This window comes from Candidatus Magnetobacterium casense, from assembly GCF_000714715.1.
GTDB classification, from domain to species: domain Bacteria; phylum Nitrospirota; class Thermodesulfovibrionia; order Thermodesulfovibrionales; family Magnetobacteriaceae; genus Magnetobacterium; species Magnetobacterium casense.
Window position 1 is genome coordinate 1 of record NZ_JMFO01000012.1, and the last position, 57,671, is coordinate 57,671.

Here is a 57,671-nt window from a genome sequence, read left to right on the forward strand (position 1 = left end):
AAAAAAAGTAGTGGCGGTTTTTTTAGCCCTCACAAATGTTTTAGAATATAGTTAGAACAAAAACCTAAAACACTGGAGGGCTATATGAATAATATAACAAACATAGGAGAAGAAACAAGGGATAGACTAATCTCAGAATAAAGGTTCCTTTTCATTTCAAGTGGGTAGCCCAATCTTAGTATAATCCAGCTTACCTGTTAGCATGTAGATAATAGTCTTTATGTTTTTGAATGTTTTATAACCTCTTGCCTTTGCTTTAGCTGCCTGTACCAGACTATTAAGTCCTTCTAATATTCCATTGTTTATTCTACTTTCATACCATCTCGTTACTCCTGACCAATGCCTTTTTATTGTTTTGGCTGCTTCATATATAGGCTTTAAGCGACTATGAGTTGCCCAAAAATACCACTTATGTAGTTTTAATTCAAATTCTTCTTGTGTCTGTTCTGTATAAATTGATTGAAAATTTTCACGTATATGAAATGCTCTTATAGTTTGTAAATTCAGATACGGCATTAATTCTATTTTCTTCAATTCTTCCTTCTGTGTTTCTGTTAATTCATCTCTATTTTTAAGAAATATATACTTTTTACCTCGAAGTATAATTTGTTCCTTTACTTCATTTCTCCTTACTTCATCTACTGCATTGTTTATTATCTTCATTATGTGAAACTTGTCAAAAGTTATTTCAGCATTTGGAAAAACCTCTCCTATTCCTTTTATAAATGCAGGTGACATGTCTATACTGGCATCTTTTATGTTTTCAGGTATGCCATTGTGATTTTCAAAATCTTCTTTGAATTGCTTAACTGTTTCGGCCCCTTTACCCTCAGTTACAAAAATAGTTTTTTTATCATCTAAATCCACAAATAATGTAACATAATCATGCCCTTTTTTTTGGATGTTTCGTCTACTCCTATTGCTTTTACATTGGAGTAATCTTCTAATTTTCTTGCTTCTTCTGTGTAATGATGCATGAGCCTCCATAGTTTGTTGTCATCTTCTTTTACAATTTGAGACACTTTGTTTACAGGCATTTCTCTACAAAGAATCATCATTAGAGAATCAAATAAATATGTAAAATCAGCACCACTACGAGCCCAAGGTATTTCTATCTGTAAAACTCCACATTCATTACAATCAGTCCTTGGTACTCTTGCTATTATATAACTCTCATATTCAAAAAAATTAAGATGTCGCCATTTCTTTTCAGTTGTGTCATAAGCTTTAGAATTGTTTCCACACTTACTACACTTGAATATACTACCTCTTGTAAAATCAATATGTATATCTATCACCTTTTCCACTTTCTTGAAATCTATAGATGTTACCTTCCACGGTAACTGTATATTTAGTGCTTGCTCAAATAAATTCTCCAACATTTCCATAACTCTATTCTCCTTACATGTTTTACCCTCATTGTACCATTACCCACTCACTTTGAGAAAGAGCCAAGGAAGTTATGTGACCTAGTCCGTTCTATAGTTATTGCACAGAAACATAAAAGACAAAGCCGTTTATTTTTTTATGGTACACGATAATTTTTGACACATGCAGATAATAAAGTGAGATGTTATGTTATAATTCTTAGGTTAAGTTATTATATATATTATTGAGGGGTACCGATGGACAGAGACGAAGAAAAGGGCTTTGAGTTTATAGACAAACGCAAACTCAGGCAAGATGAGGCACTGAGAGATGAACAACACATGCAGGAGGTAAGACATGAGGCTGTCTGTCATCAACACATGCACCCCTCCGAGGAGGACGCATATGCCACTGGTGGGCACACTGGCCACTGTGGAGGCGAGGCGCACGATGGCCAATGTGAGCACGATGTAATTGCGGAGGTCAGCTTTATAAACTTCGTGGCAAACATCAGCACGGATGTGATGGTTAGCTTGGGCCTGTTGCAGGACCACCAGGGACAGACCTATAAGGACATGGCAGTGGCAAAGTACCTCATCGACGTAATTGCCATGCTACAGGAAAAGACTAAGGGGAATTTGGACGACTCTGAGGCACAACATCTCTCCGACATGTTGTACCATCTGCAAATGGCGTACGTAAATATTGCCAATCAACCTTAAAATAAGCAAACAGGAGGTCTTTTTATGCATCCAAAGGTTTTGACATTGATATTGGCAGGAGGTGAGGGCAGAAGGCTCTTTCCGTTGACGGCGATTCGTTCCAAGCCCTCAGTGCCCTTTGGGGGTAGGTACAGGATTATTGACTTTGCCCTGAGTAACATCATTAATTCCGGGATGTACTCTATATACATGCTGGTGCAGTACAAGTCGCAGTCGTTGATCAAGCACGTGCAGGAGAACTGGAGTCATACGTCGGTGTCGCGTGACCAGTTCATAACCATAGTGCCGCCGCAGATGCGTAAGGGTACGGAGTGGTTCCAGGGCACGTCGGATGCCGTGCTGCAAAACGTCAACCTCATTCAGCAGTTTAATCCCACCCATGTGGTTATCTTTGGTGCCGACCACATCTACAGGATGGACGTCAGTCAGATGCTCGACTTCCATATTGCCAATGACGCAAAGGTCTCCGTGGCAGCACGCCCCGTGCCAATAGGCGAGGCTTCGGCGTTTGGGGTCATAAAGACCGCAGCAAATGGCCTGATTGAGCGCTTTGAAGAAAAACCCAAGAATCCATCCCATATGCCCGGCGATCCGACTCAGGCATATATCTCTATGGGGAACTATATATTTGACACTAACGTGCTTCTGGAGTCCCTGGCCGACGCTCAGAGAAAAAACGAGCATGACTTTGGCGGCTACATCCTGCCAAGTCTCGTTGGCAAGGTCAACCTGTTTGCGTACGATTTTTCGCTCAACAAGGTCCCGGGCACAAAGCCCTACGAAGAGGTTGCCTACTGGCGCGACGTAGGAACCATCAAGGCGTTTATGGCATCAAACATGGACATGCTTGGCGAGTATCCGGTCTTTGACATATCCAATCCCGGTTGGCCGATACATCCGGAGTTATCCCTGGTGCCACCGGCCAAGATAATCAGCGGTTCGATCAACAACAGCTTCATTGCCGACGGCGTTTACATCAAGGGTGCTACGATCACCAATTCCATTATCCGCAGCGGTGTAATCATCGAGGAAGGTGCCGAAGTCGAAAACTGTATCATCCTGGAAAGCGTCCATATCAAAAAGGGCAGTCGCTTGAAAAACGTCATCGTGGACAAGCACAACGTCATCAAGGAGTCCGAAACCCTGGGCTTTGACCCAAACAAGGACAGGTTCAGGATGCACATCGATGAATCCGGTATTGGCATCCTCCCCAAGACGTCGTTCAGCTAGACGCCTGACAGAGTGAAGGAGTCGTTTATGGAGATTATCAACGAGTATATCACCCTGAGCACCGGGGGCAATGGTGAGCTGATCGACCTCACGGGGCACTTAAAGGCCATCCTGGACAAGTCCGGTTTGGCAAAGGGCGTAATGACGGTCTTTGTGGTTGGCTCTACGGCGGCCATTACTACGTTTGAGTACGAATCGGGGTTGATCAAAGACATGACGGAGTTGTATGAAAAGCTGGCGCCATTTGGCAAGCAGTACGCGCACAATCAGACCTGGGGGGATGGCAACGGCTTTAGCCATGTCAGGGCAGCCCTGCAAGGACCGTCTCTGACAATACCATTTGACAACGCAACGCTGTTGCTTGGAACCTGGCAACAGGTGGTGTTGGCGGATTTTGACAACAGACGCAGAAATCGGAAGATTGCCGTCAATCTGATCGGGCAATAGCTTAAATACACAAAGGAGACAATACATGGCAGAAATAAAGATCAAAAAACCAACCGACAAGGAACTCAGTGATATGGGTGTGAGCAAGTGGCCTATATGGGAGAAAGAGGTCTCAACGTTTGACTGGTCCTACGACTCCACGGAGATGTGCTATCTGCTTGCCGGCAGGGTAGTGGTCAAAACCGACAGCGGTGAGGTGGAGTTTGCAAAGGGCGACTTCGTGACCTTCCCAGAGGGCCTCTCATGCACCTGGGACGTCAAAGAACCCGTCAGAAAGCACTACAAGTTCAAGTGAAAGCAACCTGAAAAAGAAAGGGGCGGTTTGTGGCATGGGTGCCAGCCCCCCTTCAGAATCCCCCAGCAAGGGGAGGGGGTAGCCCCTCACTCTACCGCATAATGCCTAAGAACTTATACAGCAAATCAAGATGTTATCACACCTCCAAGCCAAAGTCAACCGCCCCAATTGCCTCATCTAAAATCTAAGCGAAACAACACCTGTTGTCTCAGTTGTTAAAGAATCCTTAACAACTAGGCAGGTTTGGTCTAAACGGTAACTATTTACTCAAGTATGTAGAACGACAACATTCCCATGGTTGCCAGGAGGAAGCTGCTGCCGAGAAACTCCGTCAAGCGAAACAGTCGCATCTTTGCCAATCCAACCTCGATGAGTATCAACCCAACCCCTACGACTGCCAACTTGATAACCATCAGCACAAAGGTCATCAACACTGCCTTGACATCGGCTGTGTGCGCTATACCCCAAGGAAAGAACAACGACGTGGCAAGCATCACAAACAAAAAGAGCTTCATCATCTTGGCCCACTCCAGCAACGCCAGATGCCTGCCCGAGTACTCCAGGATCATCGCCTCGTGTACCATCGTGAGTTCCAGGTGTGTTGAGGGGTTGTCCACTGGAACTCGCCCCGTCTCTGCCAGGGCAACCATCACAAATGCCAAAAAGGCAAACACAATCGACGGCCTCAGCATAAACTGCGTATCAGCCACAGACTGTACCATCTGCGCAAGCGACGTTGACTTGCTTGCCAGCGAAACGGTGAAGATAGACATGAGCATGGCCGGCTCGCTCAACGATGCGATTGTCATCTCCCGGCTTGCCCCCATGCCACCAAAGGCCGTACCTATGTCCATTGCGGCAAGGGCCGTGAAGAATCGCGCTATCGTAAAAAACGCCACCAGTACAATGACATCAGCCGTGGCTGCCAGCGGGAGGTCTGCACACAGCATCGGGATTATTCCCCCCGGCAACACCGCCACGCCAAAAACGAGATACGGCGTAAAACGAAATATCCACGAGGCGTTTTCGGCAATGACGACGTCCTTGGCAAATAGCTTCAGTATCTCCCTGTAGGGCTGCAACAGTCCTGCTGAAGAGCGCCCTTGACTCCAGCACTTGAGCATCCGAACCCAACCCACAAATATCGGCGCCCCAACAAGCAAGATTACCAACTGCATGGCCTCTATGACCATCGGAAAAAAAAACCTCATAATATAAATTCTACAGTTAAGCAAGTGGAAAAAGCAAGACATCGAATCAGGGCAATCGCATTTATAGCGAGTTTCGATTGCGTGCAATCCCAGCCAAAAGCAGGGATATTTTCACGGTAAATCTGCTATATACTGATCGGATTCGAGTTTTTTAGGGCATCAAACTTGCTTGCATACAAGAAAGAAAGGGGCGGCTCCGCTTCTTTTTCGCTCCAGGACGCTCCTGGCCCCTTCAGAACCCCCTGCAAGGGGAGGGGCGAGGCGCCCCGGCCGGAAAGAAGCCCCCTTGACCCCATTATTTCACACTCAATTATCATGCCTGAAAAAAACCGTGTCATTTTAGTATACTATATATAATCATGTCTCTGAAAGATATTTTGATGACACTCGAAAATCTTAAAGATGGTATCAGACAAAGGTATAAGGCTGATATCAGGGGTGTTTTCGGTTCATATGTCCGCGGGCACCAAACTGTCGATAGCGATCTTGATGTGCTTGTCGAGTATGACAAGGGAGCAACTCTCATTGACCATGTAGGTTTATCGCTGTTTCTTGAAGAACACCTTGGAATGTCTGTGGATGTGGTTATCGAGAGTGCCATCAGAGCAGAAATAAGGGAAGAAGTTCTCATGGAAAAAGTATCTGTATGAGAAAGACTTCTCTGTACTTAAAGGATATGCTTGATGCAATGACAGCCATTGAGAGATTCGTCACCGGTATTGGATACGAAGAATTCAGAGATGATGACAAAACCTCCAGTGCAGTCATAAGAAAGTTCGAGATAATAGGCGAAGCGACAAAACATATTACCCAAGAAATCAGGATAAAATACCCACAAATACCGTGGAAAGAAATGGCTGGTTTTAGGGACAAACTTATTCATTTCTATTTTGGGGTTAATTTTGAGCTTGTATGGGATACGATTAAAAATGTCATACCTGACGTTAAGTTAGCTATTGAGGCTATTTTAAGAGAAAATGAAAGCAACTGAGTGATAGAGCGCTTCAGAAGACGTGTTTTGCCAGATGATGTCATACTTACCGTCCTTGTTAAAGTCTTCAACCTGCTTGATGTGCCAGTTGAGATCAGAGATCGTTATGGGCGACCCCATGCTTGATACGGAGATGCCGTCCATCAGTCAGATAGCGACCTGGCCGGTCCTTGAGTTTTGCCACAGGATGTCGCTCTTGCCATCCCCGTTGAAGTCGCCTACGCCCTCTATCCTCCAGTTTAAGTCTTCCACTTTCCCCGGTATACCTTGGCGGAAAAATGGCGCAGTACACCCGCTTTTAGTTACCAATCGAAGCAGCATGAGATCGGAAAAAACAGGGGCTTGGGAAAAAATTTTTACTAAAAGGGTGTTATATGTGAATGAGCGCAAGGGTCATGCCAAACCCCAAGCTCACAAAAATTATCGAGGTATGTAGACGATGCAGATCACACCTCCTAAAAAGCGAAGTCCCCAAACACGTCGGCAATGTCTATCTCCAGCCCCTCAATGACCTTGGATTTAACCACACCCTCACCCTCGGCTATGGAAAAAAGCTCGTATGCGTCTCCTTCAATGGTAAAGACCTCGATAGTCTCCAGCTCAGGAAAGACAATCCAGTATTCAGGGACTCTAAACCTTTCATATATCTTTTTCTTGGTTACGGTGTCTTTACCAACCGACCCCTTAGAGACGATCTCACAAACCATGTCCGGCACGCCACGTATATAGTCCTGGGCTATTGCCATATTTTCTTTCCTTACAAACAACAAGTCAGGCTGTATTTCTTGCTCGTTCTCTCTCAGGATAACGCTAAGTGGGGAAAGGTGCAACCTCCCTAACTTATTTTTTCTAACATAAGGACTTATTATGTCAGATAGATTCAGGACAATGTTCTGATGCTTCCTAAACGGACTAGGCCCCATAACTTCCACTCCATTGATTATCTCTGTCAAGTCAAAGTCTCTGTCTAATGTCTGCGTTTCCATACTGTTTATAGTCTATACACCATATACTCAAATTGTCAAGGGCTTCGGGGTGGAGGGGTGCATAAAAAAATGGTGGCGTTTTTTTTAGCCCTCATCCAGATTAGACTGACAATCTATCCAGACTAACTGAACGAGGGGGAATATAAAAATCTCACATCCATCTTTATTGCAGAACGTGAGGGACTATATACTATATTATAGTTTATACATAGTATGCTAAAGTTGTCGAGAGGACGAATTGCCTCATGTAAAACAATGCCTGACCGGGTGCATAAATCTTTCATGGGTAACAAGAGTCTTTATACCCTCATCGCAGAAACACCAACAGCGCCAGGATGACAACAAAGGAGTAGATCAGGTAGACCTGTATGCGTCCCAGTTGCAGCATACCGACCCTCCTTGCCAGATAGAAGGCCGCATCAATCACGGGCCTGTACAGCCACACCCAAAACAGGTCACTGATGCGCAGGTGGTAGTGAAACCTCTGCGGAAATACCTTGTTTGCGGCATGTGCGGTTAGCCTGAAGCGTTCCCTGATGCTGAAGAGGAAACCAAAAATGCGACGTATGGGCATCGAAAATGACGTTGCGTTGTACTGCATGGAGGCGGTTAGTTTTTCGAAACCGCAGTCCCAGATTGGCACCCGTTTGAGCTTGTTGTGCCGGACGTGCAGGAGCAGATACGTTACCATGACGATGAAAAATATGCCGATAAAGACAATTGGCCCTGAGTATGACGCCCGTTGTGGTTGCAGCGGGATGAGCCACAGCCATGCCGGTGCGATGTTAAGCCAGGGGTCGCCGACCCCATTGGGCGACGACGTTGCAATCGTGGCGGAGGTCAACGCTTGCGCTACAGGGTTTAGCCATGCGATGGTAAAGGTTGGCAATACGCCGAGGACGAGACATGCCGCAGCAGTCAGTGTCATAGCTATAAGCATGGGGCGGTTTGCGTCGTGTACGTGTTCTATGTGTTGTCCACGGTAATGCCCCAAAAACGTAACCCCAAAGGCCTTTACAAAGCACGCCCCGGCTAAGGCACTGGTAAGGGCCAGGAGTGCCGCCCCCATGGGGATCAGGAGTTTCAAGAGCGTGTTGGGCAGGGATGGCGACAGCAGAAATGCCTGAAACGTAAGCCACTCCGATACAAAGCCATTTAGCGGCGGCAGTGCCGATATAGACGCACAACCCACCAGAAACACGGCAGCCGTCCAGGGCATCCTGTGTATAAGCCCGCCCATTGCATCCATGTTGCGTTGTCCGGTGCTATGCACTACAGCCCCGGCGCCCATAAACAGCAGTCCCTTAAATACGGCGTGGTTTATCGTGTGATACAGGCTTGCGATCAGGGCTATGCCGGCCAGCATGGGCAGTTGGTACGACTTAAAGATCATGGCCAACCCTATGCCAATCAGGATTATGCCTACATTTTCGACCGACGAGTATGCAAGCAACCGTTTCAGGTCCACCTGCATCACCGCATACAGCACGCCCATCACGGCCGACACCAGCCCCAGCGACAAGACGATGGCACCCCACCACCACGGAAAATTGCCGATGAGATCAAAGGTCACACGCAATATCCCATAGATGGCCGTCTTGAGCATAACGCCGCTCATCAGCGCAGAGACGTTAGACGGTGCAACCGGATGTGCCTCCGGCAACCAGGCGTGCAGGGGGATCACCCCGGCCTTGGCCGCAAAACCCGTAAACGCCAGAAAAAATGCCACCGCTGCCATACCGGAAGATAATCGTGCATTACGCATTGCATCAAACGTATACACGGCAACACCGTCATATCCGGTGGCGTTGCTTGCCATGACGCCAAAAGACAGCAGAATACAGGCCGCCCCCGCCACTGCAACTATAATGTAAAGCAGAGCAGCCCGTCTGTTTTGTGGGTGTTCATCCTCAAACATCACCAGAAAGTACGAGGCAGCCGCCATCACTTCCCAGCAGATCAGGAAAAACACGGCGTCATCGGCCATCACCACAAGCGACATGCCCGCCAGGAAGAGGCAGTAAAACACCACAAGGGTCGTCACAGACCTCTGCCCCAGGTATCCCTTGACGTAACCGATGGAGTACAACGACACAAAGAAGGACAGCAATCCGATAACCGTAAGAAAAAAGCCTGCCAGCGGGTCAAGTCTCATGTGGAAGTTTAGCCCCGGTAGTCCCATCAGCAGGGTGATCTTGCCCGTTATCCCTCCGTTGACCGTCCACCACCCGGCTATCAGCAGCAGGAGTGAGGCACCTGCCGCCAGCACAAACGAGACGTTTATCAGAAGCCTCTGCCGGCGGCCCAAAGACACAGCCATCAACGCCGCCACAAGGAGCAGTTGTACCGCGGCACTGGCCGTATCAATTGGCGCAAAGGGCACTAGGGTTGCTTAGGAGCAGTACTTTCTGAGGTAGAAGTCATATATCTTCTTCAATCCTTCATCGAGTGAGATCGAGTGATGCCAGCCCAGTTTGTTTAGTTTGCTGACGTCCATGAGCCTCTTTGGCATACCATCCGGTATGGTGTAGTCATAGGAGATGATGCCTTTGTAGCCAACGGTTTCCTTGATCTTGACGGCCAGCTCCCTGATAGGCAGGTCTTTGCCTGTGCCAATGTTTAGGAAGGGTTTTTCGTTGTAGTTTTGCATTATCCAGAAGATGGCGTCGGCCAGGTCGTCAACATAGATGAACTCACGTTGTGCGGAGCCTGACCCCCACAGGGTTATCTCAGGGAGGTTGTTGACCTTTGCCTCGTGCATCTTTCTGATCAGAGCAGAGATGACGTGGGAGGAGTCGGGGTCGAAGTTGTCGTTTTCACCGTATGTGTTGGTTGGCATACAGGAGATGAAGGTCTTGTGGTATTGTTCATATATTTTTTCACAGAGTTTTATGCCGGCGATCTTGGCTATAGCGTAGCCTTCGTTTGTGGGTTCGAGCTTACCCTCCATGAGGTAGTCTTCGCTGATTGGTTGCGGGCAGAGGCGTGGATAGATACAGGCACTGCCTAAAAAGAGCAACTTCTTCACTCCGCTGAGGTGTGCCTGCCATATGACGTTGTTTTGTATCTGGAGATTTTCATAGGTAAAATCGGCTGAAAATGTCATGTTATGCTTGATCCCCCCGACCTTGGCGGCACACAGGATGACAAATTCCGGCCTCTCTGCCATGAAGAAGTCCCGTACCATTTGCTGGTTGAGCAGGTCTACCTCGCCCCTGGTCTTTAGTATGAGGTTCGTGTAGCCATCACATTGGTATCTGCGTACCACCGCCGAACCAACCAAACCGGTATGACCGGCAATATATATCTTTGAATTCTTGTTGATCATTACCCGTTTAAGTCTCCCTTGATAAAGTAGAGTCAACCGCCTGATGAGCTATCTGCAGATGCAGTTTTTTTGATCAGGGCAATTTCCCTGTCATAGTCTGCCTGTGTCATGATCTCCACCAGTTCTTTGAATTTGACCTTTGGTTGCCAGTTTATCTTTGCCTTTGCCTTGGAGGCGTCACCTATGAGGTTATCTACATCGACGGGTCTGAAGTATCGCGGGTCTATTTCGACGACGACCTCTCCGGTGTTTCTGTCGATAGCCTTTTCATTTATGCCAACGCCTTCCCATGCGAGTCTCATATCCAGGTATTCTGCCGTAAGCTCAACGAACTCACGCACCGAATGTGTCTCACCTGTGGCAATGCAATAGTCGTCTGGTTCGTCGTGTTGCAGCATCATCCACATGGCCTCTACGTAGTCCTTGGCGTAGCCCCAGTCCCTTTTGGCATCCATGTTACCGAGGTAGAGTCTGTCTTCCAGGCCCAGTTTTATCCTGGACATGGTCCGTGTTATCTTGCGTGTTACAAAGGTTTCTCCCCGTCTGGGCGATTCGTGGTTGAACAGGATGCCGTTACAGGCAAAGAGTCCATAGCCTTCCCTGTAGTTGACCGTTATCCAGAATGAGTAGGCCTTGGCACAGGCGTAAGGGGAGCTTGGATAAAACGGGGTCGTCTCTTTTTGTGGAACCTCAGCACCCTTGCCAAAAAGCTCGGAAGAAGATGCCTGATAAAATTTGGCATCGAAGGCAACGGTCTTTAATGCCTCAAGGACTCGTACTGTCCCCAGGCCGGTTATATCTCCAGTGTACTCGGGTATCTCAAAGCTGACCCGCACGTGACTCTGGGCTGCAAGGTTGTAGACCTCACAGGGACCTATCTTTCTGACCAGCTTGGTTATCAGGCCACCGTCGTTGAGGTCGGCATGGTGCAGATACAGCTTCCTGTCGTATATCTTAGGATTGTCTATCAAGTGGTCTATGCGACTTGTGTTTGTGGTACTTGAACGTCTTACGAAGCCATGCACCTCGTAGCCCTTATCCAGCAACAACTCTGCCAGGTAACTGCCATCCTGTCCTGTGATACCAGTGATCAGTACCCTTCTTAGCATACTCCTTCCGTTTTCCGATCCCAATAAAATCTCATCGTTGTCTTGTATCTGTCTAGCCAATCTACAAACTTTAGCACTGCCTCTATTTTAACGCTACGCGGAAGATATGTCAAGTACACGAATTGCCTGGGTGCATAAATTTTTGGTGGCGTCAGGTTGCATCCTTTAATGTTGTTATATGAGGTTTATATAATTTCGTATAGATTTTAGATGAGGCAATTCGACTTATTGACAAAAATTAGTGACATATGATACACTAATACAATTATATTTTAAGATATAATTTGCTCTCTAAATCTTAGAAAAAAACAGGAGGCCCAAGACATGGAAAGAAAAGGTGTGATTACATTTCAAGGTAACGGATTAACCCTCGTTGGCTCCGAGGTAAAAGTGGGGGATAAGGCACCGGATTTTACAGCCCTCGATAACGGCTTAGGCCCGGTAGGACTAAAAAACTACGCTGGAAAGGTCAAGGTCATAAGCGTAACACCATCGCTTGATACTCCCGTGTGCGACATGCAACTGAGGAAGTTCAACGAGGAGGCCGCAAAGCTCTCAAAAGACGTCGTCGTCATAAACATCAGCATGGACCTGCCATTTGCAAACGCCAGATTCTGCACACACGCCGGTATCCAAAACGCCATAACCCTTTCCGACCACAAGGACGCCTCTTTTGGTATGGCCTATGGCGTTGTCATCCAGGAGTTAAGACTGCTCAGTCGTGCAATCTTTGTAATTGACAAGACCGACACCATCAAATACGTCGAGGTAGTCCCCGAAATCACAAACCATCCGGACTACGACAAGGCCCTAGCCGCCGCTAAACAACTGGCGTAATAGTTCCGTGCAAGACCATGTATAATCACCCCCATGTTAAGAAGGGGTCAAGGGGACTTCTTCGTGGCCGGGACGGGTGCGACCCGCTGCGACAAGATTGCGCCTCGCCCCTCCCCTTGCAGGTGAGTCTAAGGGGGGGCAGAGCCGCCCCCTTCTTTCTCTTCTGCTCTTAACGTGCGGGATTACACTCGTGACATAGGGAAAGGGTATCAAATATCGCTGATATCGTTGGTTGTTATTGTACCCTTTCTCCTGACGAGATTGCCGTTTTACCTGTACTACCCCATGGTAACGCTTACCCCCGATAGCTGGACATACTCAAAGTTGGCCTTCAACATCCTTGAGGGTGTGTTGCCGCAGTTTGACCACCGCACGCCGGGATACCCGTTGTTTATTGCGCTGGTGTTTAAGCTCTTTACGGGTACGAATCTGTCGTTGGCCATGGCCCAGAGCCTGGTCTGTTTGGGGGCAATGCTGTTGTTTGTCTACGTGACCTTCAGGCATTTTGGTGCACGGACAGCCCTGTGGACAGCCCTGGCACTAATAGCCGCCTCCAATACTATCACCTTCGTATGGTCTGAGACAACGTACATGACGGAAAGCCTGTACATCAGCTTTTTAATAATGTCCCTGGCATGTCTGATACACGCACTGCACGGCAGAAATGCCCTCTGCTGGGGCATGACATCCCTCCTGATGGGCTATACCGTCTGGATACGACCAAGTGGATTGTTTTTGGTTATCCCCATGTCTTTGACTACTGCCTATATCATAAAGAACTCCTATCTCATGAGGTCGGCTCTGGCCTTTGTCACCCCCTTTGTCCTGATGATATTGTCCCTGGCCACGTACAACCTCTGCACCATTGGCTCATTTACGCTATCCCCATTTGGGGCCAACAACATCTTTGCCGTAACGATGCCATTTATGGAGACCCCCAAGGGCCTCCCGCCGCAGGTCGGCAAGGCCTTTACCGATAGCGTCGCACCACGGATACCTCCCAACGCCAGGGACACCATCAACAACTCCTGGAACGTCAGGGAACTGCACGACGCCTTTTTTGCCGTCTATCCACAGAACCTGGCTGTCACGCTCGAACTAAAAAACATCCTGCAACCATCCCCGGGTACCGCTACCCCACTGATGGGCCTCTATCCATACATGAACGACATTGCACGCACTTCAATAAGGGCACACCCGCTCTTGTATGCAAAGTTTGCAGGGACTATGTTTCTATACTACTTCCTGAATGTCGGAGAGGACGAGGCCGGTCTTACGGCCAAAGAGGACATCTACAATTCCGTGATCCGATACAATATCTATACGCTCATCTCACACTACAACACCATGAAAACGGCAACCACCTCACAAAACGCCGCCATCATCAGGCAGACCCTCAACGAGTACGCAGACCCCTTTCCACCCAAACACCCTTTCTACGCGATGCTCCTGGGCAAGCAGGGGGCCGGCGTCAAGCTCGAACTCCTCCTTGTCCGCCTCAAAGAAACGGGGTTTCAATCCCTCAGCACGTCGTATCTGAGATATCATAAGCTACTGTTTAAGAATATCGTCTGGGTGATACTGTACCTCCTTGCATTTTCCTACGGCATCTATGCCTTGTGCAAGGGCGGGTTCTCTGATGCACCGTCACTGATCGTCGTGGTGATTGGCAGTGTGCCTGTGCTTTCGGCACTGCTTGGCAGTCTGGTGTCGGTGGCCTACATACGTTACAGCTACGTGGTGGAGTTCTGCTACTACCTGACCGTGGCCCTATTGCCAACGCTGCTCATACGAAAAAAAAGAGTACAATAAAACTTACCCCCCTTATATTATAATTAGTCCTGCTGGTCTGATGTAATTGTTGTTTACTTAAGTTGTTGGTAATTATTATAATACAGCAGTTGTGCAATGAGTATTGCGTGCATTTGGATATAGCTTTGTAAGCATAAAATTTGGAGGTTGACAATGGAAAGGGTCTTATTGCTACTGGCAGAGGGTTTTGAGGAGCTGGAAGCGGTTACGATCGTTGATGTTCTCAGACGTGCTGAGATAGATATCGTCACGGCTGGTCTTGGCGATGGTGTGGTGACAAGCGCAAGGCGCATAAAGATAGTCCCCGATATGCAACTCAAGGATGTAGACATAGAACGGTTTGATATGGTGGTGCTTCCAGGTGGTCAACCCGGCACCGATAATTTGGCCAAGGACGAACGTGTTGTGCGCATAGTCAGGGCCATGAACGAACGGGGCAAGTATATCGCCGCCATATGTGCCGCCCCCTACGTGCTGTCGGAGGCCGGTGTGCTCTCCGGTAAAAGGGCGACAAGCTATCCAACGTTCCAGGAAAGGCTGAAGGCGGCAGAGGTGGTAAAGGACAAGCGGGTCGTCAGGGATGGCACCGTGATTACCAGTCAGGGCCCAGGGACCGCCATAGATTTTGCCCTCGAACTTGTTGAGATATTTAAGGGCAGCCAAAAGGCACAGACCATCCGACAGGCGATGCTCTGTGCGTAGGCCGGCAACGATAGCGACAACAAAGGGGAGGCTGTAGTGTTTGTAATGGGAAATTTATTATTAGCGGTTGCCCAGCTCCTTGATATGTTGCTGGGGGCCTACACGTGGGTTGTGATAATTTCGGCCCTGATCAGTTGGGTAAACCCCGACCCATACAATCCGGTTGTGAGGTTTCTGCGTTCGATAACAGAACCGCTCTATAGACCGATCAGGAGTAAGATAGGTCTCCTTGGCCCCATGGATGTCTCCCCCATAATTGTCCTGCTTGGTGTGCATTTCCTCAGGGTATTTCTTGTGGGGTCGCTGGCAGGGTTTGCACGTCGGATGATGTAAGTCTTTGCTGTATGGCCTGATATGTGACATGGAGCAGATGTCTGAACCTTGATTTAACGGATTAGAGGATTTACAGGATTTATCAGAGAAGGCTTTATCCCTTTTCCGTGGTAGTCCCTCCGTCCGTTTGGGGCTGGTATCGCCATCATGCTTCAGGCGTTTTTTTAAAGTGAATGGGTAGCACTCCGGTTGCAAATATCAGCAATCTAAGATTTTTCGGTAATTTCTTCCCCGGTATAGTATAATAATAGTTATGGATACACCGACAGGTCCAGGGAGCTACGACAAGCTCATGAAGGAGCTTCTTGAAAAGATCGAGCAACCCCTGATAGAAAAGGTCTTGGGTATTAAGGCCGATAAGATCAGCAAACTCAACGTCATAACGCAACTAACGGACGAGCGGGAGGCGGATTTTGTCATCAAGGTGGAAAACCGTGATGAACCGTTCTTTATCGCACACGCTGAGATTCAGAGTATCAATGATTCGAAGATGCTAAAGAGGATGCTGCGGTACTTTGTCCATCTCTATTCGGTGCACGAGGTCATAATAAAGCAGTACGTTGTCTTCATCGGCAAGGACAAGATGGCTATGAACAACGCCTTGGATATGCCCGGTGTCCACTACGAGTATGAACTTATAGATATAAGGCTATCCCCTGTGAGCGATTTCTATACTCCGGCGTGCCTCAGGAGATAGCGATCTCGATATTGTGTGACAGAGGGGCTCGCAACGAGCGATCATTTGCAAGGGAGATATTAAAGGAGTTGGTGGCGAGTGTTATCGGAGGCTTGGACCTGTCAATGTATATAAAGGAAACAGAGGTCTTTTCAAAGTTGAGGGACATGCAACAGATCATAATAGAGGAGGTGGATAAAATGCCGATAGTATACGACCTGGAGACGGATATAAGGTTCATGCAAGGAGTGCAGAAGGGTATAGAAAATGGCCGGGTAGAAGGCTTGTCAGAAGGTCAGGTAAGAGGTATGCAAAATTCGATTGAGATTTTGCTAAGTAACTGTCCATAATTAACTTGAACAATTAGGTGCTATAGTATAATTCCATTCACCATGAAATGAAGCCTTAGTTAAATTAACTTTGTCAAATTCTTCATCAGACACCTTAATTCCCTTTGAGTAAGCAGTTGTATCCAGTTCTGCCTTGATCTTTAAACCCTTATTTGTTGTGGTGCTACCTATTAGATTTACGATTATCTCATGGCTTGTCAAAGGCTTACCACGCCAGTTCATGCTTATATGGCAGAACATTCTATGTTCTATTTTATTCCATTTGCTGGTTCCCGGTGGAAAGTAACAAACCGATATGTTTAAACCTGTTTCGTTTGCAAAACGTTGGAGTGCAACCTTCCACAAACGGACACGATAGCCATTACTGCCCCCGCAATCAGCAGTAATGAGAAGTGTTTTAGCATTGGGATAATGTTCACACCCCATTTTACGCCACCAGCGGCGGATACTTTCCACTGCAAACTCCGAAGTATCGTTATCTGTACCAACACTTACCCAGCCTATATTTGCGCCTTGATCGTATACCCCATAGGGATTGACCTTACCAAGTTCCTTGTCGGCAAAGTCATGATCCCGTACCACATCGGGTTGTCCCATCGGTTGCCATTCACGTCCCGCATTTTTAAAATCACCTACAAGTTCCTTCTTTTTGGTGTCCACAGATATTACTGGTTCTTGACGCTGTTGGAAATCAACCACTTGCTCGTTTATGTATCTAAACTGAGCATCGCGGTCGGGATGGTCTGAACCCTCACGTATCTTCCGGTTCGCTTGTAAACTGTACCCCAAACCAGACAGCAGGTGGGCAACTTTTTGTCTACCAATCACATGTCCTTGGTTTTGAAGAGCAACAGCAAGATTACGAACACTCTTACAGGTCCACCGTAATGGAGACTCAGGGTCTCCTCGGGTAACCGGATCTACCAACCCCTCAATATCTACAAGCACGGATGGGTCTGTTTCAACAACCGGCTTGCGTCCACCTCCAGGTAAACGTATCTTCTTTTTCCCTTTTGAAGGTTTTTCCTTTGATTCAGCAATACGTCTAATTCCTTCATATATCGTTGTCCGCGAAAGACCAGTAGATCTGGAAACTGAAGTAACTCCTCCTCGTCCCAATGCCTCGGCTTCCACTGCAGCCCACATTCGTCTGCCTTGTTCGTCTAAAACATCTTTGAGTACTTCAAATTTTCTTTGTATCATAAGTTCGGTATCGCTTTGCACTTTTTGATCATAACATATTTAGACACCATTTGTACAAGTTATTTGTGGACAAATCCTAATAGGGTGAACATAGATAACGGATTCTGAAGCAATCACCCCTAAAAACCCGTGAACAAAAATTCACTTGACACCATTTTCCCCTTCGATTATAATAACCACATGACAATCACGAAGGGGTCAAAGATGATTGAACTCAAGGCAGGGTGCCCAAGCACCACCGTGGCATCGGCCTGTCTGGCAACGTTCTTGCCACACACACACACACACACAATGCAACGCTAGTTTTAGCTGTTTTCTTATCACCAACCCCGCGATTTCCATCATTACGTCTTCCACTATGGGGGGTGAAAATTGTCCGAGTGTCGCCTATGGATATACCCTTGATTTTAGCCATTTTACGCAATCAGCAAATAGAATAGCCCGGCCAGTTTCACTGGTCACAGAGTACAAAAGAGTCCGAATTGTTTTTGGAGGAAGTTATGTTCAGGAGAGATAGCAACCGCAAAGAGAAGAGGTATCCCCAGTTCCACAGTATGAATGTTTTAAGATGGTTGTTTTTGTGTGTCATAGTTTTTACTATGTTAGGTGGGCTGGCAATGGCTGATTCAGGCAAAATCACTAACCCTGACAATAATCACAGCTATCAAAGAATTGAGACAAGACAGACATGGGATCGCGCTAAGGCTACTTGTGAAACATTGGGTGCTCACTTAGCAACCGTAACTTCAGCCAGTGAAAATCAATTTCTTCTCGATAATCTCTGTTCTACCGGTAATATAGGAGACTATCGTTGTTGGCTTGGGGCAACGGATGCAGGTAGCGAAGGCACTTGGAAATGGGTAAATGGTGAGACGTGGAGTTTTATAGATTGGGGTTCTGGTGAACCTAATAACCAAGGAGAAATTGAGCATTGCCTGGTGTACAAAAATAACAAATGGAATGATACTGAGTGTACATCTGACTATTATCCACTTTGCGAGTGGGAGCCAACGCCATGTGTAATAGGAGACGAAGCAGGAAGGAATACACCTGAGACTTTTTATTACGATATGGGGAGTAACGCAGGGACATTTACTTTTCAATACGATACACGCACGGCAAAAGACGATATTGTTGTATCATACGAAGGTCAAACTTTATACAATACCGATTGTGTTGGAACTGAAGGTTGGAAATCTGTTGATCTTTCCTTCTCTGGAAGTTCTAGCGAAATCAAAGTTGTTGTTACTCCCAACTGTGTAGGAAATCAACCAGGTACTCTATGGTATTTTAAAATCACCTCGGCTACCTGTCCAATAAAACGTCCAACCCTGACAGTTACAAAGTCCGGTACAGGCTCCGGGACGGTGACGAGTTCGCCATCGGGGATCAACTGCGGCTCGACGTGCTCCGCTGGCTTTGCTAAAGACACCTCCGTAACCCTGACCGCAGCGGCGGACTCCGGCTCGACCTTCACCGGCTGGAGCGGCGACTGCTCCGGGACGAGCGCAACCTGCACGGTTACGATGTCGGCGGCAAGGAGCGTAACGGCGACGTTTACGGGAGGGGGGACACAAAAATACACGCTGACCGTTACCAAATCCGGTTCAGGCACAGGCGTTGTTACCACTTCAACCGGATCGCTCACATGGAACGGCAACACGGGTACAGCCACTTATGACCCAGGCACACCAGTTACCCTATCGGCAAATGCAAACTCAGGTTCGACCTTCACCGGCTGGACCGGATGCGATTCCATAAGTGGCAATCAGTGTACCGTCACGATGTCGGCGGCAAAGAACGTTACGGCTACGTTTACGGGAAACACGGCTACCTGTTCAGTTACGGTAGGGAGTTTGGTGGTTAAGAGCGCCACCTGTTCAGAATCAGCATTGGGAAAACATACGATGAGCAATTCTATAACGATTGCAAATTCATCTTCATCTAACACACCCGTATTGAAGGTTGACAGCGGCAGTGTTATCGTTGACGCTTCATCCAAGACACTTAAATCTTCGGGCAAAGAAATGCTTTATGCAAGTTTTGGTTCGGTTAGTCTAGGGCAGGGGTTTGATTTTGACGTAAGCGGCAATGAACTGACTAACAGAGGTGACGCTTTAGATGTGCCATCAGATAGCAAACTCACGGAAAAAATCTATCGTATACAAACATATCTTAATAAGATTACTATTAAGACTGATTCTGCGGAGGTAGAGGGAAAATTCTCATTGATAGACCACTTTTCGGATGCATTTGAAATACTTGGTAGTGGTGCAGGAAGTATTGGTTATAGTGCGAGTATTTCTCAATCTACCGGCATTAAGATTACTGGAATGGAATTTGAGGGAGGTAAGATAGGCTTAAAAGGTACTCCTATAGTCTTAAAGGACTTAGTCTTGTCTTTCAGCAGTGATACACTTACGGCTGGTGGTGGTTTTGAGATAAAGCGCATAAAAACAGGGATAAATGGTGGTGCATTCAGTCTGACAATTAAATCTGGCAGCATAGAAGCTTTAACACTTGAGGTAGACGGTAATGTTCCAATTGGCTCCGTGTTTTTTATTAATGAATTAGAAGGTGGAGCTGAGGGATTTAAGACGCCGCCTGTAAAAGTTCATCTTCGAGGATTATTTTCTGGTGGACCAGATATAGGTGGCTTTAAGTTTGTATGTCTTGATGTAGAAGGAAAGTTAAGTTTTGACAGCGTTTTATCGGGTTCAGCTAGTGGCGGTCTATTATGTTTTGATGAAGGCAACGATCAAGGTTTAATTAGCAAAAATGGGGCAATTGGCGCTATTGCTGAAGCATCTATTGATTGGAAAACCCCTTCTCTAACGGCTAATGGAAAGTTAAACTTCCCCTTTGATGTGTTGAAAGGTAATGCTAAATTTGCACTTGATAGTCAAAGCATAAATGGAAATGGTGTTTTTGATATTTGTGCTCCTGATGTTGTACCCTATATTGGGGGTAAATGTGCAGCACAAACAAAGGCTATTCTTAACATGAAAGGCGCTGGCGGAGAAATAGCTGTATGGGGTGATTGGCTGCATTTAGCATATGCCGTAGAATGGAAGATAGCACAAGCAAAGAGCTTGAAAGATACAGCAAACTATATCCATGTAGGTACGAACTTAGACACATTGGGAGTCAAGCAGCAATCTGCATTCAGGTACGTTGAAAGGGGTTTGCAGAGCAGAGCTATAACGACAATTTCTGTGCCTGGCGGACTTAGTGTGGTATTAATAAGACTGGACTGGCAGACAGGCTCAACGGATTTCAACGTTACAATGCCTGACGGAACTAAGATAACACCTGCTAATGCGGCAAACAGCCAGACATATGTTTATCAAAAGCTATCGAACGAGGCATGGTATGCTATCAAGAATCCACCAGGTGGTACGTATACCATAGAAATCGGTGATGATACCTCAGCAGCCAATGATGTTCGTTCAATAGGAACGTATCAGTTGAGTTATCACTCTTTGACCAATCCATCTACTATAAAGGTAACCTCTCCAGCTACCCTTACTACGGCATCAACAAGTGTAAACATCCAGTACGATGCGCACGATAGCGATGACACAGCCAAGATATCTCTGTTCTACAGCAAGGACAATACCAGCGCAAATGGTATCCTCATCGTAGATAACCTTGTTGAGCAAGACGGATCGGGTAGTTATACATGGGATGTAAGCAACGTGCCTAATGGAACGTACTATGTCTATGCCTTGATAGACGATGGCAAAAATGCCCCCGTGGTCAGTTATAGCGCCGGAGCGGTAAAGGTTTCTCACGGCACTACTACAGCAACACCGGCTAACCTCAAGGCCACGGTAACTGGCAATCAGGTTGATCTGAGTTGGACAGGCGTAAGCAAGGTTGCTGGTTATATAATCCACTACACAGACGATGTTAAGCAGCTCACATATAAGGACAGGATTGCCGTTGCCAGTAATGCTACTTCGTATTCGATGAAGAACTTAAAGAGCAATACAACGTATAGGATAACAATAACGTCATTTGATGACAATCTCATCGAAGGTGATGAGGCAACACCCGTAACAGCTTATATTGCCGCTGTAGCAACACCAACAATAGTTTTGTCAACAGACACCATAGACTTTGGAACTACCGTGGCAGGGACAACATACACAAAGAAGTTCACCATATCAAACACAGGCAGTGCAGCACTGACAATATCAGAGATGTTTACACTTGGCACTAACTCAAGTGTCTTGACGTTAAACCCATCCAGTCTACCGATGCAGATACAGAGTAACGCAAGCGCTGAGATAACTGTTACGATGGTAGCTCCGAGTACCCAGTTAAGTGCCTCCATCGTGATAAACAGCAACGATCCTATCAATCCTTCAATGCAAATCTCTGCTACAACGGTATCAACGCAGTCCACAACCTACGCCCTCACCGTCACGAAGACCGGCTCCGGCACGGTCACAGCCTCAACGGGCACCCTCACCTGGAGTGACAACACCGGCACGACAACCTACAGCAGCGGGACGTCCGTTACCCTCACGGCAACTCCAACGCAGGACTCAAAGTTCGGGGGCTGGACGGGATGCGACTCCACAAGCGGCAACCAGTGTACCGTCACGATGTCGTCAAACAGGGGCGTCTCCGTCAGCTTTACACAGGGCGTCTGCCTGCTGTGCAGAATCCCCAGGATGGATTTTAATGGTAACGGCAAGAGCGACATCCTGTGGCGCAACATGTCAAACGGCATAGTCTACACGTGGCTCATGAACGGCATCAACATAGCAAGCGGCGGTTCACTGGCAACGCTCGGCGACGAGTGGCAGATCGAAAGCATGGGCGACTTCAACGGCGACGACAACACGGACATCGTCTGGCGTAACACCTCAACCGGGATGGTCTACATCTGGCTCATGGGCGGGGCTACGGTAGCAAACAGCGGTTCACCGGCGACGCTCGGCCATGAATGGCAGATCGAAAGCATCGGCGACTTTAACGGCGACGGCAGAAGCGACATAATGTGGCGCAATACCTCAACCGGGATGGTCTACACGTGGTTCATGAATGGCGCAAACATAGCAGGCGGCGCCTCACCATCGTCGCTGTCGCAGCCATCGGCGGTTGACTCTGCCTGGCAGGTGGTAAGCTCAGGCGACTTTGACGGCGACGACACAAGCGACGTCCTGTGGATAAACACCTCAACCGGGATGACCTACATATGGTTTATGAACGGTAAGGCTGGAGGTTCCCCGGGGACGGTTGGCACTCAGTGGCAGATTGCGTGCGTGAGCGACTTTAACGGCGATGACACGACCGACATCCTGTGGCGCAACATATCAACCGGCATGGTCTACATCTGGCTGATGAACGGTGCAACGATAGCGGGTAGCGGTTCACCGGCGACGGTTGGCCTGGAGTGGCAGATAGTCAACGTGGGCGATTTCAACGGTGACGGCAAGAGCGATCTCCTGTGGCGCAACACCGAAAACGACATGGTCTACACATGGTTGATGAACGGCACAACCATAACCGGCGGCGATCTGACGGCCAAGGCCGGCACTCAGTGGCAGATCATAAGCGTTGGCGATTTTAATGGCGACGGCAAAAGAGACATAGTCTGGCGTAATACCGCAACCGGAGAGATATGCATCTGGCTCATGGATGGCACGCAGTTGTCGCTTGGCGGCTTACCGGCGGTGCTTGGTACGGAGTGGCAGATTCAATAGGCAACTGATTCGGTAGCACTATGGGGGTGGATATACTGCCATCCCCTCCCTTGCCGGGATGGGGGTAAGGTTGCGCAGGAAGGGGTCAAGGGGGCTGGCCCCCTTGCAGGGGGTTCTGAAGGGGGGCGGAGCCGCCCCTTTCTTTCTTTGTATCGCATGCAATCGAAACGCTCTATACAGTTCATCGTTGTTGAAAGCCAGTCCAGCGTTGTGGGATAAATATCTGTTCGTATGTCATCAGGGCAAAGGTATCCGTCATACCTGCAATGAAGTCGCACACCATCTGGTTGAGGTCTGAGCCGCTCTCCTGCGGGACCTGACCTACGACCAATTCAGGGTGGGCGATGTAATAATCATATAGGTTCTTGAGGATATACCTGGCCTTGTTGAACTCCGACCTCAGAAAATCACTCTCATAGACTCGCTCGTATAGAAACCCCCTCAGCAACTCAACGGCATGAAGTACCTCATCAGACATCTTCAGGCGTTGCAGGTCTACAGAAAGGGTGTTGCAGACAATGTCCCTGACCATCGTGTCTATCCTTTTGGAGTGTCTGTTGCCGAGGATGGCAACGACTTCGTGGGGGATATCAGCCTCTGTGATTGCTTCTGCCCTTAGGGCGTCATCGAGGTCGTGGTTTACGTAGGCTATGACGTCGGAGACGCGTACGATCTGGCCTTCGAGGGTTTCGGCGCCTTCGCCTGCGTCTGCCGGAAGGATGTTACCCTTGCCCTTTGAGTGCTTTATGATGCCGTTGCGCACCTCATAGGTGAGGTTGAGGCCGCTGCCATTTTTCTCAAGGAAGTCCACGACCCTCAGACTCTGAACGTAGTGGTCAAAGCCGTCCTTGTGCAGTTCCCTCAGCACGGCCTCTCCGGCGTGTCCAAAGGGGGTGTGTCCCAGGTCGTGTCCCAGGGCTACTGCTTCGGTGAGGTCTTCGTTCAGACGCAGGGCACGGGCAATGGTGCGTGATATCTGCGCTACCTCCAGGACGTGGGTCAGGCGGGTGCGGTAGTGGTCCCCGCTCGGGGCAAGGAATACCTGCGTCTTGTGCTTGAGGCGCCGAAACGACTTCGAGTGGATTATCCTGTCCCGGTCACGCTGGAAACACGTTCGGATATCGCCCTCGGCCTCCTGCACTCGTCTGCCCTTGCTGTTGACACTCAGGCAGGCACGGTTGTGCAGATATTGGCGCTCCCTAGCTTCTATCTCCTGCCGTATCGTCATTGAAGAAAAAAAATCCCCTTAGCTCATCAAGCGTTTTAGACGTCTTGAGCAACACCTTAAACTCTTCCAGCTTTTCAACAGACCTCAACTCTTTTACATGTACCATTATCTCCAATCCGGCAGTACCGTACTTGATCTCCAACATCCCTTCTATACCCTCGAGCAATCCCTCAAGCTTGCCTTCAGCCTTGCCTTCAGCCTTGCCTTCAGCCTTGCCTTCAGCCTTGCCTTCAGCCTTGCCTTCAGCCTTGCCTTCAGCCTTGCCTTTTATAATTCCTTTTATAATTCCTTTTATCATTCCCTGACGTTCACCTTCGAGCTGTCCTTTAATACGGGCATTCTCCTCTGCGTATTCTATGGCGCCTTTGCTAATCTGCATTTTGATCTGCCAATATTCATATACCTCGAATTCTTCTTTGTCCCACGTACTCTCGTTTGCTATCTCATAGGCATCTTTTATCTCTGCGAAATCTGCACACTTGGGTACCATATCCAGATAATTGGCATTTTTTATGAAAAACACCCACTTCTCTACTATATTCGCTACCTCATTCTCTTTCTTTTTGAACTTGGGCAGCTCTATAAAATTAAACTCAAGGTCGTCCAATTCGTTTTTATATGTCTCTGTATTTAAAATTAAATGCCTTGTTAAATAATTATCTCCTTCAAAAATCTGAAAGTCAACTATCCCTATGTAGATAACTTTATTTAACTGGGAATAATTCTCTCCCTTACCTAACTGATTAATATATGCCTTGCTTGTATAATAAAGTACCCTTTTAGCAAAGCCCTTCTCCCTTTGAACCTGTATCTCTATTATAAACGTTACACCCCTCTTGTCTACGGCCCTTATGTCTAACACCGTGTGCTTCAGCTCATCTATCTTAGGTGCCTGATAAGGGCTAAGTATAGTTATTTCAGCAATCTCCATATTCCCGTTAAGACCTAATACGGCATTTAAAAAAGATATGAGTATATCCTTCCTGGCTTCATTGCCAAATATCCTCTTAAAAGCGATATCGCTCTTTACATCTACAAATCTCATAGTCTTATTTTAACATATCATCAAGACTTTGTGTGCAGGCAACTAACGGCAATAAATAAACACGCTGTTTTTACACAACATTTACCGTGAAAATGCATCCTCTTAAAAAAGCATGGTAAAATGGGGTCAAGGGGACTGGTCCCCTTGCGGGGGGTTCTGAAGGGGGGCGGAGCCGCCCCTTTCTTTATTATTCTATGATCTTTGGCACACGGTAGAAGTCTCCGGCCCTGTCGGGGGCATTTGCCAGGGCGTCATCGAGGGCAATGGATTGCTGCAGGGTGTCGTCGCGGAAGATGTTCTGCAGGGGGATGACGTGAGATGTGGGGGTGACATCGACGGTGTCCAGTTCGTTGAGCTTGTTTACGTACAGGAGGATGTCGTTGAGTTGATTGCCAAAGAGCTCTTTCTCTTCTTCCGTCAGACTCAGGCGAGACAGGGCTGCTATATGTTGTACGTCTTTGTGCGATATCGTCATGAGATGCTCCTTACATTCATAAGATTATATGCGTTCGAGGTTGGCATACTTCAGGGCCAGACGCTTGATGCCAACGGTTGGGAAGCTGACGGTTACCTTTATGTCGTTTTCCTCGCCATAGCATTCACGGATGATCCCTATGCCCCACTTGGGATGCCTGACACGGCAGCCCGTGTTATAGGGGAACTCCGTCGCTGGGGGCTTATCGATTTGAAATTTTGTGGAGATGTTTGCAGGGATTGGTTTTTTCTCTACCCAGAAGCAGCAGTCCTTGGGGATGTCGTTGAGGAATCTCGAGGGTTCCTGGTCCTGGAACTTTGTGTAGAGGCGTCTGCGTTTGGCTCCGGTCATAAACAGGATGTCCTTTGCCCTGGTCATTCCCATGTAGAACAGGCGTCTTTCTTCGTTGAGTTCCTCGGTGGTTTCGGTTGCCTTGAAGTAGGGCAGGAGGCCATCCTCCAGACCGGTTATGAACACTATCGAAAACTCAAGCCCCTTGACGTTGTGCAGGGTGGTCAGTGAGACATGCCCTCTGGTTACCACGTCGTCATTGAAGGTCGTAAGAGAGACGGTGTCAAGGAATAGCTCCAGGGGGGCCGTGCCATGCAGATACATCAGTTCCGATATGTTGTTGAGGCAGACCTCATCGAGTTTCTCTATGTAGCCGGTATGGGTGCCAATCAGCTTGATTGCATCATTGAGGGTGTTCAGTGGCGCATTTGAGATGGCCTCGAGGGTGTCTAGCAGTTTGGTGAGTCGCTCACGAGCTGTGGCACTGAGACCCTTTGAGGCAGTTAGTTGACGCATTGCCCTGTATATGCTTATGCCTTGACGTTTTGACTCGTTTTCAAGCCTGGTTATCGTGCTTAACCCTATGGCCCGTGATGACAGGCTCATTACGCGACGCATGCTTACGTTATCGTCCTTGTTGACAATCAGCTTGAGATAGGCAATGAGGTCCTTTATTTCCTTTTTTTGATAAAAGCAGGCAGCCCCTATTATCTTAAACGGTATTCTTTCGTTTCTGAGTGCCTCCTCAAGGACACGACACTGGAGGTTTACACGGTAGAGGATGGCCATGTCTTCATATGAGCAACTGCCCTTGAGATACATGTCTTTGATGTTTTTGGCGACGTACTTGGCCTCCTCCTCCTCTGACATAAACCAGTAGTGACAGACCTTTTCGCCAATCCCCCTGTCGGTCCACAGGTCCTCTGAGGGGGGACAGTGGCTGTTGACAATGACGCTGTGTGAGACGCGGAGGATGTTTTCGGTACTCCGGTAGTTTTGTGTCAGGTTTATTATAGCGGTGGAAGGAAAGTCTGCTTCAAATTTGGTCAGGACGTTTTCATTTTCGCCACCCCTCATCTTATAGATGCTCTGGTCATAGTCACCGGCAACGAGTATGTTTGCCGCCGCACCACCCAGGAGCTTGAGAAACTGATATTGTGCAAAGTTAGTATCCTGGAACTCATCAACCAGGATGTAAGACAACTGTTGTTGATAGTGTTGCAGTACCTGGGGGTGTTCCTGGAAGAGTTTTATGGTGTATATGATCAGGTCGTCAAAGTCCATGGCGTTGGAGCGTCTCATCTCATCCTGGTAACGGACATAGACCTTGAGTAGTTTTTCGTCGAAGTCAAAGTTACTGGAACTGGAGGCCAGTTCATCGGGCAGCACCAGCGTAGACTTAAAGCACCCGATCTTTGTGACAATTCCGCGATAGAGGGCCTCGTAGAGCTTCATGTCGTTGAGGATGTGTCGGATGAGCTTACACTGGTCGTCGGCGTCGTAGATAACAAAGGTGTCTTTTAGTTCTGTAAGTTTTTGTTCCTTTCTCAGTATCCTGTTGCACAGTGAATAGAACGTACCGATCCAGGAGGCGCTGAGGTCTTGTGAAAGCAGATACGTGATTCGTTCTCTCATATCCATAGCGGCCTTGTTGTTAAAGGTCACTGCCATTATTGATCCGTATTTTTCCTTGTCTAATGAATAGAGATAAGCATACTTATAAGTCAATAGCTGTGTCTTACCACTGCCGGCCCCGCCCAATACCAGCACAGGGGTATTGATTTGCTCCAATGCTGCCCTTTGTTGCCGATTAAGCGTATTTAACAAGAGATGTTCAGGCAAAAGATTTTCAGGCATTACTTAACTCCTTGCATAATGGTTCATTCTACAGTGACGCTTTTTGCGAGATTTCTTGGCTGGTCTACGTCGCATCCCTTTATGACTGCCACGTGATAGGCCAGCAACTGCATAGGGACTGACATTATCACCGGATTAAGAAACACGTTTGAGGATGGTACCAGCAGGAACAGGTCCGCTAACTGTCTCACTGCCGGCTCATCGCTGTTTGAGACCACCACAGTCTTGCCGCCACGGGACTTAACCTCTTGTATGTTGGAGATGATCTTTTCGTATAACGCACCCTTTGATACCAGGATCACAACGGGGAGGTTTTCATCTATCAGGGCAATGGGGCCGTGTTTCATCTCTCCAGCCGGATAGCCCTCGGCATGGATGTAGGATATCTCCTTTAATTTCAGTGCCCCTTCCAGTGCTATAGGATAGAGGATACCCCTGCCCAGAAACAGGAATCCGCCTGCCTTGGATATCGTGCGTGCCATGTGTTCGATTTCGTGGTCGGACATCAGCACCTCTTCCAGGAGCGATGGCAGCGACAACAGGTCGTTTATCAGTTCAGCGGTATTGACCGCCGCCGGATTTCTGTTGCTTAGTCCCACAGCCAGCAGGTACAACGATACCAGTTGTGTGACAAAGGCCTTGGTCGATGCCACGCCGATCTCAGGGCCTGAGTGCGTGTAGAAGACGAAGTCCGCATCCCGTGCCGCTGTACTGCCAACGACGTTACAGATGGTCAGGGTTTTGGCCCCGGCTCGTTTGGCTTCTTTCATGGCGGCGAGCGTGTCTGCCGTCTCACCGGACTGCGTGATACTGATAAAGAGGGTCTTGGCGTCAACGAGCGGTTGCCGGTATCTGAACTCCGAGGCGATGTCAACCTCCACCGGGATGCGGCAGAGTTGTTCGATCATGTACTTGCCGCAGAGGGCTGCGTGCCAGGAGGTGCCACAGGCCGTTATGCAGACCTTACTGATGCCGGATGTGAAATCCCGGTCAAAGCCGAACTCATAGAGGTTTGCCTCTGCGCGCTGGACGTTGACACGACCCGTTATCGTATCGGTGATTGCACGTGGTTGTTCGTATATTTCTTTGAGCATGAAGTGTCGGTAGCCGCCCTTTTCTGCCATCGAAGGCGACCACGTTATTGTCGTAGGTTTTTTGTATATGGCCTCCGAGCCGCTGTTGTTGAAGATCACACCTTCACGTGTCAGTATGGCCAGTTCGGAGTCGTCCATAAAGATCACATCACGGGTGTAGCTCAAAAAGGCCGGCACGTCAGAGGCAGCAAAGAACTCATCCTGACCAAGGCCAATCACAAGCGGGCTGTCCTTTTTGGCACAGATTATCTTGTCAGGTTCTTGTTTGTTAAGCACGCAGATGGCATAGGAGCCTCGTATCTGCTTGATTGCCGTGGATACGGCCTCCACAAACGGGTACCCTTCGGCGTAGTATCGGGCTATCAGGTGGCAGATAACCTCCGTGTCTGTATCGGAACTGAAGCGGACGCCTTTTTTTAACATGTCTGTCTTGAGTTCCATGAAGTTCTCTATGATCCCGTTGTGGACCAACGCTATGCCATCAACCATGTGCGGGTGTGCATTGTTTTCAGAGGGGCTGCCGTGAGTAGCCCAGCGCGTGTGACCGATGCCGGTGTTACTCTTGCCCTGGACGTCTCCTATCTTGTTGACCAGCTCGCCTATCTTGCCCTTGCAGCGCACGATGTTCAACGCCGCAGAGTCATCCATAAAAGCTATCCCCGCTGAGTCATACCCTCTGTATTCGAGTTTCTTCAGGCCATCAAGGATTAATTCTATTGCGTTGTTCCTGCCTGTGTATCCAATTATTCCACACATATCTTCGTTCCTTTACCACTGTTATGGGTTTCTTCGGACATCTTTCATCCTAATGATTTGTTAATTTATTTTTTCAACATTGGGGTGTTGCATCGCCTTTTGTTGCACAAGGTTCTTTTTGGCTGCCCACTGATGTATGTTTTTCTGCCTGCCCCTGGCAACGGCAAGTGCATCATCCGGCACGTCGATGGTGATGGTTGAACCTGCGCCTACAAAGGCGTTTTCTCCTACCGTCACGGGCGCCACAAGCTCTGTACCACTGCCGATAAACACGTTGTCTTTGATTACCGTCCTGTGTTTCTTTTTGCCATCATAGTTGCAGGTTATAGTCCCCGCTCCAATGTTCACGTCCCTGCCTAGCTGCGAGTCTCCGATATAGCTCAGGTGCGACACCTTGGTGTTGGCTCCGACTGTGGAGTTTTTTATCTCAACAAAGTTACCGACCTTTGCCTTGATTCCAACCACCGAACCCGGCCGTAAGTGTGCAAACGGTCCGATTGTTGCCTGTGCCTCTATCTCTGAGTTTTCAATTACGCTCGAGTTCTTTATTATAACATTATCACCGACAATCGTGTCTATAATAATCACTCCGGGATATATTGTACACCCCTGACCGATCTCCGTATGCCCCTCCAGGATAACGTCAGGGTAGATGACCGTATCCATTCCAATGACCACATCGGGGGAAATCAGGATTGAGTCTATGTTCATCAGTGTCACCCCCTCGGCCATCCACCGTGCGGCAAGCCTCTGCTGCAGGAGCATCTGTGCCGCAAGCAGGTCTGCCCTGCTGTTGACACCAACAAACTCGGCCTCCTCTGCCATCAAGGCGGCCTCAACCCGTAAACCGGCTGAATTGCAGATGGCAACGATGTCGGTTAGGTAGAACTCGCCCTTTTTGGGGTTGCGTTCGATCTTGTCCAGGTATGACAGCGCCGTCCTTTCAAAGACGTATATGCCACTGTTTACCTCGGTGATTGTCTTTTCCTGGTCTGATGCGTCGTTTTCCTCTATTATGCCGGCTATGGTGCCATCGGGGTTTCTCTTTATCCGTCCGTATGAGCCGGGGATAGCGGCATTGAAGGTGATGAGGGTCAGGGCGTTATTGTGTGTAATGTGTTGCCCGATGAGGGCCTCCAGGGTTTCCGGCCTGATTAGTGGCACGTCTCCGGCAAGTACGAGCAGGTAGTCAAAATTCCCTCCGTTGACAATCAGAGCAGACTTAAGCGCATCTGCCGTGCCAAGTGGGGGATTTTGCCAGGCGATTGATGTTCCTGTGCCCTTGTACAGCGGCACGAGTGCCTCCGTGTGGGGGGATACCACGATGAGCGTTTTGTCTATGGCGTCTACGCCGTTTATGGCATCCGTTATGTAGTTTATTATGGGTTTACCCAGTATCTTATGGAGAACCTTGGGGGTGTTGGATTTCATTCGCTTCCCTAACCCCGCTGCCAGTACTACTGCATCAATTTTCATCCTGTGCCTCTCTTTGCTGTTATGATGTCTTGGTTGCTGTAATCAAAAAGGATGTTTACGACCTGAGTTCCACTTTACAATTGACCGTTATAATGCCCTTGCCCCTGAGAATTCTTATCGGTACGCTCTTACTGTTGCCGGCAGCAGACAGTGCCTTTGCTATGTCCTGCATCGATGACACCTTGATTTCATTGACCTCGAGTATGACATCGCCTCCGAGGTAGATCACCGTGTCGCTGATCTCAACCGCCTTAAAGCCGCCCTTGATACCTGCCCTGTGTGCCGGGCTTCCCTTGATCACCTGTGAGACGAGTATGCCGTTGTCTACGGGCAGTTCCAGCGCACGAGCCAGTTTCTCCCACAACGGTACTCCCACGATACCGATCCAGGGTTTTTTAACCTTGCCGTACTTGATGAGGTCTGGTACGAGCGCCTTGGCCGTATTGATCGGGACGGCAAAACCGATCCCCACGCTGCCCCCCGATGGTGTAAAGATGGCGCTGTTGATACCGATCATCCTGCCGCTGGTATCGATCAGCGGACCGCCGGAGTTGCCCGGGTTGATTGGCGTATCGGTCTGGATGACGTTTTCCATGACCCTGCCACGGCCCGTAGTCAGAGGGCGACTCAGGGCGCTTATTATCCCCGTCGTCAGCGTTGAGTGTAGCCCAAAGGGGTTGCCTATGGCATAGACCCGCTGACCGACCTGGAGTTCGTCGGAGTTGCCAAGTTCCACGGCCTTAAACGATGCGGGGCTATCGCTTATGATTTTTATTACGGCAATGTCGTTATCGGGGTCTGCGCCTATGAACTTGGCGCGGTACTTCTTGCCGTCTGTCATTGTGATGTTTATTTCGGAGGCATCCTCTATGACGTGGGCGTTGGTAAGGACGTAGCCGTCGGGGCTGATGATGGAGCCGGAACCAGAACCCTTTTGAGGATAGATGGAAAAAAAGTCTTTTATTAACGTTGTTGTGGTAATATTGACAACCGAAGGGCTGTTTTGCTTGTATACTGTGACGTTGGTTTCTTCTTCCGGTGTCAGCCGACCACTGGCCTGTGATTGTTCGCATACGGACAATGTGACAAGCGGTAAAAAGATAACCGCCAACAGTATGGTTCTTACGCTCATGGGTTCAAACTATGCATCCGTCATCATGTCATCGGGCAGTTCGAAGTTTGCGTAGACGTTCTGCACGTCGTCGAGGTCTTCGAGGGCGTCTATGATTTTCATGTTTTGTTGCAGTGTGGCGGGATCGACGTTTATATACGTGTTTGGGATCATGGTGATCTCACCGGAGGCGATTTTGATCCTGGCTTGTTCAAGGGCGGTTCTGACCTGCGCAAAGTCCTCTATGTGGGTGATGACGCCGTAGTGTTCTTCCTTTGGGTCATTTTTGACGTCGTCCACGCCGGCGTCAAGGACGATGCCCAGGAGTGAGTCTTCGCTGATTAGCTTTTTTTCGACCTCTATGTAGCCCCTCTTTTTGAACATCCACGCCACGCATCCGGACTCTCCGAGCGTGCCGCCGTTTTTCGTCAGGATGTGTCTGATCTCTCCGACGACCATGTTTTTATTGTCGGTGAGGACCTCGATTAGTATGGCAACCCCGCCGGGACCATAGCCCTCGTAGATGATGTCCTCGTAGTTTTGTCCGGACAACTCCCCCGCGCCCTTTTGGATGGCACGCTTGACGTTATCCACGGGCATGTTTGCCATCTTTGCCTTTTCAACTGCGGTGCGCAGTCTGGCGTTGCCGTCAGGGTCTGGGCCACCCATCTTGGCCGCTATGGATATCTCCTTGACTATCTTGGAGAATACCTTCCCACGCTTTGAGTCCGTCGTTGCCTTTTTACGCTTTATTTGTGCCCACTTTGAATGCCCTGCCATTGCAAATCCCCCCGTCCTAATGCCTGTAAATATTTAACCGGCTATAATTACCCAATCGCCTATAAAAAATGTTCATCCTGTATTTTATCACACCACCCAAAAAAAATAAAGGGCACAAAGAAGAAAGGACGCATCCGAATCAGTATATATCTTTTTAATAAAAGCCAATATGGTATAATACAAGTATAATGGAAGCAACAGCAGAGGAACTGTTTGAGCTGGCAGCCAGTGGTATAGCCATAGTTGGGTTGGATGGCCGATGGCAGAGGGTCAATCGGAGCCTGTGCCGGATGCTTGGCTATACATCGCAGGAGATGCTCGCTATGAACTTCCAGAGCATCACCCACCCCGACGATATGGAGGTTTCACTGGAGTATGCAAAGTGCGTCTTTGACGAGAGCGTACATACCATCAACTTTGAAAAGAGATACGTCCACAAGGATGGCCATGCCATCTGGGTTGAGCTAAACATCGCTGTAGTCAGGGATGCACAGAACCAACCCTCTTACTTTATAACCCAGGTACAGGATATCACCAGGCACAAGATGGCAAGAGAGGCGCTTTCAGAGAGCGAAAGGCGCTACCGCCAATTGGTGGAGATATCCCCCGACGCCATTGTTGTCCAGTGCAGTGGTATTATCGAGTTTGTCAATCCTGCCGGTATACAACTGCTTGGGGCTGCGCACGTTAACGTGTTTATCGGACAATCCCTCATGGACTTCGTCTATCCGCAATACAAGGAAGCGCTCCGTCAGCAGTTGCAGGAGGTCAACCAATGCCTCCGGCAGACTCTGCCGGTACAACTGCGCCTGATCAAGTTAGACGGTACCACCCTGTACGTTGAGGCCACATCTGCAGCCTTTCAGTACAACGATAGCTCTTGTACGCTTACCGTTATGCACGACATCACTCAACACAAATATGCCGAAATGGCCACGCGCAGGTCCGAAGAACTCTATCGCACAATGGTGAGCAACTTCCCAAACGGTGCCGTCCTGCTCTTTGACAAACAGATGACCCTTAGCGTTGTCGATGGTCTGGGATTAAAGGACATGGGATATTCAAAAGAGAGCATGGAGGGTAAAAGCATCTGGGATGTCTTCCCTACCGATATATCCACCAGGTTGATGCCTAACTTTCGTGCTGCCCTGACAGGCAGGCCATCGCTCTCTGAACTGAACATCGGACAGCGCGTGTATCAGGTACGCACAATCCCCGTGAGAAACGAGTCAGGTGAAATCTACGCCGGTACGGCCGTGGCACAGGACATCACCGATCGCAAGAAAATGGAGGAGTCCCTCAGAAAGGCACACGAAGAACTCGAAATAAAGGTCAAAGAACGCACGGCAGACCTGTTGTTTGCAAACGTTGCCCTCAAAAAAGAGATACAGGAGCGCAAACAGGTACAGGAGGCACTCGATGCGGAACGCAAGAGACTTTTCGGCGTACTTGACCTCCTGCCGGTCATCGTCTCATTGCACGGGCATGACTACAAGATACACTTTGCCAACAGGTATTTTAAGGAACACTTCGGAGACCCACAGACAGGGGCATGTTATCAGGTGATCCGACAGCAGGAGGAAGTATGTCATGAGTGTATCCCCATGTGGGTATTAAAGACCAATGTCCCTGAACAGTGGCAGTGGACCAGACCCGGCACGGCCAGGGTATACAATATGTACAACTATCCCTTCACAGATGTCGATGGCTCCCCGCTGGTGCTTAAGCTCGGCGTTGACATAACGGACATACACATGGCCGAAGAGCAGATATCACGTCTGAATCGTGTCTATCACGTACTGAGCAGCATAAACGAGGCCATAGTACGTATCAGGGACAGGGATGCGTTATTTCATCAGACATGCAAAATTGCCGTTGACCATGGAGCCTTCAGACTGGTGTGGATTGGACTGTTTGACCAACAGCACAGCAATATCACACCCGTTGCCTGTTTTGGCACCTCCTGCATTGACATGGAACGGATCAAGATGACAAACAAAAACATCATGCGCGGATGCAATATCCTCTGGCAGAACATCCTGGCAGGTATGAACTTCATCTGCAACGATATACAGAACAACGAGTGTGTTCGCATACAGAAGTACGAGGCCATTGAGCGTGGGTACAATTCCATGGCGGCATTTCCGCTTAAAATTGAGGGCAATATAACAGGGGCCATCATGCTGTACTCAAGCGAACGCCAATTTTTCAAGGACAAGGAGGTTCAACTGCTTTCTCAACTGGCTGAGGACATCTCCTTTGCCCTGGAGTTCATGGACAAGGAGCAACGCAACAGGGAGGCCAATGAGGTTATACGCAAACTGTCTCAGGCCGTACAGCAAAGCCCCATCACCGTCATTATCACGGACACGCATGGGATCATAGAGTACGTAAATTCGAAGTTTACCGAAACCACAGGCTATACATCAGCGGAGGTTATAGGCCGGGAGGCAGACATTTTCCTGGGCACTCCCATGTATGAGCGTGGCTTCGTCTGGGCCACCATAGAGGCCGGCGGACAGTGGCATGGGGTCTTGCACAACAGGCGTAAGAATGGCGACGTCTTCTATGAACAGGCCACCATCACTTCCATAAAGGACCACGAGGGGGACATAACCCACTTTCTTGCCGTAAAAGAGGACATCACTGAGCACAAAAAACTGGAAGAACAACTCCGTCAATCACAAAAAATGGAGGCCATAGGGCAACTGGCTGGTGGTGTTGCACATGACTTCAATAACATACTCTCTGCCATTATCGGTTACGGGTATGTGCTGCAGTTGAAGCTCAAGGATAACGACCCCATACGGGCGTATGCCGACCAGATACTGACCGCGGCAGAGCGTGCCGTCAAGTTGATCAAGAGCCTGCTGACCTTCAGCCGCAAGGAGCACTTGCAGACCGAACCCGTGGATATTAACGAGGTGATCAGGGCATCTCATAAGATGCTCTCCAGGCTGATAGGTGAGGACGTGGAGTTTGTGACGCGGCTCTTTGATGAGGAGCTTGTCATCATGGCCGATACCAATCAGTTGACGCAGGTCCTTATGAACTTTGCCACAAACGCCAGGGATGCCATGCCGCACGGGGGGATGTTCACCATAAGCACTGATATTGCAGAACTGGATAAGGCATTCTTCAACTCACATGGCTATGGCAGCGCGGGCAGGTATGCGCTAATGACCGTCTCGGACACCGGCTCGGGGATGAGTGATGAGGTCAAGGACAAGCTGTTTGAGCCGTTTTTTACAACCAAGCCACCCGGCAAGGGTACGGGGCTGGGGCTTTCCATCGTCTATGGCATAGTGAAGCAGCACGGGGGGTACATAACCGTATATTCTCATCCCTCTATGGGGGTTACGTTCAAGGTGTATTTTCCGCTGGTTGAGGCCTGTATTGCAAGTCATCAGAGGGCTGTTGAGCAGTTTCCGGTAAAAGCTCGGGGGTATCAGGAAGCAGGAAAGACCATGGAGACGATACTCGTTGCCGAGGACGATGCAGAGTTCAGGCGAATATTAAGGGAAATCCTACAGGACGTCAGCTACAACGTGATTGAGGCCATAGACGGCACAGATGCCGTAGAGAAGTTCACGACAACCAAGGGCGATATCGATCTGCTCATATTTGATGTCATCATGCCACGGAAAAACGGCATAAGTGCATACGAGGAGATAAGTGCGCTAAGACCCGATATAAAGGCCCTATTTCTCAGCGGTTACACCTACGACGTTATATTACAAAAGGGCATCATAGACAAGACCCACCACTTCATATCAAAGCCCGTCTCCCCCAAAGACCTGCTGAAAAAGGTCAGAGAAGTACTAGATTCCCCCTGAAGAACAACAAGGAAGGCACGTATCCTCTTTAAAAAGTACGGTAAATTAACTTCATGGCTTAAAGACATGGATTCCTGCTTTCGCAGGAATGACAGTTACAGCCGTTTTCCAAGTGTGTCATTCCTGGCTTGACCAGGAATCCAGGATGCGTAAAAGTATAGTCACCGTGAAATATAAAGAGGATACGTTAAAATACAGTTTACAACATTCTTGTATCTATGTTATTATTAGGAATGGTATTTTTCATAGCTGTTAGAGTACAACCGTACAATTAAGATAAACTTGAAACAAGGAGCCATAAAGGCAATCATTGACAGGGTGTTAAGCCTGCTGTTGGTATTTCTATTGTTTCCCTTAATGCTGATAATCGGAATTATGGTCAAGCTGGACTCCCGTGGGCCTGTGTTTTTCTTGCAGAGGCGCTGTGGCCTTGGGGGAGAGGAGTTTTTGATGTACAAGTTCCGCACGATGGTCCAGGGTGCGGATGACTTCAAGGATGCACTCTCAAGTGAGACAGACGGCCCCGTGTTCAAGATCAAAAAGGACCCCCGGGTGACACGCATCGGACGAATCTTGAGACGCTGGAGCCTTGATGAACTGCCTCAGTTGCTAAACGTACTCAGTGGACAGATGTCCCTTGTCGGGCCGCGTCCCCTTGAGAATGTCGAAATGCAGGGTAACGACCACTGGCGGACGGTAAGACTTTCGGTCAAACCCGGCATAACCGGACTGTGGCAGATACATGGCAGGGATAGTTGCAAGTTCAGTGATTGGGTCAAATACGACGTAGAGTACGTACAGAATATGTCCCTGTGGCTGGATATCAGAATCCTGCTGGCAACCACGACGGCCATTATAAGAAAAAAAGGCACTTGATAACCGATACAACAGACAGGCCGCCTGCTACCACAGATGCAGGCAATACCGTCATAAGCGTCCTGGAGGCGCTGTATGACAACGTCCTGAGACGCCCCCAACACAACTTTATCCGTTACCACAACATGGTGTTGACGTATGAGGAGTTCTACGGACGGTGTTGTGGATTTACGCAGTTTCTGATGGCATCGGGGCTTAGGGCCGGCGACAGGGTCTGTTTGATCATGCCGCGAGTGCCGGAGTTGTTGCTGGCGTTTTTTTCGGTGGTAATGGCCGGGGGACTGCCGGTGCCAGTTAATTACATGATGGAGGGTACTTCACGCAATGTATTTATACACTCCCTTTCACCGGCGTTTATCGTGGTACATGAGAAGTACCTTTACACCCTGGATGACAACATCAAAGGAGGCATCGTCCTGGTTGGTAAACAACGGCGTGGGCTTATTGACTTTGACGGCGTAAGTCAACCAATCAAGGCCGGGCCACTACGACGCCCCGATGACTCCATCGCAGGTGACAAGCCCCTGTACCTCAACTACACAACAGGTTCAACGGGTACCCCAAAAGGGGCACTGGCCACTAATGACAACATCGCCGTCAACACCCTTGCAGCCATTGAGGCCATGGGTTTTAGGGCTGACGACGTTCACCTGTGCATGTTTGCCTCGTTTGCGCATCCGCATGAGCTATTTGCGCGTGCCCTGTACACCGGGGCATCCGTGGTACTCCTGGAGGAGATCAACCCGCGCACCATCGCCGCCACAATCGCAAGGCACTCCGTAACTGCCATGATGGGGCTGACTCCGATGTATGAGATGCTCCTGGCGCACTGCAAGGGGGCTAAACTGGACAGTCTCAGGGTGGCAGAGAGCGGTGGGATGTACACCCCTGCGGCGACCATCGCGGCGTTTAAACATACCTTTGGCGTTCCGATCCTTAGCGTCTGGGGCAGCACGGAGACCTCCGGCATTGCCATTGCCAACACCCCGCAGCACTACCGCATGGATGGCTCTATGGGCAGGGTCTGTCCGCATTACGTCGTGCGGTGTCTGCGTCAGGATGGCTCCGATGCCGAAATCGGTGAGGTTGGGGAGATGGTCTTTGAGGGACGGGGGGTTATCGCCGGCTTTTACGAAGACTCTCCACGCCATGAGTTAAATCCGCACACCGCCAAAAGTACGTTCCACAGCGGAGACCTCGCATACAGAGACGCTGAAGGCTACTTGTACTTCGTCGAACGACGCAGCGGACTTATCAAGGTGGCAGGGATCAAGGTCTATCCGTTGCAGATAGAGATAGCCCTGCGACAACACCCGGACATTGCCGAAGTCGCCGTGATCGGAATCGACGATAAGCTCAGGGGAATGGTGCCAAAGGCTTTTGTGGTCTTGCGTCAGGGCGCATTGTTAAGTGAGGCTGACATCCTGGCCTTCTGCAAGGAGACAATGGCCGCCACCATGATCCCAAAACAGATAGAACTCCGCTCCGAACTGCCCAGGATTGGTAGTGGCAAGGTCGATAAAAAGGCCCTCAGATGATATACGGCAGCGCTCCGATCCGGCGTGGTCACATCGCTTAAGCACAGTAACAATGTCATAAGCAGAAGAGTATAAGTAGCTTGACCCCATTTATTCTTAACCCTAATGTTCTAAACATTTATGCTCCGTTATTTACTACGAAAATATAAAAGTGCCTTAAATGCCGACAACCACGGTTGATTGTGGTGCTACCGCTATATATACCCTGCCCTTATTTTTTGTGCTTGCATAAAGTGGACAGTTTATCTTATAATGGGCAATATCATTTTATGGAGGCATAGATTTAAGATGGGTCTTACAACATTTGAATTAGGGGGCATACACCCGCCGGATCACAAGGAACTGGCCTCAGGTGCCCCTATTGAGGTTTGTAAGGGACCGGTAAAGGCAATCATCCCGTTAAGTCAGCACATAGGGGCGCCGTGCAAGTCGTTGGTAGAGGTCGGTCAGGCGCTCCATATTGGTCAACAGATAGGTAATCCGGAGGGTTTTGTATCCGCCCCCGTGCATAGCTCGGTATCGGGCAAGGTCTCTGCCATAGACACCTGTACGGTGGCCACGGGCAGGGTGATCCCAGCCATCATCGTCGATAACGACAAGTCCGAGCAGTGGACACCCCTGGAGGATGACCCGGGTTATCTCGAAAAGCCGCCTGAAACCTTGATGAAACGAATCAAGGCAGCGGGCATTGTGGGCATGGGCGGGGCCACCTTCCCTACGCACGTAAAGCTCTCCCCGCCAAAGGAAAAGACCATCGATGCTGTCATAATCAACGGAGCCGAGTGTGAGCCGTACCTTACATCCGATCACAGAGTCATGGTTGAGCGTCCTAAGGACGTTGTCAACGGACTGAGAATACTAATGCGTGTGCTGGGGGTCAACACCGGTCACATAGGGATCGAAAGCAACAAACCCGACGCCATAGCCGCAATCATAGCGGCATCCGCAGATTACCCCGAAATTCAAGTCTGGACTCTGGAAGTCAAGTACCCCCAGGGGGCGGAGAAGATGCTCATCAAGGCGGTACTTGGCAGGGAGGTTCCCGCCGGGGGATTGCCGATGGACGTCGGTGCAGTCGTCCAGAACGTTGGCACGGCACTGGCAATATATGAGGCGTGCAGGTCTGGCAAGCCGCTCGTTGAGAGGGTCGTCAGCGTCACCGGCAACGGCATCAAGACCCCCAAAAATCTAATGACACGCATCGGGACACCCATTTCGCAGTTGATAGCAGAGTGCGGGGGGCTTAAGGGCGGGGCGGCCAAGATCATCTCAGGGGGGCCGATGATGGGCTTTGCGGTCTTCAGCACGGACGTCCCCGTGATGAAAGGCACCTCCGGGATTGTCGTGATGCTTGCGCAGGAGACCTCCTACGGCGATAGGTACGGCAACTGTATCAGGTGTGGCCGGTGTGTGGATGCCTGCCCGATGGGGCTGATGCCGCTGATGTTGAGTCTGTTCTCCGAAAGGGGGCACTTCGAAGACGCCAAGAGCTATAACCTGTTTGATTGCTTTGAGTGCGGATGCTGCACATACGTCTGCCCGGCAAAACGGCCAATAGTTCAGCAGATACGGTTTGCCAAGACTCAGGTGAAGCCCGGATGAAGATAACAACGGCAAGACAACAGCTCCGGGGCAACAAGGCTACTATGGTAAATATAGAGAGGTTGCATGCAAGAAGAATCTAACAAGGGCCAAAAACCCAAAGAACAGGTCATTAATACGCAGGGATTGGTCGTCTCCGTAAGTCCGCACATACGCAGCGAGGAGACGGTCAACAAGATCATGTGGACGGTGAGCGTGAGCCTCAGTCCTGCATTTGTAATGGGGGTGTACTTTTTCGGCCCCAAGGCCATTGTGGTAACGGCCCTGTGCATCCTGGGCAGTTTGTTAAGCGAAGTGCTCATTCAGAGGCTTGCCGGTAAGGAGATCGCCATAAAGGATGGCAGCGCATTTTTAACCGGGCTGCTGCTTGGATTGAACATGCCGGTTACGGTGCCGTTTTACATCCCGCTGATAAGCTCATTCATAGCGGTTGGGATAACCAAGCAGTTGTTTGGCGGCCTGGGGTACAACATATTTAACCCCGCCCTGATGGGCCGGGCCTTTGCCCTGATCACGTGGCCGCGGGCAATGACAACATGGGCAGTGCCAACGCTGTCCTTTGCCGGCCTCGACGGCAAGACTACGGCCACACCCCTGGGAATACTAAAGGAAGAGGGATTGGTCAGGTTGCTTGAGGTCTTTGGAGACAAGATGCTCCTGTACAAGCAGTTGCTGGTTGGCTACAGGGCCGGCTCCCTGGGTGAGACGTCGGTTATAGCGCTGCTGATTGGGGCGGCATTTCTATTTTATTTCCGGTACATCTCCTGGCAAATACCGGTGAGCTTTCTGGCAACGGTGGCGGTTGGGGCGTGGATTTTTGGCGGTAAGGCAGGGTTGTTCTCCGGAGAGCCGATTATACACCTCCTAAGCGGCGGACTTATGCTGGGGGCCTTTTACATGGCCACAGACTACGTCACCTGTCCTGCCGTCAAGAAGGGGCAGATAATCTTTGGCATTGGTTGTGGCGCCCTGACGTTGCTGATCAGACTCAAGGCTGGATACCCCGAAGGCGTCATGTTTGCCATACTCATTATGAACTGCTTAACCCCACTGATAGACAGAAGCGTCAGGACAAAGGTGTTTGGGGCAAGAGGGGAAAAGACGTGAACGCAAAGGACATATTTAAAATAACGGTAAACCTGGTCGTGATCTATGTAGTTGGGGGCGTGCTGCTTGCCGCCCTGTACGCAAAGACATCACCCATCATCTTCAAGGCCAACCAGAAGGAAAAAGAAGAGGCCCTCCAAAAGATGATCCCCAGTGCCGACAAGATAGAGAAACTGGGCGATTGGTACCCCCACGAAAAACACTGCGAATACTACAAGGCACAAAAAGGCGGCGAGGTCGTAGGCTACATAGTCCAGTCAATGGGCAAGGGCTACTCAAGCTACATCGATCTCCTCTTCGCCGTCGATAAGGACATGAAAATACAAAAGATGGAGATACTCAAACAGGGTGAGACCCCCGGCCTGGGAGACGAAATCATGGCCGACAGCTTTAAGGGACTGTTTCCAGGCAAGGACCTCAATCACCTCAAGGTAGTCAAGACCGAAACGACTGAGTACATACAGGCATTAACGGGAGCAACCATATCCTCACGGGCCGTCACCGAGGACGCCGTGAAAAGTGGCTTGAAGTTCTTACAGGAAAAACTGAGCAACTCATCAGGCAACAACCAGGTTGACCAAAAAGACGACAACCACCAGTTAAAAGGAGGCAATGCAGATGGGAGCCATTGAGGCAACGGCTGGGAGGCCAAACTCCTTACAGTTAATAATCAGCGGAATCTTTAAAGATAACGCAATATTTCGGATGGCCATAAGCCTGTGTCCGGCCATAGCGGTGACCACGGGACTAAAGACCGGCTTCTTAATGGGCGTGGCCGTGATATTTGTAAACGCCATGGTCAACGTAACGGTGTCGCTGATGAGAAAGGTGATACATCCGCGGATAAGAATGCCCATCTACATGCTGATTATATCGGGGTGGGTGACGGTGGCCGACCTGACGCTTGCGGCATTCTCCCGTGAGGCCTACAAGCAGATGGGACTGTACATCCAGCTTATTGTGGCCTTTGCATCCATACTGACACGTGCGGAGAACTTTGCAAGCAAAAACAAGGTGGTGCCATCCTTCTTTGACGGTATCGGCATCGGAGCGGGGTTCTTCTTTGCGCTGGTGGTTATCAGCTTCTTCCGTGAGCTGCTAGGAAAGGGGGCGCTGTGGGGGGTTGACATCATTCATGCCAAACCCCTGTTAATAGCCCTGTTGCCAACCGGCGGATTCTTCGCAACCGGCCTGCTCATGGGCTTCTTCAACTGGATAGACATACGCTTCTATGGCGGCAAGGGTGCCGGCGGGGCCGGTGGCCATTGACTTTTATAACGTGGAAAATCCACAATATAAGGAGGTACTAACAGGACATGGACAGAGAACTTACTAAGCTGTTTGAAATATTTGTGGCCTCAGCCGTGATAAACAACTTTGTCTTTACAAGGTTCCTGGGGCTGTGCATATTCTTTGGAGTGACCAAAAAGGTGGAAACAGCCGTGGGCATGAGCATAACCTTCACCGCCGTTATGATGATTTCGGCTGCATTGAGCTGGGTCGTCTTTACCGCTGTGATGGTGCCGCTGGATATCACGTTTCTGAAGATCGTAATATTCATCGGAATCATCGCCTCATTCGTGCAAGCCTCTGACACGATCATGAGAAAGGTCTCCCCGGGGCTGTACTACAAGTTGGGCGTGTACCTGGCGCTGATATCCACCAACTGCATCATGGTGGCCGTGCCGCTTATAAATGCCGGCGACCACTACGGCTTCATAGAAAGTATCACCCTGGGACTTGGCTCCGGCATGGGATTTGCCATGGCATTGATTATAATGGCAAGCATACGCGAAAAACTCGAACTTGCAGATGTACCGGTCCCGTTTCGTGGCCTGCCCATAGCCTTTGTGACAACCGGCCTGATAGCCCTTGCCTTCACAGGCTTTGCCGGCATCATAACAATGTAGGGAAGATAAAGGTAAATATCGTGTGTATAGGAAATAAAATGGCACGTCAAGTGGTGCCGCAAGAAGGGGTCAAGGGGACTGGTCCCCTTGCGAGGGGGTTTTAAAGGGGGGCCAGGAGCGTCCTGGAGCGCCAAGAAGCGGCAGCCGCCCCTTTCTTCTCCCTCCCTTATAGAGTTAAACGCTTATGACAAGGATGACACAATGGCAGACATTTTGACAGTAAACGGTTTTTTTGACATTATACATCTGATCGACAGTGTGATCAACAGCATACCGCTGCCCTCTGTTGGTGTAGGTGGCGGTATGGAAGCCAAAGAGAGCGTGAACATGGGTGCAACCATCAAGTTTACGCTTCTGTTTGTTGGCGGCATCGGGGCACTGTTTGGGCTGGGCCTGGCCTTTGCGGCCAAGAGGTTTTCGGTAGAGGTAGACCCCAAGGTGGAAGAAGTCCGCGACGTGCTTGCCGGTGCGCAGTGCGGTGCGTGCGGCTTTGCCGGTTGCCAGCAATACGCAGAGGCGGTCGTACAAAAGAGCAATGTATCCCCCAACCTGTGTTCCCCAGGAGGATCGACTGTGTCCGAGCTGGTCGCCCTGATTACCGGCAAGAAGGCCTCTGCCAGAGAACCTCAGTACTCCCGGATTCTGTGCCAGGGAGACCGGGCAAGGTCAACAAAGAGATTCAAATACGAAGGCGTGAAGGATTGCAGGGCGGCAGTGCTTGCCGGTGGAGGAGACAAGTCTTGCGTCTACGGTTGCCTGGGCTATGGCACGTGTAAGAGCGTGTGTACCTTTGGTGCCATTGAAATGAGCGAACAGTCCCTGCCGGTTGTCAATACTAAGAAATGCACCGGCTGTGGGGCGTGTGCCAGGGCCTGCCCCAAAAAGGTGATTGAAATCCTGCCCTCCTCAAAGGCAGTGCTGGTGGCATGTCATTCCAAGTACAAGGGTGCTGATACCCGCAAAAATTGCCAGATCGGATGCATCGCCTGTGGCATGTGCGTCAAGGTCTGCCCCTATGAGGCTCCAAGCATAGCAAACAACGTCTCAACCATAAACATAGACAAGTGCAGGACGTGTGGCCTTTGCGCAATAAAATGCCCCACAAAGGCAATCGTAGACCTGCTCCTGCCCCGGTCAAAGGCCTTTATCACGGAAAGTAAGTGCATCGGCTGTAACATGTGCATGAAGGTCTGCCCCGTCAACGCAGCGTGCGGAGAACTCAAGAAGCCCCATACAATAGACAGCTCCCTGTGCATAGGATGTGGCATATGTACGGCCAAGTGCCCCGTACAGGCCATAGACGGTACGTTTAATGCACCAGAGGTGTTTGCAAAGGCCCTGGAAAAAAAGAGCGGGAAAAAAGACACTGAAAAAGAAAATGCTGCATAAACTATTGGGAGGTGACAACCATGGGCGATGATTTTTTGAAACACCTGATGGGGCTGTACAGCAGCCCGACGTTTAAGAATGCCTTTTCGGAGTTTCTCATGAAGATGCAGGAAGAGGGGCTGGATGCCGCCAAGAAATCATGGGAAATGTCGTTGCACAGGGGCGCAGTCAAGGGCAGCGGCACAGACCTGTTTGAGAAGATGATAGACTTCTACTCTGACATGGGCTTTGTATCCAAGAAAAAACACGAGGCCGTCCTGAAGGAAAACGAAGAACTCAAGAAGGAAAACGCCTTCCTGCGGGGAATCGTCCAGAATATGAACATGAGGGTATTTGAAGACGGCAGCAAAAACATCCAGGAAACCTGGAAAGATACGGTAGAAAAACAGATGGAGTTAAGCAAAGACATAGCAAAAAACTTCTTTGACTTGTTTAAGAAATAATAGATGACGGCAAGACAAGGCTGCATTAAGCGGCCATAGATATCTAAATTAATGAGGAGGATTGGACAGATGGATGAAAAGGCGTCTTTTATTGATTCGCTTATGAAGAAGCAAAAAGAATTCATCGACAACTGGTTGCATACGACAAGTAATATGCAGAAAGCCTTTTTTTCATACGGACTGCCTAAAGAGGGCGCAACCGGCGCTGCAAGCGGTATAATGAACCTATACAATTCATGGTTAAAGACGGTGGGTACCTCTTATGACGAACTGATGAAGATGTACCCCTCTGCAACAGGTAAAGACACACTTGGCAAGTTATTCAGGAGCTTTGACTCCTACGTCAAGGTCTTTGAGTTCTGGTCTCCGGTGCTCAATGCCATGCAGGAAAATGCATTAAATACCGAAGGATATCAGGATATGTTTGACCCTGAAAAGTTCAAGGCACTGACGGAGTCCATATACGGTCTTATGGGGCCGGAGTCGGCCTCAGAGATACTCAAACAGACCTCCGAACTCGTTGAGACCTGGGGTAAGGCAGCAACCAACCTGGTCAACCCCTGGGTAGAGGCATATCAGAAAAACATCGATATAGCAATGGATGCCTCATCGGCGGCAGACCCCAATGCGAGCATGAACATGTTCCACACCGTCTATAGGGCATTTGAAAAGACCTTCGGTAAAACCTTCAAGACCCCGCAAGTAGGAAAAGACCGTGAAAAACTCGAACTGATCCTCAAGACCATGGACATGTATTCGGTCTACACGGCAAGCTCGGCAGAGTTTCAACACAAGATGTTCGTAGCCGGCGAAAAGGCCATGAAAAAAGTCATAGATAAAGTTGGCGCAATGATTAAGGCCGGTGAGCAAATCAAAAGCTACAACGATTTCTACAAACTCTGGACGGAGATAACCGAAAACGAATACTTTGAGCTGTTTAACACGGAGGATTTCTCAAGGGTTCAGGGGCAGTTGCTGGATTCAGCCCTGGAATTCCGTAAGTACTATCACAAACTGATAGAACTCTACCTGGTAGACCTCCCTATCCCTGTACGGACCGAAATGGATGACGTCTACAAGACCATCCACGACCTCAAGAGGAGGGTCCGCACCCTCGAAAAACTCGCAAAAAAGGCTGAAGCAAAGAACGAAAAGGAGAATGAAATATGAAGACACCTTTTTTGACTTTTGATACGAAAAATATCGCAAAAGAAATGGTAGACATGACCCAAAAAATGGTAAAAGGCTCGGAGACCTTCATGAATATCGAAGATATCGATGTAGGCATCTCGCCCAAAGAGCTTGTTTATCAGCAGGACAAAATGAAGCTCTACCACTACAAGAACGAAGGCAACGTAACATGCAAGGTGCCCGTTCTGATAGTCTACGCTCTTGTCAACAAGGAGTACATGCTCGACCTGCAACCGGACAGAAGCATCGTCAGAAACCTCCTAAACCACGGCGTAGACCTCTACATAATTGACTGGGGATACCCCACCAGGGCAGACAGATACGTCTCTCTGGATGACTACATCAATGTGTACCTCAACGACGCCGTTGACTTCATCAGGGAGTCTAGCAATAATGACAAGATCAACCTCATGGGCATCTGTCAGGGTGGCACGTTCTCTACGATGTTCAGCGCCATCTACCCGGAAAAGGTAAAAAACCTGATTACGCTCGTTACCCCCATCGACTTCTCAATCAAGAAGGGATTACTCTTTAACTGGTCCCGCAACATAAACGCAGATACCCTGATTGACACCTATGGTGTGATTCCCGGTGATTTCCTCAACAGCGGCTTTCTCATGCTCATGCCCATCACCCTCAACGTAGGTAAGTACATCGGAATGCTCGACGTCGTAGAGAGTAAGGAAAAACTGTTAAACTTCCTCAGAATGGAGAAGTGGATATTTGACAGCCCCGACCAGGCCGGTGAGTGCCTCAAGCAGTTCATCAAGGACATGTATCAGGAAAACAAACTCGTCAAGGGTACCCTAAAGATCGGCGACAAGGACGTTGACCTCAAAAACATATCCATGCCCCTGTTGAACATATACGCCAATGCCGACCACATCGTCCCACCGGACGCCACCAAACCTCTCAATGACCTCGTAAGCAGCACCGACAAGGAACTCTACGAGTTCAAGGGCGGACACATCGGCGTCTTTGTAGGCGGCAAGTCGCAAAAGGAACTGGCCCCGGCAATTTCGGCCTGGCTGCATAAACGAGCCGACTCTAACGGGCAAAGGTACTAGTCTTAACATTACCCCCCACCCCCCTCTCCCGTCAAAGGGGGGGTGGTTAAAAGTAGGTAGTTCCGTAACTCATAACATTCTCCAAGTGCAATTGCCCTGTACACCTGAGTTTTGCTCTTGACTATTGCGGATGGTTGTGTCAACATAAAAGGTGAGTTACATACTATGAATCGGGTATTTTGCATGTAATTATGAAAGCAACAGAGTGGACTGTTGGTGATGTGTTGTTGGACCTCTATGAAATACGTGAGGTCTACAAGAGTGGCGGTATGGGGGTGGTCTACCGGATATTTCACAGGGGCTGGAATGTGGAATTAGCCATGAAAAGCCCGCGCCCCGAGTACTTTCAAAAGGAAGAGGACAAACGCAATTTTGAACGTGAAGCCGAAACGTGGATGGACCTCGGGCTGCATCCCAACATCGTCAGTTGCTACTACATAAGACGTATTGATGACATTCCCCGTGTCTTTGCCGAATACCTTGGCGGAGGCAATCTGAGGGACCACATACGCAAACGTAAATTAACTACCCTGGAGGGTATCTTAGACATAGCAATCCAGTTTGCCACCGGTCTGCACTATGCCCACGAAAATGGCCTGGTGCATCAGGACGTCAAACCGGCCAATGTCATGTTGTCCTATGACGGGATAGTCAAGGTGACGGACTTTGGACTTGCCAAGGCCAGGGCACTCACCGACACCAAGGCCATCGATCAGGGCATCAACCGGGGGATGCTGGTCAGCTATGGCGGCATGACACCGGCCTACTGCTCCCCAGAGCAGGCAAGCTCCGCAGAGAGGTCAATGCCCACACTGTCACGGTCTGCACTGCCAAACCCTGCACAACAAACCATCGTTACGCCCACGACAAGTTCCTTACTGTTGGCGACCGACAAATCCCTGTCCACAAAGACAGACATATGGTCATGGGGGGTGTCCATACTGGAGATATTCGTAGGGGGCATAAACTGGATGACCGGTAGCATTGCCGATATCGCACTGGATAACTACCTCCAGAATGGTCCCATGGACGATATCATACCCCGTATGCCCACGGAAATCGTAAGTCTGCTCAAACGCTGTCTCCAAAAGATGCCTGAAGATCGCCCCGCCTCCATGCTTGAGATCGTGGAGGAGTTAAGGCGCATATATCGTGATATCACCGGCAAGGCATATCCGCGTACCCAGTACCTGGCCGGTCGGGCAACCGCCGATGGTATCAACAACAGGGCAATCTCACTGCTTGACCTCAAAAAAACCAGCGGGATTGATGCCCTCTGGAAGGAGGCATTGAAGACCGACCCCCTGCACTTTGAATCCACATACAACCTGGCTCTGTATGAGTGGAAAAACGGCATGATTACGGAAAAAGATATCATTCGCAGGATAAAGGCGATAACGATCAAGCGTCATATGAACTGGCGGGAGTGTCACATGTTGGGCAACCTGTACATGTTTTCGGGCAACTACTCAAAGGCGGTAGAGGAGCTGTGGAAGGCCGTAGAGTCGGAGCATCCCTCCGCCGCAGAGATAAAGGACCTGGTGTTGGCCCTCTGTGCAGAGGGCAGGGCCTTTACCGCAACGGCCAGTAGTAAGGTCCCCGCTGCCATTACCCTGTGGAAGGATGTGGAGAGACAATGCCGCAGTATTATAGAGGACGTCCCCACTGGAACCGAAAAGACGCAGGAGCATCCCGAAACCGAAAAAACTAAGGAGCGTCCCGTAGCGGTAAAGAGCGCAGACCCCTACATAGTATCTGCCTGTACGCTGGCCCTGACCAGACAGGGCAGACAGAAGGAGGCCTATGAGTTTTATACCTCCTACAGAGAGAAATCACCGGGGATGCCTTCCTCTGCAGCGGAGGCGTTTCATCGCTATCTGCCCGGATTTGAGACCCTGCATACCATAGAGGAACACAACGGCATGGTCAGCTCCATTGCAATCACCCCCGATAGCAAGAGGGCAATCTCTGCCGGCAGCGATGACAAGACGGTGCGCGTATGGGACATCGAAGAGGGCAAATGCCTGACCACACTGTATGGACACACCGATTGGGTCACATGCGTGTGCGTAAGCTCCGATGGCAGATTTGCAGTATCGGGCAGCAACGACAAGACCCTGCGGCTGTGGGATATCGGCTACAGTGTTGAAGGTACCACGGGCAGATGCGTGCGGGTTATCAGCAACTCTGCAAGGAATGGCTCATCAGAGGGTAACGACCCCGCAAGCAGGATAACGGCGGTGGCCGTTACACCCGACAGCAAGTACATCCTGGCCGGATTCAACGACGGGGCTTTGTTGTTGTTTAGCTTGATATCCGGTGTAAAACTGAGGAGTTACGATGGCCACAGGGGCAGGATTACATCCGTGGCAATTACCCCCGATGGCCTCTATGCCGTAAGCGGAAGCGCCGATACGACAGTGTCTCTGTACAACATCGTTACGGGCAAACTGCTGCGTACCTTCACCGGACATAGGGGTGGCGTGACTTCGGTTGCCATAAGCCCTTCAGGGACACTGCTCCTGACCGGCAGCGAGGACAAGGCCATGCGTCTGTACAATCTCGCAACGGCCCAGTGTGTGCATACCTTCAGAGGACACACGGGGGAGGTCTTATGTGTGGCATTCTCTGACGATCAGACCTTGGCCGTCTCCGGAAGCAAGGATGAGACCTTATGTCTGTGGGATATAAGAAGCCGTCAGCGGGTCTTTTTATTCAGGAGGTTTGAGGGGCCTGCCCTGGCAATCACGCCATCGGGCAGACGGGCGGTCTATAGCATATGGAATGGCATCAGGATCGTTGAGATCGCCAATCACTATCCCCTATCATATGCCATCGCCATACCGGTTTCGTCGGTGGAGTCAGAGGAGCGCGAGGCGGCCTTCCGGAAAGAAATACAACGCGCAAGGGACCTCATCAGGGCCAACAATATAAGAGAAGTCCCTGAAATTATTAAAAGGGCTCGTGATATAAAGGGCTATGAAAAAGACAGAGATGCCCTTGAGATAAAGGAACAGTTGGCGGCCTACTTCCCAAAAATGGAGCTGCTTGGCGCCTGGCAGCTTAACACCTGGGAACTCAACAATCCTGCCGGTCATACCGGTGGTGTCAATGCCGTAGCGGTTACGCCCGATGACAGGTATGTCATTGCCGGGGCAGAGGATGGCTGCCTGTATATGTGGGAGCTTGACTCCGGCGAACTCAGCGGGGTGTTGGAGGGCCATAAGGACAGCGTTACAACGTTGGATATCAGTGCTAACGGCAGATATGTCATCTCCGGCTCCAAAGACAAGACGGTGCGCCTGTGGGAGCTACCGACGGGGCAGAATACTATTGCTCAGACGTTTTATGGCCATACGCTCTATGGTCATTCCGGCAGCATTAGTAAGGTGGTCTTTGGTACGGACCCTCACTATGCACTCTCTCAGGACTATAAAGGCGTGCTACTGTTCTGGGACCTGGTCAACAGGGAGGCTGTACGGACATTATACGATAAAGAGGGTTGTACCGTAGCGGCCCTGCACCCTGACCTCAGATACGCAATCTCCGGAAGGGCTGACGGTGTCATCACCATATGGGATATCGCACTTGAGGAGCGGTATCGTACCTTTAAGATGTTAAACAAGAGCGTAACGGCTGTGGCAGTGAGCTCCGATGGCAGATTCATTCTGACGGGGGCACTCTACGACGGCACTCTCCAGTTGTGGGATTTCAGAAGTGGCAGGAACCTTCGCAGTTTTACCGGCCACACGGGCGGAATAACCACCGTCTGCTTCAGTGCCGATGTCAGGTACATATTGTCGGTGGGCGCTGATAAGACCATCCGCATCTGGGATATAGAGACGAGCAGGGAGGTGCGCAAGTTTACCTTGCACGGTGAAGACATAAACACGGCGGTGTTAAGTCCAAACGGCTGGTTGGTTGTTACCGGCAGTAAGGACAGGACGTTAAGCTCGTTTTACCTGGACTGGGACATTGTCGCCCTCAACTATGAAGACTGGGACGACAGGGCGTTGCCTTATCTTGAGACCTTTTTGACCATGCATACGCCGCTTTCACAAAACACCCTGCTGCGACGGGGAATGCCACAGTACAGCGAAGAGGACTTTGACTCACTGCTGAGGCAATTGAGCCTCAAAGGTTTTGGCTGGCTCACTCCGGAGGGGATCAGACAAAAGCTCGACTACCTCCGGAAAAACGCCGCCGATAAGTCCACCGAGTCAGAGAGAACATATAAAATGCTCATAGGTCTCAGTCTGGCCCTCATCCGGGAGGGCATTAAGGAAGGCGCCACTGACCACGACTCCAAGGTGGTGAGTGCACTGGAGACGATTAAAAAGGCACGTTCTATAAATGGCTATGCCAGAGATGAACAACTGTTGAGGATATATGACAAGATATCGGCCGTATTTCCGAAGAAGGACATTTCGGCGGCATGGAAGGTCAGATATTTTAAGAGCCACGAGGCGGCCATTAACACGCTGGCCGTCAGCCCCAACGGCAAGTATGCCATCTCAGGCGGGGATGACAGAAACGTCTGTCTGTGGGATATAGCGTCCAGGACGCTTGTGAGGGGGTTTGCGGGACACACGGCAGAGGTCATGGCTGTGGCATTTATAGACGACAACCGTTTCCTTTCAGGCGGTGCAGACAAGACCCTCCGGATGTGGGATATCAAAAGCGGACAATGTTTGAGGGTCTTTAGTGAGCACACGGAGGCAATATGCTCGCTCTGGGCAGACGGGGTCGGGCTGATAGCGGTCTGTGGCTGTATTGATGGCTCGGTCCGTGTGTGGGACATCGACGGTGGGGATATATTACGTATATACAAAAACCCCCCGGGTAGCGTAAACGCACTGGCAGTAAGCTCTAACCTCAAGATTATGCTAACGGGGGGCAAAGACAGAAAGCTCACCCTGTGGCAGTTGAGCACGGGAAAGCCTTTATGCGTTATGCAGGGACACTCTGATGCGATAACTGCCCTGGCCATAGCCCCCAACGGGATGTTTGCCGTATCGGGCAGCGAAGACAGGTCAGTGCGGAGCTGGAACCTCTCCACGGGTGAGGCAATGGACACATACGAAGGCCATAAATCCGGGGTAACTGCCGTCGATATAAGCCCCGATGGTACCTTTGTGGTATCGGCTGGAAGGGACAACAGGCTTTGTCTCTGGAGGCTGTCAAGCCAGGGACGCCCGGCAGCGGAAAAGAGCCGGGAGCATCCGGCAGCGGGAAGTAAGGATGAGTTTCGCACGCTCAAGGGGCACGATGACGCAGTGCTGGCTGTAAGGTTTACCCCTGATGCCTCTCATCTTGTGTCGGCGGCAGTGGACAGGACGCTCTGTCTGTGGCATCTGCAGTGGCAGGAGGCCCTACAATCGATTAATGGGCCTGCCGATGCCGAGCAACAGTGCGGGAAATACATAGAAGACTTTCTCCTTCGCTACCGGCCACTGATGAAGGACTCTCTCACCAGAAAGGGCAAACCCCAGTGGGGTAAGGACGCCCTCAACGGGTTTGTCATGGAGTTACGTTACCGGGGGCTTGGCTTGATACCGGTGCAGCAGGTTACGCAACGGCTGATGCGCCTTAGTGACGAGCAGGGACGCAATGCCGGGGCGCTTGAAGCCGCATTTACGCAGTACATAGAGGGGGCGGGAGTATCGCTCAAGGACAGGGCTTATGCAAGGAGCCTGGGATTTGTATCAAAGGCCGTCGGCATCGAAGGGTACGCCAGGGACCCCAGGGCACTCAGTGCGATAGCAGAGTTGGCGGTTACACAACCCCGAAACAAGCTCAACTCGTTGTGGAAGCACAAGACCCTTCCGGTAAAGGGGGCAAGGGTCAGCGTGTTTATGTTCATGCCCCCGGGGGCATCCGGCAGCGGTAAAGAGCCGGGGCGTTATGCCCTGTGCACCGTTGCGGGCAGTGACAACACGACTGCGGTATACGATTTGCGGACTTGGCAGCCGCTGGTGGTGTTCAAGGGACATCAGGATACCGTAACTTCTGTGGGGGTTTCCTACGATGGCACGGTGGCCGTATCGGGCAGCAAGGACAAGACTCTGCGTCTGTGGGACGTTGCCACGGGGCAGTGTAGGGGCGTCCTTGAAGGGCACACGGGGGGGGTTAATGCCGTGGCCGTCACGGCAGATGGCAAGTACGTTGTCTCCGGCGGCGATGATGCCACTCTCAGACTGTGGGATGCCGCCGCAATGTCAAAGGTCAAGGTCTTTAAGAACAACGACCTCGCTGTCAAGGCCCTGAAGATAAGCCCCGATGAGTTGTATATTTTCTGTGGAAACTCAGACGGCACGCTCAACTTTATGGATATAGCGTTAGGGCGCCTCATACACGCCTTCAGGGGACACGAGGGGGCTATAACGTCGCTCAGTGTCTCCCCCGGTGGTCGCCATGTGATCTCCGGTGGAACCGATGCCACAATCCGGTTGTGGGACATTCCAACGGGTGAGTGTTTTCGCACCTTTACCGGGCATGTCGGGGCCGTTACGACGGTGGCCGTCACACCTAATGGCCGATATCTGATCTCAGGCGGTGTTGACAAGACCGTGCGGATATGGGACATACCCTCTGCCCAAGTCTTTGACACCATACAGTGGCATGCCGCAGAGGTGTGCTGTGTTGCCGTCAGTGGGGATGGCACGTATATGTTTTCCGGGGGGCAGGACCCCTTTGCATACCTGTGGTACCTCAACTGGCACCTGATGCTCAGACCCATTACCCAATGGGACGATGGCGCCAGGGCATTTCTGGAGGCATTTATCTGTATGCGCACGGCAAAGCTTGGCACCCACTCCGTCTTTGCCAGGAAGCCGCAGTGGTCGGAGGATGACTTCAACGCCCTCCTGCAGACCCTCGCACACGCAGGCTACGGATGGCTGGCACCACAGGGCATAAGAGACAAACTCCAGGAAATGGCCGATAAATGGAAAACCGTCCTGGCAGGAAAAAAGAAGTTCTTTGAAAAACAGTTCAGGTCATAGCCAAGAAAAAAAGACAAAATCACTTTACCGCAATTCTAAAAGCAACTTTATCTCGTCATCTGTAAATCCAAGCTGTCGCATTATTCGCAGAGTATAATAAGGAGAAAGTTCTTTAGCACCCATATCTATCAGAACAACTCTTTTTCCTCCCTTAAAATAGCGAACATAAATACTATGGTCTCCTTTACCTTCCCTATAATAAGCACATCCACCTCTTTCTAAAATACGGATTAGTTCTCTTGGCTTAAGTGATGGGAAATTCTTAAGCATATACCTTTTTTTAATTCATATGCTTCTTCGATAACTGTATCAGTTTCAAAAGATAGAAACTCATGTAGTTCACTTATATGTAAAGGCTCATTATAGATATATTGTTCGGATTTTAAGATATCGTCAAATGACTCGACCGCCTCTTTAAGCTTCTCTAAAGCAGTATCTTTAGTATTCCCCTGTCCTACTAGTCCATTTTCAAGACAAAGAGCTACCCAATAATTTCCGCTTTTTCGTAAAACTGCTGTGTAAAAATCCATTAATCTCACCTCCTATGCATGATACAAACAGTATGGAATGTTTACTCCCTTTTGTGTCCATAAAAAAATACTCCCGTTATGTTATGATAAGGGTAAAAGTATTTTACCATATTTTACTATTTTCTTGCGTAATATGAGTTAATAAGGAGTAAGCAGAGTATGGCACGGATATTTAAAGTGATCATTATGTATGATCATGAATATGAGGGATATGTTGTAGATGTCCCTGAGCTTGTAGGGTGTATGAGTCAGGGCAAGACTATGGATGAAGCCCTGGCCAATATAAAGGATGCTATCAGGGGATGGTTGTATGTAGAAGAAAGTCATGGAAGGTTGGATATTCCAGAAAGAACAGAGGTGTTTTTAGGGGAAGTAACGATCTGAAAGATATGGGAATACTTTCCAACATGTCGGGCAGAGATATTGTTAAGGTCTTTAAGGAGTTTGGGTATACAGAGGATCATCAAACCGGAAGCCATGTGATACTATACCATGACACAAGGGCAACATTATCAGTTCCAAATCATAGAGAAATAGCGCCAGGTTTACTGAGGGGATTAATAAGAAAAAGCGGAATAAGTGTTGATGATTTTATGAAGGCCAGGTAAGCACTAAGAAGACCGTAACTTGACAATGTCACATTATAAGTAAAACAAGGGATTGTCTGAACCAGGATTACACAGATTAAAGGATTTACAGGAAAAAGGGATAAGACCTTTTTTTTTAACAAAATCCTGATAATCCCCGATAATCAAATCGCTCCTTACAGTCGCCAGGCCGTTAAATCGTGGTTCAGACATCTTTGGTTGCAGAAATTGGAATGTGACATTGTCAAACTACATATCAGGGTAAAACTGCATTTCAATTTTTTTACTTTTTCTGACGGTTTTTGTTAATATATTCTAACATGACGGATATAAAAAAGCAGGCAATCGAGGAGAAGATGAAGGACCTCTACCTTGACAGTACGACGATACTGTACGTGGAGGATGAGGAAATTATACGGACCAACGTAGCCCGTTTTCTCAAAAGACGCATAAAAGAACTTTACCTGGCCACAAACGGCAAAGAGGGCATTGATCTCTTCAGGCTGAAGAACCCCGACATTGTGGTAACCGACATCCGTATGCCTGTCATGAATGGCCTGGACATGGCCGGCGAGATAAAGGCCATCAACGACGACTGTCCCGTCATTATCACTACGGCCTACAATGACGAGGAGTATTTCCTCAAGGCCATCGATATCGGCGTAGACAAGTACATTAAAAAGCCCATAAACAATAAAGAACTGCTGCACGTCCTGTTAAAAACCGCACGGATAGTCATACAGCAGAGGGATATTGATGCCAAAAACGAATTCATAAGGACGATCCTCGACAACAATCCGACCTTTATCATGATCACGGACGGTGAGAACATCACCTTTCTCAACAAGTCTTTCCTGAACTACCTGGGATTTGCTACCATCGAGGAGTTTCAGTATAAGTGCAAGACCCTAAACCGGTTTCTTGTGTTAAAGGAGGAGTCTTTCTATAAGGGGAAGTCGTTTCAGGAGTGGTTGGGGATTATCGTAAGCGGCAACAGCAAGGATTACATCGTACATCTTTCGGGCAAGGGTGAGTTAAAGAGCGAGGCAAGGGCCTACCTGTTACATGCCAGCGAAATCCCCGGACATAACAAGGGGGGAAGGTATCTCGTCTCCTTTACGGACGTCTCACACATAGAGATGGACCGCAAGAAGTACCAGA

At 49.5% G+C, this 57,671-nt stretch carries 49 protein-coding genes and 1 pseudogene (1 of these 50 running past the window's edge); 30 read left to right on the top strand and 20 right to left on the bottom strand.

What is annotated here, in order from left to right; genetic code table 11:
* Positions 1-156 precede the first annotated feature (156 nt).
* Positions 157-867: an ISL3 family transposase gene (locus Mcas_RS18695; protein ID WP_200873661.1), complete on the bottom strand. Its 711-nt coding sequence runs from the start codon at positions 865-867 to the stop codon at positions 157-159.
* Complete coding sequence (locus tag Mcas_RS18700; protein ID WP_200873662.1) at positions 858-1,388, bottom strand: helix-turn-helix domain-containing protein; 531 nt, start codon at positions 1,386-1,388, stop codon at positions 858-860. Before Mcas_RS18700 ends, Mcas_RS18695 begins: the two co-directional genes overlap by 10 nt.
* A gap of 237 nt (positions 1,389-1,625) precedes the next feature.
* Between Mcas_RS18700 and Mcas_RS16595 the strand changes: the two genes are divergently transcribed.
* Genes Mcas_RS16595 through Mcas_RS08045 form a run of 4 tightly spaced genes read left to right on the top strand, consistent with a single transcriptional unit; the run spans position 1,626 to position 4,062 of the window.
* Complete coding sequence (locus tag Mcas_RS16595) at positions 1,626-2,090, top strand: DUF1844 domain-containing protein (RefSeq protein ID WP_052567024.1); 465 nt, start codon at positions 1,626-1,628, stop codon at positions 2,088-2,090.
* 24 nt (positions 2,091-2,114) lie between these two features.
* The gene (locus tag Mcas_RS08035; protein WP_040335017.1) at positions 2,115-3,320 is read left to right on the top strand and encodes a glucose-1-phosphate adenylyltransferase; all 1,206 of its coding nucleotides are present in this window, start codon (positions 2,115-2,117) and stop codon (positions 3,318-3,320) included.
* A 27-nt stretch (positions 3,321-3,347) separates the two neighbouring features.
* A complete protein-coding gene (locus Mcas_RS08040; RefSeq protein WP_040335018.1) occupies positions 3,348-3,767 on the top strand; it encodes a secondary thiamine-phosphate synthase enzyme YjbQ in 420 nt (139 codons plus the stop codon).
* A 25-nt stretch (positions 3,768-3,792) separates the two neighbouring features.
* Positions 3,793-4,062: a cupin domain-containing protein gene (locus tag Mcas_RS08045; RefSeq protein WP_040335019.1), complete on the top strand. Its 270-nt coding sequence runs from the start codon at positions 3,793-3,795 to the stop codon at positions 4,060-4,062.
* Between the two features lie 263 nt (positions 4,063-4,325).
* On the opposite strand, the gene Mcas_RS08050 is transcribed toward Mcas_RS08045, so the two are convergent.
* Positions 4,326-5,273 (bottom strand): respiratory chain complex I subunit 1 family protein, encoded by a 948-nt coding sequence (locus tag Mcas_RS08050; protein WP_081853709.1) that lies wholly within the window; start codon positions 5,271-5,273, stop codon positions 4,326-4,328.
* Positions 5,274-5,632: 359 nt separating this feature from the next.
* Between Mcas_RS08050 and Mcas_RS08060 the strand changes: the two genes are divergently transcribed.
* Complete coding sequence (locus Mcas_RS08060; protein WP_040335022.1) at positions 5,633-5,923, top strand: nucleotidyltransferase family protein; 291 nt, start codon at positions 5,633-5,635, stop codon at positions 5,921-5,923.
* Between the two features lie 38 nt (positions 5,924-5,961).
* A complete protein-coding gene (locus Mcas_RS08065; RefSeq protein ID WP_235203292.1) occupies positions 5,962-6,264 on the top strand; it encodes a HepT-like ribonuclease domain-containing protein in 303 nt (100 codons plus the stop codon).
* Between the two features lie 147 nt (positions 6,265-6,411).
* On the opposite strand, the gene Mcas_RS18485 is transcribed toward Mcas_RS08065, so the two are convergent.
* The 5 genes from Mcas_RS18485 to gmd form a co-directional block, all read right to left on the bottom strand.
* Positions 6,412-6,516 carry an FG-GAP repeat protein gene (locus Mcas_RS18485; protein ID WP_162176286.1) on the bottom strand — a complete coding sequence of 35 codons (105 nt, stop codon included), beginning with the start codon at positions 6,514-6,516 and terminating at the stop codon, positions 6,412-6,414.
* Between the two features lie 203 nt (positions 6,517-6,719).
* A complete protein-coding gene (locus Mcas_RS08075; protein WP_040335025.1) occupies positions 6,720-7,250 on the bottom strand; it encodes a Uma2 family endonuclease in 531 nt (176 codons plus the stop codon).
* A 307-nt stretch (positions 7,251-7,557) separates the two neighbouring features.
* Complete coding sequence (gene hyfB, locus Mcas_RS08080; protein ID WP_052567026.1) at positions 7,558-9,633, bottom strand: hydrogenase 4 subunit B; 2,076 nt, start codon at positions 9,631-9,633, stop codon at positions 7,558-7,560.
* Positions 9,634-9,642: 9 nt separating this feature from the next.
* Positions 9,643-10,578 carry a GDP-L-fucose synthase family protein gene (locus Mcas_RS08085; RefSeq protein WP_156033271.1) on the bottom strand — a complete coding sequence of 312 codons (936 nt, stop codon included), beginning with the start codon at positions 10,576-10,578 and terminating at the stop codon, positions 9,643-9,645.
* A gap of 32 nt (positions 10,579-10,610) precedes the next feature.
* The gene (gene gmd, locus Mcas_RS08090) at positions 10,611-11,687 is read right to left on the bottom strand and encodes a GDP-mannose 4,6-dehydratase (RefSeq protein ID WP_040335026.1); all 1,077 of its coding nucleotides are present in this window, start codon (positions 11,685-11,687) and stop codon (positions 10,611-10,613) included.
* Between the two features lie 324 nt (positions 11,688-12,011).
* On the opposite strand from gmd, the gene tpx reads away from it, so the two are divergent.
* The 6 genes from tpx to Mcas_RS08120 all read left to right on the top strand — a co-directional run bounded on the left by tpx (position 12,012) and on the right by Mcas_RS08120 (position 16,397).
* Positions 12,012-12,524 carry a thiol peroxidase gene (tpx, locus tag Mcas_RS08095; RefSeq protein WP_040335027.1) on the top strand — a complete coding sequence of 171 codons (513 nt, stop codon included), beginning with the start codon at positions 12,012-12,014 and terminating at the stop codon, positions 12,522-12,524.
* A gap of 228 nt (positions 12,525-12,752) precedes the next feature.
* Positions 12,753-14,336 carry an ArnT family glycosyltransferase gene (locus Mcas_RS08100; RefSeq protein ID WP_156033272.1) on the top strand — a complete coding sequence of 528 codons (1,584 nt, stop codon included), beginning with the start codon at positions 12,753-12,755 and terminating at the stop codon, positions 14,334-14,336.
* A 153-nt stretch (positions 14,337-14,489) separates the two neighbouring features.
* Positions 14,490-15,038: a DJ-1 family glyoxalase III gene (locus Mcas_RS08105; protein ID WP_040335029.1), complete on the top strand. Its 549-nt coding sequence runs from the start codon at positions 14,490-14,492 to the stop codon at positions 15,036-15,038.
* Between the two features lie 45 nt (positions 15,039-15,083).
* Positions 15,084-15,371 carry a YggT family protein gene (locus tag Mcas_RS08110; RefSeq protein WP_235203300.1) on the top strand — a complete coding sequence of 96 codons (288 nt, stop codon included), beginning with the start codon at positions 15,084-15,086 and terminating at the stop codon, positions 15,369-15,371.
* Between the two features lie 253 nt (positions 15,372-15,624).
* Entirely contained in the window at positions 15,625-16,068 is a 444-nt protein-coding gene (locus Mcas_RS08115) for an RpnC/YadD family protein (protein ID WP_156033273.1), read from the top strand.
* A gap of 11 nt (positions 16,069-16,079) precedes the next feature.
* Positions 16,080-16,397 carry a hypothetical protein gene (locus Mcas_RS08120; protein WP_040335032.1) on the top strand — a complete coding sequence of 106 codons (318 nt, stop codon included), beginning with the start codon at positions 16,080-16,082 and terminating at the stop codon, positions 16,395-16,397.
* Here Mcas_RS08120 and Mcas_RS08125 read toward each other — a convergent pair whose 3' ends face one another.
* Positions 16,398-17,600, bottom strand: a complete 1,203-nt coding sequence (locus Mcas_RS08125; protein ID WP_040335033.1) for an ISAzo13 family transposase — start codon at positions 17,598-17,600, stop codon at positions 16,398-16,400. It lies immediately after the preceding gene.
* Between the two features lie 617 nt (positions 17,601-18,217).
* Here Mcas_RS08125 and Mcas_RS19420 point away from each other — a divergent pair.
* Positions 18,218-19,366, top strand: a pseudogene (locus Mcas_RS19420) (lectin-like protein); the annotation flags it as partial.
* A gap of 2 nt (positions 19,367-19,368) precedes the next feature.
* Here Mcas_RS19420 and Mcas_RS18810 read toward each other — a convergent pair.
* A complete protein-coding gene (locus Mcas_RS18810) occupies positions 19,369-19,602 on the bottom strand; it encodes a hypothetical protein (RefSeq protein ID WP_040335035.1) in 234 nt (77 codons plus the stop codon).
* Positions 19,603-20,833: 1,231 nt separating this feature from the next.
* On the opposite strand from Mcas_RS18810, the gene Mcas_RS18815 reads away from it, so the two are divergent.
* Positions 20,834-23,317, top strand: coding sequence for an FG-GAP-like repeat-containing protein (locus Mcas_RS18815; protein WP_052567027.1), 2,484 nt, complete (start codon positions 20,834-20,836; stop codon positions 23,315-23,317).
* 181 nt (positions 23,318-23,498) lie between these two features.
* On the opposite strand, the gene Mcas_RS08145 is transcribed toward Mcas_RS18815, so the two are convergent.
* The 8 genes from Mcas_RS08145 to Mcas_RS08180 form a co-directional block, all read right to left on the bottom strand.
* Positions 23,499-24,545 carry a deoxyguanosinetriphosphate triphosphohydrolase gene (locus tag Mcas_RS08145; protein WP_040335036.1) on the bottom strand — a complete coding sequence of 349 codons (1,047 nt, stop codon included), beginning with the start codon at positions 24,543-24,545 and terminating at the stop codon, positions 23,499-23,501.
* Positions 24,517-25,590 carry an Rpn family recombination-promoting nuclease/putative transposase gene (locus Mcas_RS08150; protein ID WP_052567028.1) on the bottom strand — a complete coding sequence of 358 codons (1,074 nt, stop codon included), beginning with the start codon at positions 25,588-25,590 and terminating at the stop codon, positions 24,517-24,519. The genes Mcas_RS08145 and Mcas_RS08150 overlap by 29 nt, the downstream gene beginning before the upstream one ends.
* Positions 25,591-25,777: 187 nt before the next feature.
* Positions 25,778-26,065: an Asp-tRNA(Asn)/Glu-tRNA(Gln) amidotransferase subunit GatC gene (gene gatC / locus Mcas_RS08155; protein WP_040335037.1), complete on the bottom strand. Its 288-nt coding sequence runs from the start codon at positions 26,063-26,065 to the stop codon at positions 25,778-25,780.
* Positions 26,066-26,089: 24 nt separating this feature from the next.
* On the bottom strand, positions 26,090-28,213 hold the full coding sequence (locus Mcas_RS08160; protein WP_052567029.1) for a UvrD-helicase domain-containing protein: 2,124 nt from the start codon (positions 28,211-28,213) through the stop codon (positions 26,090-26,092).
* 23 nt (positions 28,214-28,236) lie between these two features.
* Positions 28,237-30,063, bottom strand: coding sequence for a glutamine--fructose-6-phosphate transaminase (isomerizing) (glmS, locus tag Mcas_RS08165; protein ID WP_040335038.1), 1,827 nt, complete (start codon positions 30,061-30,063; stop codon positions 28,237-28,239).
* A gap of 60 nt (positions 30,064-30,123) precedes the next feature.
* The gene (gene glmU / locus Mcas_RS08170; protein WP_081853712.1) at positions 30,124-31,539 is read right to left on the bottom strand and encodes a bifunctional UDP-N-acetylglucosamine diphosphorylase/glucosamine-1-phosphate N-acetyltransferase GlmU; all 1,416 of its coding nucleotides are present in this window, start codon (positions 31,537-31,539) and stop codon (positions 30,124-30,126) included.
* A 55-nt stretch (positions 31,540-31,594) separates the two neighbouring features.
* Positions 31,595-32,671 carry a S1C family serine protease gene (locus Mcas_RS08175; RefSeq protein WP_052567031.1) on the bottom strand — a complete coding sequence of 359 codons (1,077 nt, stop codon included), beginning with the start codon at positions 32,669-32,671 and terminating at the stop codon, positions 31,595-31,597.
* A 9-nt stretch (positions 32,672-32,680) separates the two neighbouring features.
* Positions 32,681-33,430, bottom strand: a complete 750-nt coding sequence (locus Mcas_RS08180) for a YebC/PmpR family DNA-binding transcriptional regulator (RefSeq protein ID WP_040335039.1) — start codon at positions 33,428-33,430, stop codon at positions 32,681-32,683.
* 188 nt (positions 33,431-33,618) lie between these two features.
* Between Mcas_RS08180 and Mcas_RS16605 the strand changes: the two genes are divergently transcribed.
* The 13 genes from Mcas_RS16605 to Mcas_RS18135 all read left to right on the top strand — a co-directional run bounded on the left by Mcas_RS16605 (position 33,619) and on the right by Mcas_RS18135 (position 55,393).
* The gene (locus Mcas_RS16605; protein ID WP_052567032.1) at positions 33,619-37,266 is read left to right on the top strand and encodes a PAS domain S-box protein; all 3,648 of its coding nucleotides are present in this window, start codon (positions 33,619-33,621) and stop codon (positions 37,264-37,266) included.
* Positions 37,267-37,548: 282 nt separating this feature from the next.
* Entirely contained in the window at positions 37,549-38,142 is a 594-nt protein-coding gene (locus Mcas_RS08190; protein ID WP_052567033.1) for a sugar transferase, read from the top strand.
* The gene (locus tag Mcas_RS08195) at positions 38,139-39,680 is read left to right on the top strand and encodes a class I adenylate-forming enzyme family protein (RefSeq protein WP_040335041.1); all 1,542 of its coding nucleotides are present in this window, start codon (positions 38,139-38,141) and stop codon (positions 39,678-39,680) included. The genes Mcas_RS08190 and Mcas_RS08195 overlap by 4 nt, the downstream gene beginning before the upstream one ends.
* Before the next feature lie 288 nt (positions 39,681-39,968).
* The gene (gene rsxC, locus Mcas_RS08200) at positions 39,969-41,282 is read left to right on the top strand and encodes an electron transport complex subunit RsxC (protein WP_040335042.1); all 1,314 of its coding nucleotides are present in this window, start codon (positions 39,969-39,971) and stop codon (positions 41,280-41,282) included.
* 66 nt (positions 41,283-41,348) lie between these two features.
* A complete protein-coding gene (locus Mcas_RS08205) occupies positions 41,349-42,389 on the top strand; it encodes an RnfABCDGE type electron transport complex subunit D (RefSeq protein WP_081853713.1) in 1,041 nt (346 codons plus the stop codon).
* Positions 42,386-43,021: an RnfABCDGE type electron transport complex subunit G gene (locus Mcas_RS08210; protein WP_052567034.1), complete on the top strand. Its 636-nt coding sequence runs from the start codon at positions 42,386-42,388 to the stop codon at positions 43,019-43,021. The genes Mcas_RS08205 and Mcas_RS08210 overlap by 4 nt, the downstream gene beginning before the upstream one ends.
* The gene (rsxE, locus tag Mcas_RS08215; RefSeq protein ID WP_052567035.1) at positions 43,008-43,658 is read left to right on the top strand and encodes an electron transport complex subunit RsxE; all 651 of its coding nucleotides are present in this window, start codon (positions 43,008-43,010) and stop codon (positions 43,656-43,658) included. Before Mcas_RS08210 ends, rsxE begins: the two co-directional genes overlap by 14 nt.
* Before the next feature lie 47 nt (positions 43,659-43,705).
* Positions 43,706-44,299: an electron transport complex protein RnfA gene (locus Mcas_RS08220; protein WP_040335043.1), complete on the top strand. Its 594-nt coding sequence runs from the start codon at positions 43,706-43,708 to the stop codon at positions 44,297-44,299.
* A 201-nt stretch (positions 44,300-44,500) separates the two neighbouring features.
* Complete coding sequence (locus Mcas_RS08225) at positions 44,501-45,688, top strand: RnfABCDGE type electron transport complex subunit B (protein ID WP_052567036.1); 1,188 nt, start codon at positions 44,501-44,503, stop codon at positions 45,686-45,688.
* A 20-nt stretch (positions 45,689-45,708) separates the two neighbouring features.
* Positions 45,709-46,131 (top strand): hypothetical protein, encoded by a 423-nt coding sequence (locus tag Mcas_RS08230; RefSeq protein WP_040335044.1) that lies wholly within the window; start codon positions 45,709-45,711, stop codon positions 46,129-46,131.
* Positions 46,132-46,200: 69 nt separating this feature from the next.
* Positions 46,201-47,301 carry a poly(R)-hydroxyalkanoic acid synthase subunit PhaE gene (locus Mcas_RS08235; protein WP_040335045.1) on the top strand — a complete coding sequence of 367 codons (1,101 nt, stop codon included), beginning with the start codon at positions 46,201-46,203 and terminating at the stop codon, positions 47,299-47,301.
* The gene (gene phaC, locus Mcas_RS08240) at positions 47,298-48,389 is read left to right on the top strand and encodes a class III poly(R)-hydroxyalkanoic acid synthase subunit PhaC (RefSeq protein ID WP_052567037.1); all 1,092 of its coding nucleotides are present in this window, start codon (positions 47,298-47,300) and stop codon (positions 48,387-48,389) included. The genes Mcas_RS08235 and phaC overlap by 4 nt, the downstream gene beginning before the upstream one ends.
* Before the next feature lie 191 nt (positions 48,390-48,580).
* Positions 48,581-55,393 carry a serine/threonine-protein kinase gene (locus tag Mcas_RS18135; protein WP_040335046.1) on the top strand — a complete coding sequence of 2,271 codons (6,813 nt, stop codon included), beginning with the start codon at positions 48,581-48,583 and terminating at the stop codon, positions 55,391-55,393.
* A 24-nt stretch (positions 55,394-55,417) separates the two neighbouring features.
* Here Mcas_RS18135 and Mcas_RS19195 read toward each other — a convergent pair whose 3' ends face one another.
* Both Mcas_RS19195 and Mcas_RS08250 read right to left on the bottom strand, forming a co-directional pair.
* Positions 55,418-55,663: a type II toxin-antitoxin system HicA family toxin gene (locus Mcas_RS19195; protein WP_081853715.1), complete on the bottom strand. Its 246-nt coding sequence runs from the start codon at positions 55,661-55,663 to the stop codon at positions 55,418-55,420.
* Positions 55,624-55,923, bottom strand: coding sequence for a type II toxin-antitoxin system HicB family antitoxin (locus Mcas_RS08250; RefSeq protein ID WP_052567038.1), 300 nt, complete (start codon positions 55,921-55,923; stop codon positions 55,624-55,626). The genes Mcas_RS19195 and Mcas_RS08250 overlap by 40 nt, the downstream gene beginning before the upstream one ends.
* Positions 55,924-56,082: 159 nt before the next feature.
* Between Mcas_RS08250 and Mcas_RS08255 the strand changes: the two genes are divergently transcribed.
* The 3 genes from Mcas_RS08255 to Mcas_RS08260 all read left to right on the top strand — a co-directional run.
* Positions 56,083-56,307, top strand: a complete 225-nt coding sequence (locus tag Mcas_RS08255) for a type II toxin-antitoxin system HicB family antitoxin (protein ID WP_040335047.1) — start codon at positions 56,083-56,085, stop codon at positions 56,305-56,307.
* The gene (locus Mcas_RS17615) at positions 56,226-56,531 is read left to right on the top strand and encodes a type II toxin-antitoxin system HicA family toxin (RefSeq protein WP_235203302.1); all 306 of its coding nucleotides are present in this window, start codon (positions 56,226-56,228) and stop codon (positions 56,529-56,531) included. The genes Mcas_RS08255 and Mcas_RS17615 overlap by 82 nt, the downstream gene beginning before the upstream one ends.
* A 299-nt stretch (positions 56,532-56,830) precedes the next feature.
* Positions 56,831-57,671, top strand: the 5' portion of a protein-coding gene (locus Mcas_RS08260; RefSeq protein ID WP_052567040.1) for a GGDEF domain-containing response regulator. 512 nt of this gene lie beyond the right edge of the window; only the first 841 of its 1,353 coding nucleotides appear in the window; the start codon lies at positions 56,831-56,833; the stop codon falls past the right edge of the window.

What these genes read in the sequence shown, in the direction of transcription:
- Mcas_RS18700 (WP_200873662.1), bottom strand. Translation starts at nt 1,388, where the DNA reads ATGGAAATGTTGGAGAATTTATTTGAGCAAGCACTAAATATACAGTTA.
- Mcas_RS16595 (WP_052567024.1), top strand. Translation starts at nt 1,626, where the DNA reads ATGGACAGAGACGAAGAAAAGGGCTTTGAGTTTATAGACAAACGCAAA.
- Mcas_RS08035 (WP_040335017.1), top strand. Translation starts at nt 2,115, where the DNA reads ATGCATCCAAAGGTTTTGACATTGATATTGGCAGGAGGTGAGGGCAGA.
- Mcas_RS08040 (WP_040335018.1), top strand. Translation starts at nt 3,348, where the DNA reads ATGGAGATTATCAACGAGTATATCACCCTGAGCACCGGGGGCAATGGT.
- Mcas_RS08045 (WP_040335019.1), top strand. Translation starts at nt 3,793, where the DNA reads ATGGCAGAAATAAAGATCAAAAAACCAACCGACAAGGAACTCAGTGAT.
- Mcas_RS08050 (WP_081853709.1), bottom strand. Translation starts at nt 5,273, where the DNA reads ATGAGGTTTTTTTTTCCGATGGTCATAGAGGCCATGCAGTTGGTAATC.
- Mcas_RS08060 (WP_040335022.1), top strand. Translation starts at nt 5,633, where the DNA reads ATGTCTCTGAAAGATATTTTGATGACACTCGAAAATCTTAAAGATGGT.
- Mcas_RS08065 (WP_235203292.1), top strand. Translation starts at nt 5,962, where the DNA reads ATGACAGCCATTGAGAGATTCGTCACCGGTATTGGATACGAAGAATTC.
- Mcas_RS08075 (WP_040335025.1), bottom strand. Translation starts at nt 7,250, where the DNA reads ATGGAAACGCAGACATTAGACAGAGACTTTGACTTGACAGAGATAATC.
- Mcas_RS08085 (WP_156033271.1), bottom strand. Translation starts at nt 10,578, where the DNA reads ATGATCAACAAGAATTCAAAGATATATATTGCCGGTCATACCGGTTTG.
- gmd (WP_040335026.1), bottom strand. Translation starts at nt 11,687, where the DNA reads ATGCTAAGAAGGGTACTGATCACTGGTATCACAGGACAGGATGGCAGT.
- tpx (WP_040335027.1), top strand. Translation starts at nt 12,012, where the DNA reads ATGGAAAGAAAAGGTGTGATTACATTTCAAGGTAACGGATTAACCCTC.
- Mcas_RS08105 (WP_040335029.1), top strand. Translation starts at nt 14,490, where the DNA reads ATGGAAAGGGTCTTATTGCTACTGGCAGAGGGTTTTGAGGAGCTGGAA.
- Mcas_RS08110 (WP_235203300.1), top strand. Translation starts at nt 15,084, where the DNA reads ATGGGAAATTTATTATTAGCGGTTGCCCAGCTCCTTGATATGTTGCTG.
- Mcas_RS08115 (WP_156033273.1), top strand. Translation starts at nt 15,625, where the DNA reads ATGGATACACCGACAGGTCCAGGGAGCTACGACAAGCTCATGAAGGAG.
- Mcas_RS08125 (WP_040335033.1), bottom strand. Translation starts at nt 17,600, where the DNA reads ATGATACAAAGAAAATTTGAAGTACTCAAAGATGTTTTAGACGAACAA.
- Mcas_RS08145 (WP_040335036.1), bottom strand. Translation starts at nt 24,545, where the DNA reads ATGACGATACGGCAGGAGATAGAAGCTAGGGAGCGCCAATATCTGCAC.
- Mcas_RS08150 (WP_052567028.1), bottom strand. Translation starts at nt 25,590, where the DNA reads ATGAGATTTGTAGATGTAAAGAGCGATATCGCTTTTAAGAGGATATTT.
- gatC (WP_040335037.1), bottom strand. Translation starts at nt 26,065, where the DNA reads ATGACGATATCGCACAAAGACGTACAACATATAGCAGCCCTGTCTCGC.
- Mcas_RS08160 (WP_052567029.1), bottom strand. Translation starts at nt 28,213, where the DNA reads ATGCCTGAAAATCTTTTGCCTGAACATCTCTTGTTAAATACGCTTAAT.
- glmS (WP_040335038.1), bottom strand. Translation starts at nt 30,063, where the DNA reads ATGTGTGGAATAATTGGATACACAGGCAGGAACAACGCAATAGAATTA.
- glmU (WP_081853712.1), bottom strand. Translation starts at nt 31,539, where the DNA reads ATGAAAATTGATGCAGTAGTACTGGCAGCGGGGTTAGGGAAGCGAATG.
- Mcas_RS08175 (WP_052567031.1), bottom strand. Translation starts at nt 32,671, where the DNA reads ATGAGCGTAAGAACCATACTGTTGGCGGTTATCTTTTTACCGCTTGTC.
- Mcas_RS08180 (WP_040335039.1), bottom strand. Translation starts at nt 33,430, where the DNA reads ATGGCAGGGCATTCAAAGTGGGCACAAATAAAGCGTAAAAAGGCAACG.
- Mcas_RS16605 (WP_052567032.1), top strand. Translation starts at nt 33,619, where the DNA reads ATGGAAGCAACAGCAGAGGAACTGTTTGAGCTGGCAGCCAGTGGTATA.
- rsxC (WP_040335042.1), top strand. Translation starts at nt 39,969, where the DNA reads ATGGGTCTTACAACATTTGAATTAGGGGGCATACACCCGCCGGATCAC.
- Mcas_RS08205 (WP_081853713.1), top strand. Translation starts at nt 41,349, where the DNA reads ATGCAAGAAGAATCTAACAAGGGCCAAAAACCCAAAGAACAGGTCATT.
- rsxE (WP_052567035.1), top strand. Translation starts at nt 43,008, where the DNA reads ATGGGAGCCATTGAGGCAACGGCTGGGAGGCCAAACTCCTTACAGTTA.
- Mcas_RS08220 (WP_040335043.1), top strand. Translation starts at nt 43,706, where the DNA reads ATGGACAGAGAACTTACTAAGCTGTTTGAAATATTTGTGGCCTCAGCC.
- Mcas_RS08225 (WP_052567036.1), top strand. Translation starts at nt 44,501, where the DNA reads ATGGCAGACATTTTGACAGTAAACGGTTTTTTTGACATTATACATCTG.
- Mcas_RS08230 (WP_040335044.1), top strand. Translation starts at nt 45,709, where the DNA reads ATGGGCGATGATTTTTTGAAACACCTGATGGGGCTGTACAGCAGCCCG.
- Mcas_RS08235 (WP_040335045.1), top strand. Translation starts at nt 46,201, where the DNA reads ATGGATGAAAAGGCGTCTTTTATTGATTCGCTTATGAAGAAGCAAAAA.
- phaC (WP_052567037.1), top strand. Translation starts at nt 47,298, where the DNA reads ATGAAGACACCTTTTTTGACTTTTGATACGAAAAATATCGCAAAAGAA.
- Mcas_RS18135 (WP_040335046.1), top strand. Translation starts at nt 48,581, where the DNA reads ATGAAAGCAACAGAGTGGACTGTTGGTGATGTGTTGTTGGACCTCTAT.
- Mcas_RS19195 (WP_081853715.1), bottom strand. Translation starts at nt 55,663, where the DNA reads ATGCTTAAGAATTTCCCATCACTTAAGCCAAGAGAACTAATCCGTATT.
- Mcas_RS08250 (WP_052567038.1), bottom strand. Translation starts at nt 55,923, where the DNA reads ATGGATTTTTACACAGCAGTTTTACGAAAAAGCGGAAATTATTGGGTA.
- Mcas_RS08255 (WP_040335047.1), top strand. Translation starts at nt 56,083, where the DNA reads ATGGCACGGATATTTAAAGTGATCATTATGTATGATCATGAATATGAG.
- Mcas_RS17615 (WP_235203302.1), top strand. Translation starts at nt 56,226, where the DNA reads ATGGTTGTATGTAGAAGAAAGTCATGGAAGGTTGGATATTCCAGAAAG.